47 protein-coding genes and 1 pseudogene (2 of these 48 cut by a window edge) are annotated in these 57,671 nt (G+C 73.7%); 14 read left to right on the forward strand and 34 right to left on the reverse strand.

The genetic code is table 11. The features are described 5' to 3' along the window. On the forward strand, window positions 1–467 hold the 3' portion of the coding sequence (locus O7595_RS05140) for a helix-turn-helix domain-containing protein (RefSeq protein WP_269727533.1). Its footprint begins 436 nt before the window's first position; only the last 467 of its 903 coding nucleotides appear in the window; its start codon lies beyond the left edge, outside the window; it ends in the stop codon at window positions 465–467. A 156-nt stretch (window positions 468–623) separates the two neighbouring features. Here O7595_RS05140 and O7595_RS05145 read toward each other — a convergent pair whose 3' ends face one another. Beyond that, window positions 624–1,436, reverse strand: coding sequence for an SAM-dependent methyltransferase (locus tag O7595_RS05145; RefSeq protein ID WP_269727534.1), 813 nt, complete (start codon window positions 1,434–1,436; stop codon window positions 624–626). Window positions 1,437–1,782: 346 nt separating this feature from the next. Further along, window positions 1,783–2,916, reverse strand: coding sequence for a glycerate kinase (locus tag O7595_RS05150; protein ID WP_269727535.1), 1,134 nt, complete (start codon window positions 2,914–2,916; stop codon window positions 1,783–1,785). Between the two features lie 659 nt (window positions 2,917–3,575). Here O7595_RS05150 and O7595_RS05155 point away from each other — a divergent pair. The 7 genes from O7595_RS05155 (at window position 3,576) to O7595_RS05185 (ending at window position 14,068) form a co-directional block, all read left to right on the forward strand. Then, entirely contained in the window at window positions 3,576–4,652 is a 1,077-nt protein-coding gene (locus O7595_RS05155; RefSeq protein ID WP_269727536.1) for an ADP-ribosylglycohydrolase family protein, read from the forward strand. Between the two features lie 58 nt (window positions 4,653–4,710). Next, window positions 4,711–5,094: a CU044_2847 family protein gene (locus tag O7595_RS05160; RefSeq protein ID WP_269727537.1), complete on the forward strand. Its 384-nt coding sequence runs from the start codon at window positions 4,711–4,713 to the stop codon at window positions 5,092–5,094. A gap of 3 nt (window positions 5,095–5,097) precedes the next feature. Next, a complete protein-coding gene (locus O7595_RS05165) occupies window positions 5,098–7,272 on the forward strand; it encodes a VMAP-C domain-containing protein (protein WP_269727538.1) in 2,175 nt (724 codons plus the stop codon). Next, window positions 7,269–8,255, forward strand: coding sequence for an AAA family ATPase (locus O7595_RS05170; RefSeq protein WP_269727539.1), 987 nt, complete (start codon window positions 7,269–7,271; stop codon window positions 8,253–8,255). The genes O7595_RS05165 and O7595_RS05170 overlap by 4 nt, the downstream gene beginning before the upstream one ends. Window positions 8,256–8,258: 3 nt before the next feature. Further along, a complete protein-coding gene (locus O7595_RS05175; RefSeq protein ID WP_269727540.1) occupies window positions 8,259–12,392 on the forward strand; it encodes an SAV_2336 N-terminal domain-related protein in 4,134 nt (1,377 codons plus the stop codon). A gap of 311 nt (window positions 12,393–12,703) precedes the next feature. After that, window positions 12,704–13,195 (forward strand): NUDIX domain-containing protein, encoded by a 492-nt coding sequence (locus tag O7595_RS05180; RefSeq protein WP_269727541.1) that lies wholly within the window; start codon window positions 12,704–12,706, stop codon window positions 13,193–13,195. Between the two features lie 117 nt (window positions 13,196–13,312). Next, entirely contained in the window at window positions 13,313–14,068 is a 756-nt protein-coding gene (locus tag O7595_RS05185; RefSeq protein ID WP_269727542.1) for an SIR2 family NAD-dependent protein deacylase, read from the forward strand. A 151-nt stretch (window positions 14,069–14,219) separates the two neighbouring features. Here O7595_RS05185 and O7595_RS05190 read toward each other — a convergent pair whose 3' ends face one another. The 5 genes from O7595_RS05190 to O7595_RS05210 all read right to left on the reverse strand — a co-directional run bounded on the left by O7595_RS05190 (window position 14,220) and on the right by O7595_RS05210 (window position 20,189). Beyond that, window positions 14,220–14,714 carry a methylated-DNA--[protein]-cysteine S-methyltransferase gene (locus O7595_RS05190; protein ID WP_269727543.1) on the reverse strand — a complete coding sequence of 165 codons (495 nt, stop codon included), beginning with the start codon at window positions 14,712–14,714 and terminating at the stop codon, window positions 14,220–14,222. 18 nt (window positions 14,715–14,732) lie between these two features. Next, the gene (locus tag O7595_RS05195; RefSeq protein ID WP_269732370.1) at window positions 14,733–16,214 is read right to left on the reverse strand and encodes an AlkA N-terminal domain-containing protein; all 1,482 of its coding nucleotides are present in this window, start codon (window positions 16,212–16,214) and stop codon (window positions 14,733–14,735) included. A gap of 262 nt (window positions 16,215–16,476) precedes the next feature. Continuing rightward, window positions 16,477–17,805, reverse strand: a complete 1,329-nt coding sequence (locus O7595_RS05200) for an LCP family protein (protein ID WP_269727544.1) — start codon at window positions 17,803–17,805, stop codon at window positions 16,477–16,479. A gap of 374 nt (window positions 17,806–18,179) precedes the next feature. Further along, window positions 18,180–18,701: an O-acetyl-ADP-ribose deacetylase gene (locus O7595_RS05205; RefSeq protein WP_269727545.1), complete on the reverse strand. Its 522-nt coding sequence runs from the start codon at window positions 18,699–18,701 to the stop codon at window positions 18,180–18,182. Between the two features lie 66 nt (window positions 18,702–18,767). Beyond that, window positions 18,768–20,189 carry a phytoene desaturase family protein gene (locus tag O7595_RS05210; RefSeq protein WP_269727546.1) on the reverse strand — a complete coding sequence of 474 codons (1,422 nt, stop codon included), beginning with the start codon at window positions 20,187–20,189 and terminating at the stop codon, window positions 18,768–18,770. A gap of 85 nt (window positions 20,190–20,274) precedes the next feature. Here O7595_RS05210 and O7595_RS05215 point away from each other — a divergent pair, with 85 nt between their 5' ends. Then, window positions 20,275–21,075 carry a nucleotidyltransferase family protein gene (locus O7595_RS05215; protein ID WP_269727547.1) on the forward strand — a complete coding sequence of 267 codons (801 nt, stop codon included), beginning with the start codon at window positions 20,275–20,277 and terminating at the stop codon, window positions 21,073–21,075. A gap of 122 nt (window positions 21,076–21,197) precedes the next feature. Here O7595_RS05215 and O7595_RS05220 read toward each other — a convergent pair whose 3' ends face one another. From O7595_RS05220 to O7595_RS05235, 4 genes and pseudogenes are all read right to left on the reverse strand, one after another. Continuing rightward, window positions 21,198–22,055 (reverse strand): inositol monophosphatase family protein, encoded by an 858-nt coding sequence (locus tag O7595_RS05220; RefSeq protein WP_269732371.1) that lies wholly within the window; start codon window positions 22,053–22,055, stop codon window positions 21,198–21,200. 108 nt (window positions 22,056–22,163) lie between these two features. Then, window positions 22,164–22,461 (reverse strand): annotated as a pseudogene (locus O7595_RS05225) (gamma-glutamyltransferase); the annotation flags it as partial. A gap of 200 nt (window positions 22,462–22,661) precedes the next feature. Next, window positions 22,662–23,276, reverse strand: coding sequence for a TetR/AcrR family transcriptional regulator (locus O7595_RS05230; RefSeq protein WP_269727548.1), 615 nt, complete (start codon window positions 23,274–23,276; stop codon window positions 22,662–22,664). A gap of 5 nt (window positions 23,277–23,281) precedes the next feature. Continuing rightward, entirely contained in the window at window positions 23,282–24,709 is a 1,428-nt protein-coding gene (locus tag O7595_RS05235) for an amidase (protein WP_269727549.1), read from the reverse strand. Between the two features lie 56 nt (window positions 24,710–24,765). Here O7595_RS05235 and O7595_RS05240 point away from each other — a divergent pair, with 56 nt between their 5' ends. Beyond that, a complete protein-coding gene (locus O7595_RS05240) occupies window positions 24,766–25,560 on the forward strand; it encodes an SDR family NAD(P)-dependent oxidoreductase (protein WP_269727550.1) in 795 nt (264 codons plus the stop codon). Between the two features lie 106 nt (window positions 25,561–25,666). Here O7595_RS05240 and O7595_RS05245 read toward each other — a convergent pair whose 3' ends face one another. The 13 genes from O7595_RS05245 to ggt all read right to left on the reverse strand — a co-directional run bounded on the left by O7595_RS05245 (window position 25,667) and on the right by ggt (window position 40,501). After that, window positions 25,667–27,208: an NCS1 family nucleobase:cation symporter-1 gene (locus O7595_RS05245; RefSeq protein ID WP_269727551.1), complete on the reverse strand. Its 1,542-nt coding sequence runs from the start codon at window positions 27,206–27,208 to the stop codon at window positions 25,667–25,669. Between the two features lie 54 nt (window positions 27,209–27,262). Beyond that, window positions 27,263–28,264, reverse strand: coding sequence for a TIGR03842 family LLM class F420-dependent oxidoreductase (locus O7595_RS05250; RefSeq protein ID WP_269727552.1), 1,002 nt, complete (start codon window positions 28,262–28,264; stop codon window positions 27,263–27,265). Between the two features lie 24 nt (window positions 28,265–28,288). Next, a complete protein-coding gene (gene hydA / locus O7595_RS05255; protein WP_269727553.1) occupies window positions 28,289–29,692 on the reverse strand; it encodes a dihydropyrimidinase in 1,404 nt (467 codons plus the stop codon). 19 nt (window positions 29,693–29,711) lie between these two features. Then, window positions 29,712–30,992: an aspartate aminotransferase family protein gene (locus O7595_RS05260; protein ID WP_269727554.1), complete on the reverse strand. Its 1,281-nt coding sequence runs from the start codon at window positions 30,990–30,992 to the stop codon at window positions 29,712–29,714. Then, complete coding sequence (locus O7595_RS05265; RefSeq protein ID WP_269727555.1) at window positions 30,989–31,831, reverse strand: nitrilase-related carbon-nitrogen hydrolase; 843 nt, start codon at window positions 31,829–31,831, stop codon at window positions 30,989–30,991. Before O7595_RS05265 ends, O7595_RS05260 begins: the two co-directional genes overlap by 4 nt. A 167-nt stretch (window positions 31,832–31,998) precedes the next feature. Continuing rightward, complete coding sequence (locus O7595_RS05270; protein WP_269727556.1) at window positions 31,999–33,708, reverse strand: hypothetical protein; 1,710 nt, start codon at window positions 33,706–33,708, stop codon at window positions 31,999–32,001. A 94-nt stretch (window positions 33,709–33,802) separates the two neighbouring features. Then, window positions 33,803–34,192, reverse strand: a complete 390-nt coding sequence (locus O7595_RS05275; protein ID WP_269727557.1) for a PPOX class F420-dependent oxidoreductase — start codon at window positions 34,190–34,192, stop codon at window positions 33,803–33,805. A gap of 181 nt (window positions 34,193–34,373) precedes the next feature. Continuing rightward, window positions 34,374–34,625, reverse strand: coding sequence for a helix-turn-helix domain-containing protein (locus tag O7595_RS05280; RefSeq protein WP_269727558.1), 252 nt, complete (start codon window positions 34,623–34,625; stop codon window positions 34,374–34,376). A gap of 175 nt (window positions 34,626–34,800) precedes the next feature. Beyond that, a complete protein-coding gene (locus O7595_RS05285) occupies window positions 34,801–36,036 on the reverse strand; it encodes a cytochrome P450 (RefSeq protein ID WP_269727559.1) in 1,236 nt (411 codons plus the stop codon). A gap of 27 nt (window positions 36,037–36,063) precedes the next feature. Continuing rightward, the gene (locus tag O7595_RS05290) at window positions 36,064–37,458 is read right to left on the reverse strand and encodes an NAD(P)/FAD-dependent oxidoreductase (protein WP_269727560.1); all 1,395 of its coding nucleotides are present in this window, start codon (window positions 37,456–37,458) and stop codon (window positions 36,064–36,066) included. Continuing rightward, entirely contained in the window at window positions 37,448–37,678 is a 231-nt protein-coding gene (locus tag O7595_RS05295; RefSeq protein ID WP_269732372.1) for a ferredoxin, read from the reverse strand. The genes O7595_RS05290 and O7595_RS05295 overlap by 11 nt, the downstream gene beginning before the upstream one ends. Window positions 37,679–37,901: 223 nt before the next feature. After that, window positions 37,902–38,540, reverse strand: a complete 639-nt coding sequence (locus O7595_RS05300; protein ID WP_269727561.1) for a hypothetical protein — start codon at window positions 38,538–38,540, stop codon at window positions 37,902–37,904. A gap of 140 nt (window positions 38,541–38,680) precedes the next feature. Beyond that, window positions 38,681–40,501 carry a gamma-glutamyltransferase gene (ggt, locus tag O7595_RS05305; RefSeq protein ID WP_269727562.1) on the reverse strand — a complete coding sequence of 607 codons (1,821 nt, stop codon included), beginning with the start codon at window positions 40,499–40,501 and terminating at the stop codon, window positions 38,681–38,683. Between the two features lie 137 nt (window positions 40,502–40,638). Between ggt and O7595_RS05310 the strand changes: the two genes are divergently transcribed. Further along, a complete protein-coding gene (locus O7595_RS05310; protein WP_269727563.1) occupies window positions 40,639–41,430 on the forward strand; it encodes a hypothetical protein in 792 nt (263 codons plus the stop codon). 90 nt (window positions 41,431–41,520) lie between these two features. Here O7595_RS05310 and O7595_RS05315 read toward each other — a convergent pair whose 3' ends face one another. Together O7595_RS05315 and O7595_RS05320 are read right to left on the reverse strand one after the other, a co-directional pair. Beyond that, a complete protein-coding gene (locus tag O7595_RS05315) occupies window positions 41,521–42,822 on the reverse strand; it encodes a cytochrome P450 (protein ID WP_269727564.1) in 1,302 nt (433 codons plus the stop codon). Then, entirely contained in the window at window positions 42,819–43,589 is a 771-nt protein-coding gene (locus O7595_RS05320; protein ID WP_269727565.1) for an alpha/beta fold hydrolase, read from the reverse strand. The genes O7595_RS05315 and O7595_RS05320 overlap by 4 nt, the downstream gene beginning before the upstream one ends. A 201-nt stretch (window positions 43,590–43,790) precedes the next feature. On the opposite strand from O7595_RS05320, the gene O7595_RS05325 reads away from it, so the two are divergent. After that, window positions 43,791–45,011, forward strand: coding sequence for a L,D-transpeptidase family protein (locus tag O7595_RS05325; protein WP_269727566.1), 1,221 nt, complete (start codon window positions 43,791–43,793; stop codon window positions 45,009–45,011). A 166-nt stretch (window positions 45,012–45,177) separates the two neighbouring features. After that, window positions 45,178–46,764 carry a CocE/NonD family hydrolase gene (locus tag O7595_RS05330; protein ID WP_269727567.1) on the forward strand — a complete coding sequence of 529 codons (1,587 nt, stop codon included), beginning with the start codon at window positions 45,178–45,180 and terminating at the stop codon, window positions 46,762–46,764. Window positions 46,765–47,015: 251 nt separating this feature from the next. Here O7595_RS05330 and O7595_RS05335 read toward each other — a convergent pair whose 3' ends face one another. From O7595_RS05335 to O7595_RS05365, 7 genes are all read right to left on the reverse strand, one after another. Beyond that, entirely contained in the window at window positions 47,016–47,456 is a 441-nt protein-coding gene (locus O7595_RS05335) for a DUF6278 family protein (RefSeq protein ID WP_269727568.1), read from the reverse strand. A gap of 87 nt (window positions 47,457–47,543) precedes the next feature. Beyond that, entirely contained in the window at window positions 47,544–48,323 is a 780-nt protein-coding gene (locus O7595_RS05340) for an exodeoxyribonuclease III (RefSeq protein WP_269727569.1), read from the reverse strand. A 135-nt stretch (window positions 48,324–48,458) separates the two neighbouring features. Beyond that, window positions 48,459–49,091, reverse strand: a complete 633-nt coding sequence (locus O7595_RS05345) for an MBL fold metallo-hydrolase (RefSeq protein ID WP_269727570.1) — start codon at window positions 49,089–49,091, stop codon at window positions 48,459–48,461. A gap of 163 nt (window positions 49,092–49,254) precedes the next feature. Beyond that, a complete protein-coding gene (gene pcaDC, locus O7595_RS05350) occupies window positions 49,255–50,550 on the reverse strand; it encodes a bifunctional 3-oxoadipate enol-lactonase/4-carboxymuconolactone decarboxylase PcaDC (protein WP_443071562.1) in 1,296 nt (431 codons plus the stop codon). 37 nt (window positions 50,551–50,587) lie between these two features. Further along, complete coding sequence (locus O7595_RS05355) at window positions 50,588–51,097, reverse strand: hypothetical protein (protein ID WP_269732373.1); 510 nt, start codon at window positions 51,095–51,097, stop codon at window positions 50,588–50,590. Window positions 51,098–51,162: 65 nt separating this feature from the next. After that, a complete protein-coding gene (locus O7595_RS05360) occupies window positions 51,163–52,350 on the reverse strand; it encodes an ROK family glucokinase (protein ID WP_269727572.1) in 1,188 nt (395 codons plus the stop codon). Window positions 52,351–52,679: 329 nt separating this feature from the next. Further along, entirely contained in the window at window positions 52,680–54,017 is a 1,338-nt protein-coding gene (locus O7595_RS05365; protein WP_269727573.1) for a DUF2254 domain-containing protein, read from the reverse strand. A 114-nt stretch (window positions 54,018–54,131) separates the two neighbouring features. Between O7595_RS05365 and O7595_RS05370 the strand changes: the two genes are divergently transcribed. Beyond that, window positions 54,132–56,009, forward strand: a complete 1,878-nt coding sequence (locus O7595_RS05370; protein ID WP_269727574.1) for a glycoside hydrolase family 15 protein — start codon at window positions 54,132–54,134, stop codon at window positions 56,007–56,009. A gap of 13 nt (window positions 56,010–56,022) precedes the next feature. On the opposite strand, the gene O7595_RS05375 is transcribed toward O7595_RS05370, so the two are convergent. Further along, window positions 56,023–57,671: the 3' portion of a cation:proton antiporter gene (locus O7595_RS05375; protein WP_269727575.1), read on the reverse strand. Its footprint extends 151 nt past the window's final position; 1,649 of the gene's 1,800 nt are visible here — the last part of the coding sequence; the start codon falls outside the window, past its right edge — the gene reads right to left on this strand; its stop codon occupies window positions 56,023–56,025.

The raw sequence follows: 57,671 nt of genomic DNA on the forward strand, positions 1-57,671 counted from the left end.
CTCGCGCGGTCGTCGAGTCCGGGCCCGCGCGGCTCTACGCCCACGACGTCGACCGGCGGGTCGAACTGCGGCAGGAACGGCAGCGCCAGCTCGACCAGCCGGACGCGCCCCGGCTGTGGGCGGTGATCGACGAGTCCGTGCTGATGCGCACGGTCGGCGGGCCGAAGGTGATGCGCGCGCAGCTCGAGCACCTGATCGCGATGATGCGGGAGCCCCGGATCACGTTGCAGATCGCCCCGCTGGACGTGACGGCCTCGGTCGGGGTCGGCACGGGAGTGACCTATCTGCGCTTCGCGCTGAACGACCTCAAGGACGCCGTCTACATCGAGCACCTGACCGACAGCACGTTCAGTCAGAAGCCCCAGGTCGTGGAGCAGTACCGGGACATGCTTGACCGGCTCGGCGCCTGCGCGCTCACCCCGAGGAACTCGCTGGCCCTCATCGAGGAGCGGCTGTCCCGTCTGTAGTGCCGGGCACCAGGGTCTCTCCGGCTCCGGCGCGGGGACGGAGACACCCTGGTGCGGGGCCGACGACCCGACGGGTCCCCGCCCGTACGCCCGTGCTCGGCAGGCGGCCGCTCGGATCCGCCCTCCGGCCCGGCCGCCCGCGGTGTCCGAGGGCTGTCAGACCAATCGGCCGACGCCGCCCCACTCGATCCACTCGTCGGTCTGCTGCACCGGGGCGAGTTCGGTGTCCGGCCGCCAGGTCGAGACCTCGACCAGACCCGGCTCCAGGATCTGGAGCCCGTCGAAGTACTCCGTCACCTCGTGCTCCTCCCGGACGCGGCCCCAGTGCCCGCCGGTGGCCTCGGCCATGAAGTCCGTGACGAACCTCCGGATCTCGGGGCGGTCGCTGACGAGCTGACAGACCACCAGAAAGCTTCCGGGCACGAGGCGTTCGGCGACGCGGCGGACGAGAGCCGCCGGGTCGTCCTCGTCCGGTATGCAGTGCATCACCGACACGAACAGGGCGGCGACCGGCTTGCCGAAGTCGATCAGCCGGGTGGTCTCCTCGTGGCCGAAGATGCCGTCGGTGTCCCTCATGTCGGCCTGGATGACCGCGGTGCGGTCGTTCTCCTCCAGCAGCGCCCGGCCATGGGCCAGCACGATCGGGTCGTTGTCGACGTACACCACCCTTGACTCCGGGTCGACGGCCTGGGCGACCTGGTGGACGTTGTTCTGGGTCGGCAGACCGGAGCCGTGGTCGACGAACTGCCGTATGCCGTAGTCCTCGGCGAGGGTACGGACGACGCGCTGCAGGAAGCGGCGGTTGTTGACGGCGAGCACCTTGGTGCTGGGCACCTGCTTCAGCAGCTGCTCGCAGGCGTCGCGGTCGGACTGGTAGTTGTCGTCGCCCCCCAGGAAGAAGTCGTACATACGCGCCACACTGGGCACCTTGGTGTCGATGGCGTCCGGGCTCCACGACTCGTTCTGCATCCAGTCCTCATTCGCGTCAATGGGAAATCGGGTCGGGTAGGACGCACATGCTAGGGAGCGGTGGGGAGCGGGTACAGGTCGGGCGACCGGCCCGGGTCCCCAAGGGCTGTCTTTCGGCCATTCGTCGAGCGCTCCCCGGCACCCGGAGGGCCCTCCCCCACCCTCCCCCGTGACCCGTGACACCGCCGGAACGGCTGCCGGACCCGGAACGCCCGCTCCGCCCCGGAACGCTCGCCGTCACCTCCCGTGCGCCCGCGAGCTCTCCCGTCCGCGCACACGGGGAGCCCCCCGGGGACGGCCCGGGGGGCTCATGGCCGGGGACACCGGACGCGCCGTCAGGAGGCGGTCAGGAGAGGAAGTCCCTCGCGACCGACTCCGCGACCCGCTCCAGCAGCGGACCGGCCTGGGCCATGCAGGCCGCAGGATCGGGCTCCAGCTCCAGGAGCGCGTAGGCACGTCGGATGCCCGCGCCGGCGAGCGCGTCCCGTTCGAGCGCGAGCCGGCCGCAGACCGCGACGACGTCGATGCCCTTCGCGCGGGCGGCCGCGGCGACGCCGGCCGGGGCCTTGCCGTGAAGGGTCTGCTCGTCGAGGGAGCCCTCGCCGGTGACGACCAGGGTCGCCCGGGACAGCGCGTCGGCGAATCCGAGGATGTCGAGCATCACCTCGATACCCGGCCGGAAGCCCGCCCCCAGGGCGACCAGCGCGCCGTAGCCGATGCCGCCGGCCGCGCCGGCGCCGGGCCGTTCGGCCTGCCCGGGGCCCAGGAGCGACGCGTAGTGGGCGAGTGCCGCGTCCAGGACGGCGACGTCCTCGGGCGACGCGCCCTTCTGCGGGCCGAAGACGGCGGGCGCCCCCTTGGGACCGGTCAGCGGGTTGTCGACATCGCTGGCGAGAACCAGCTCCACGTCCTCGAAGCGGGCGTCCAGCCCGGACAGGTCCGCGGTCGACACGTCGATCAGCGCACCCCCGCCGGGGCCGACGGGCTCGCCGTCCGTGTCCAGGAAACGCGCGCCGAGCGCGGCCAGCATCCCCGCACCGCCGTCGGTGGTGGCGCTGCCGCCGACGCCGAAGACGATCGTCCGCGCGCCCGCGTCGAGGGCCGCGCGCAGCAGCTCGCCGGAGCCGTACGTGGTCGCCGTGAGCGGCGCGAAGACGCCGTCGGGCAGGTGCTGGAGTCCGGACGCCTCGGCCATCTCCACCACCGCGGTGGTGCCGCGCAGGGCGTACGCCGCCGTCACGGGCTCGCCGAGCGGGCCGGTCACCTCGACCTGACGGCGTTCGAACCCGGCCGCCACGGCCGCGGCCACCGTACCGTCGCCGCCGTCGGCGACCGGCAGGGTCTCCACCGCGAGGTCCGGGACGACGCGCCGGAGTCCGGCGGTCACCCGCTCCGCGACCTGCACGGCCGTGAGCGAGCCCTTGAACTTGTCCGCCGCCACGAGCACCCGTGCGGCAGTAACTGCTCCGTCCGCCACCATCAATCCCTTGCTTTCGAACAGGCAGTCGCGCCGACCCGACCCTATCCGCAGCCGCCCCTTTTTTAAAGCGGACGGAATCCGTCCTATACGGCCCCCGGCCTGCGACGCAGTGGGAACACGGTGGAGCCCGGAGCCCCGCCCCCTGAACCCCGGGCGGCGGGTATCGGCCAGGGAGGCAGGACCTGCCGCGAGGACGCACCGCCGTCGGCTTCGGGTCGGCCGGCCTCGGCGCGGCCGAGCAGCGGCGCACCGAGCCGACGGGACCACGAGCGCGGGTCCGGGATCGCCGACGACCGCTTCGCCCCGCGGGACCCCACGCACGGCGCGGGCGGCGGGTCGTCCTCCGGCGCGTCGGCGATGCCGACGATCCCGTGGGGAGGCCGGGCATGCTGCCGTCGCGGGGCGGCGGCGGCACGGGCGGCGGGGCCGCCACGGCCATGCGGCCGGCCGGCGCCGCCCCGAGGAGCGCCCGGCGCCCACGGTGAGGGCTGCGTCACCGTGTCCGCCGTGGGGCACGTTCGGCCGGGACAGCGACATCCGCCGCTTCGCCGACGAGTGCCGGGCCGGTTCGTCCCCGGTCTCACGCACGACCGGCGCCGCCCGCTGTCCTGCGGACGGGCCTCCCCCGTTCCCGAGCCGCGACGGGGTACACCCGAGTCATGACGCATCCAGCCACGCCCCAGGGCCCGACGACCGCCGACCGGATCCTCGGCGGCTGGCTGGGCCGGATCGCGGGCAACATGCTCGGCAAGCCCGTCGAGCGCGGCGACTACTGGACGCGTGACCGGATCGACCGCTATCTGCGGGCCGCCGGCGCGCTGCCGCTCACGGACTACCTCCCCGAACCGCCCCCCGGCACGGCCTCCGACTTCGAATTGCGCCCCGACTGGCGCGCGTGCGTGCGCGGCCGGATCCACGGCAGCTGCCGGGACGACGACGTGGACTACGCGATCCTCGGACTGCATCTGCTGGAGACCCACGGTTTCGCGTTCACGACCGAGCAGGTCGGCGAACTGTGGCTGCTGCGCCTGCCGTTCCTGCAGACCTTCACGGCCGAGCGGGCCGCGTACCGCAATCTCACCGCCGGGCTGAAGCCGCCGCTGACGGCCACGTACGACAACCCGTACCAGGAGTGGATCGGCGCGCTGATCCGCGCCGACGTCTTCGGCTGGACGAGCCCCGGCGACCCGGTGCGGGCCGCGTCGCTCGCCCGCCGGGACGCGGTGCTGTCGCACACCGGCAACGGGGTGTACGGGGCGATGTGGGCCGCCGCGCTGATCGCCGCGGCGTTCACGGCCGCCGATGCCCGGGAGGCGATCGGGAAGGCCCTCGCAAGGATCCCGGCGGGCAGCAGGTTCTCCCGGGCCGTCCGCCGTACGACGGCGCTGTACGACGCCGGCGTGCCCTGGGCCGCCGCACTCGACGAACTCGACAGGGAGACCGGCCGCCTCGGCTGGATCCACGCCGTCCCGAACGCCGGTGTCATCACGGCCGGACTGCTGTACGGCGAGGGGGATTTCACCTCCACCATCGCGCTGACCGTGCGCGGCGGACTGGACACCGACTCCAACGGGGCGACGGCGGGCTCGGTGGCCGGGGTGCTGTGCGGTGCCGCCGGCATTCCGCCGCAGTGGACCCGGCCGCTGGAGGACCGTGTGCGCAGCGCCGTGTTCGGCTTCGACGGCACACGAATCGGTGAACTCGCGGCCCGAACCGCTCGTTTGGCCGCAGCCTGACCGGAAAATACCTCCCCACGTCCGTGCCGACCGGGAGAATGACCGGGTGCCCGAGTACATGGATGTTGCACTGACTGATGGTTCGCAGGTGCGGATGGAGCTGTCCGGGGCCGGTGAGGCACTGGCCGTGCCCCCGGGGCCCGCCGGACCCGGCGATCTCCCGGAGGGTTTCGGCACCGTGGTTCCCGTGGCCCGCGGCGGCGGGGAGGGACGGGCCGCGGCCCGTGCGACCGAGGCGCTGCGGACGGCGCTGCGCCCCATGGGCCCGCTGCTGGACGAGATCCACTCCGCGGTGGCGGGGGCCGGCAACCCCCCGTCCGAGATCACGGTCGCGTTCGGGGTGGAAATCGGCCAGGACCTCAAGCTGGGCATCGTCGGGGCGAACGGCAAGGCCACCATGACCGTGTCGGCGACCTGGCAGCCCGGGGAGCGGCAGAACTGATCCATGGGCTGGTTCACACGGCCGTCCGCCCCGGCCACCCGCCTCTCGGTGCTGTACGCCGACGGGCGCACGGCCGCGGGCGGAGCGGCGCTGCTGTCCCCGCACCGGGTGCTGACCTGCGCCCATGTGGTGAACGACGCGCTCGGGCGGGACCTTTACGAGAGCGGGCCGCCCGAGGCGGCCGAACTGACCGTCGCCCTGCACGGCTCGGGGGACCGCGGGCCCGGCCCCCAGCACCGGGCGGCCAGGGTCTCGGTGTGGGTGCCGCCCCGGCCCGCCGCGTCCACGACGGTGTGGCGGGGAGACCTCGCGGTCCTCGAACTGACCGAGCCGGCCCCGCCGGGGCCGCGTCCGGTGGTCTGGCGCGACATGGCCGAGGGCCAGGAGCTGCGTGCCTGGCACGGCGGCGGGGCCGCGATCACCTTCGCGGACACCCGGGTCAAGCTTCAGGAGGACGCCGTCGGCTATCTCGACGGCGAGCTGTCCGGCGGGGCGATCGGCCCCGGGTTCAGCGGCGGTCCGCTGTGGTCGCTGTCCGACGAGACCGTGGTCGGACTGGTCGTGGCGCACGTGCTGCCGGAACGTGGGCGTCCGCTGGGCGCCCAGGACCCGGTGCGGCGCAGCTGGGCGGTGCCGTGGCGGACGGTGCGGGAGGAACTGCGGCGGGCGGGCGCGGCGGAGGTGCTGGAGGACTGCGCGGTGCACCGCCGGGCGGGCCGTGACGACCCCGTACCGGGCGCGCTGGCCGCCGAACTGTGGCGGCTCCTGGGCGATCCGGCACTCCGGGCCCAGCACGCGCGGACGCTCGCGGCGGCACTGGGGTACGAGCCCCCGGCCGGAGACTCCGCCCCGTCCGTGGAGGAGCTGACGGCGGTGCTGGCGGCCGAGGAGCGGGCGCTGGCGACACTCAGCGAGTCGCTCGCGGCCGCGGCCGCGCCGGGGACGGGCCGCGACAGCCTGGACCGGCTGCTGATCGCCGGCCAGCTGGCCGGGGCACGGCTGCTGTCGGTGGACGAACACCGACTGCTCGTAGCCGAGTTGGCGGACCTCGTGGCCGCCGACGCGACGCTGCTGCCGCGCGCCGCGCGGGAGGCCCTGCGCTACACGCCGCTGCCCGAGCCGCTGGCCGCGCCCCGGCTCTCCGCGGACGACATCGGCCCGGTCGTGACCGACCTCGAGTCCTATCGCGACGGGGGCGCCCTCCCGGACGGCACCGCGCCGGTCCCGGCCCTGCTGAAGCTGGTCGAGTACGCGGCGGCGGGTGCGTCCGCCAGGTCCTCCCGGGCGCTGACCGCGTGGTCGGACCGGGTCGCCGGGCGGCTCGGCGTGCACCGGGCCGCGCTCTCGCAGCGCCGGGGCGACGCCGCGGCCTGGGCCGCGCACCGCCCCTCCCCCGTCGTGCGACTCGTGGCGGAACTCAGGGGTGCGCCGGCCGACGACGAGGGACGGTTCCGGTGCGAGGTGTGGGAGGTGCGGGGCGACGGCACGGCCGCCCGGCTCGTCGCGGCGGACCGGCCCCGGAGTCCCACGGAGATCGGCCGGCTGATCCGCGAGTCCGCGGAACGCGCGGCGGACGGCGGCCCTCCCGTGGAGCAGATCGACGTCGTCGTCGGCCGGGACGGCCTCGAACTCGACGTGGACGAGTGGGACGCGGGCAGCCCGCTCGACTTCCTGCGGGGGGTGCCGCTGGGTGTGACGTACCGGGTCGCCATGCGGTGCCCCGAGGTGAGCGCCCGCGCCCCGCGGCGCGAGGCCGAACTGCGGCGGCGCTGGGAGAGCGGGCGCGCCGGTCCGCTGGTCGTGGACGAGCGGACCTCCTCTCCCGAGCGGGTGTACGCGCTGCTCGCCAGCACCCACCGGGACACCGCCCAGGTCGTGGTGCACGGCCCGCCCGGGGACCGCGAACGGCTGGTGCAGCTGTGCCTGGCCGTGGGCGTGCCCGTGGTGCTGTGGGACCGGCAGGCGGAGGGGCACCAGCACGCCCACCGCCTCGACGCGGTCACGCCCGCCGGTCCGCTGCACCAGCTCCCCGAACGCGTACGGCACTTCCGGGCGGAGCGCTACGGCGCCCCGTCCCCCGGCGGCGCACGTCCTTCGCTGGTGTGGGAGGACACCGAACTCCCGCTTCCCGGCGGGCTCGAACTGCTGGACCCCGCGGAAGGAGCGGACATCCGATGACAGGGCGTCAGGGCGAGGTGGGGGACGGCTGGCGGCTGTTCCGGGGCGACGGCCGGGACCGGGAAGTGGCGTTCCCCGAACCTCCGCCGTGGCGGCGCTTCGACGGCGCGGCGGGGGGCGCGCGGGACACCGGCGCGCCGCGGCCTCTGCCGTATCTGATCGGCGACGCCGAGGCCGACGTCGTCAACGCCGCGCTGCATCTGCGCCGGCCGCTGCTGGTGACCGGCCGCCCCGGAACCGGCAAGTCGTCCCTCGCGTACGCCGTCGCCCATGAGCTGAGGCTCGGCCGGGTGCTGAGCTGGCACGTCAACAGCCGCGCCACGCTCCAGGACGCCCTCTACCGCTACGACGCGATCGGCCGGCTGCGCGAGACCAATCTGCGCCGTGACCGCGGTGAGGGGGCCGGTGAGCCGGACATCGGCTCCTATGTGCGCCTCGGGCCGCTGGGCACGGCGCTCGTTCCCGGACACCGGCCCCGTGTGCTGCTGGTCGACGAGCTCGACAAGGGCGACGTGGACCTGCCGAACGATCTGCTCGGCGTCTTCGAGGAGGGCGAGTTCGAGATCCCGGAACTCGCGCGGCTGCCCGAGGAGCAGGCCGCCGTCGAGGTGCTGACCGCCGATCCCCGGACACGGACCGAGGTGGTGCGTGGCCGGGTGCGCTGCTCGGAGTTCCCCGTCGTCGTCATCACCAGTAACGGCGAGCGGGACTTCCCGCCCGCGTTCCTGCGCCGCTGCGTCCGGCTCGACCTCCCCGAGCCGGACGAGGAGCGGCTGGTGGAGATCGTCCGGGCCCATCTGGGCGACGGGTCCGCGCCGGACGGCGCGGACGAGCTGCTGCACGCGTTCCTGGCCCGGCGCGGGCGCGGGGAGCTCGCCACCGACCAGCTGCTGAACGCGGTGTTCCTGCGCAGGGGCGGGGTCGACCTGGACGCCGACGGGCTGCTGGACGCCGTACTGCACCGGCTCGGCGGGACGGTGTAGCCGGTGTGGCGGGAGCTGCGGCGGGTCCTCGGGGACAGCGGGATCGAGCTGGCCCACGAGGAGTTGCTGGACGCGGTGTGGCTGGCGCAGCGGCTGCCGCCCGGCGCGTCGTCGGCACTCGGCGCCGCCGCGGCCGGATCCGCGCCGCAGCCGCCGGTGGCTCCCCCCGACGACAGCGGGGCCGGGGTGCCCGGCGGGGCGCCGCGCTCGCGCGGGACGTCGCCCGCCGGACCGCCGGAGGCCGGGCCGGCCGTCTCCCCCGGCGGGGGAGTCGGCCCCCGTCCCGGCCGCCCGGCGGGCCCTCCCCCGGGCACCGGACTGTACGGGGCGCCGGACGCCCGCAGCACCCTCCCGCGCGGCTCGGCCCTCTCCACGCCGGTGGCGCAGCGTCCCGCCGTGCCGGTGCGTGCCCCGGAGGCCCGGGCGCTTGCCTCGGCGGAGCTGCGTCTGGGCCGGGCGCTCCGGCCCCTGAAGCAGCTACGTCCGGACGGGCGGGCCCAGGAGCTGGACGAGCCGGCCACGGTGGCCGCAATGGCCGAGACCGGACTGCCGGACGTGGTGCTGCGTCCCGCCCGGACCCGCTGGCTCGACCTGGCCCTGGTCGTGGACGACGGGGTGTCGATGCTGCTGTGGCAGCGGCTCGCGGCCGAGACCCGGCGACTGCTGGAGCGCAGCGGCGCGTTCCGCGACGTCCGGGTGTACTCGCTCGACAGCAGAAGCCCCGGTGCTCCGGCGCTGGGCCACCGCCCCTTCGTCCAGGACCCGGCGCCACTCCCGCTCACCGCGGTCGCGGACCCGTGCGGGCACACCCTGCTGCTCGTCGTCAGCGACGGTGTGGGGCCGGCCTGGCGGGACGGCCGGATGCGCCGCGCGCTGGACCGGGCGGCCGCGCTCGGCCCGACGGCCGTACTCCACGCCCTGCCTCATCGGCTCTGGGACGGCTCGGGCATCCGCGCCGAACCGTGGCGGGTGACCACCCTGCGGCGCGGCGCGGCGAACCGCACCTGGAGGGTCGCCGACCCGGTGCTGCCGCCCGAACTCGCCCCGTACGCCGGGGTTCCCGTGCCGGTGCTGGCTCCGGATCCCGATTCGGTGGGGGCCTGGGCGCGGCTCGTCGGCTCGTCCGGCACCTCCGTGGTGCTTCCGCTGCTGGCGCCGCGCGCCCCGGCTCGTCACTACGCCGCGACGCGCACGGGCGGCGGCGACGGTCTGCTGGGGTTCCGGAACGCATCGTCCCCCCAGGCCTACCGGCTGGCGGCGCATCTGGCGGCGGTGGCGCCGGTGTCGGTGCCCGTGATGCGCCTGGTCCAGGACGCGCTGGGGCCCGACGTCGACACGGGCCATCTGGCGGAGGTCTTCCTCGGCGGGCTGATGCGCGGGGCCGACGGGCCGGAACGGGACCTGCTGCCGCAGCACCGCGCGTTCGACTTCGCCGAGGACGCCCGGCGCATCCTGCTCGACACGGTCCCGCCCTCGGATCTGGTGCGCACCACCCGGGCCGTCACCCTGCGCATGGCCGAACTCGTCGACGGGACGGCCGGATTCCCGGCATGGCTGCCGCACCCCTCGGGCCGGGACACGGTGGCCGGGGGCGCGCAGCCGTTCGGCTGGGTGGACGCGCGACTGCTGCGACGGCTGGGCATGCCGGCCCCGGCCGGCACGGAGTCGGCCGGCACCAAGCCGGCAGGCTCAGGACCGGGTCGCACGGATCCGGTTCGCACGGACCCCGCCGGCCCGGATCCGGGTCGCACGGATGCCGTTCGCAGGGATCCGGCCTCTCCCGCCGCGGGCCCGACGCACGCCCGGGAGGCGGACGGTCCGGGTGCCGGGACGCCGGCGCCCGGGAAGCGGGCTCCGCAGCCGGGGCCGGCGGCGCGGACGGAGGCGACGCCACGTGCGCCGGAAGCGCCGAGTGCCGGGAAGGCTCCGCCCGCCCCCATGCCGTCGTTCGTCGACCGGCCCGGTGGTGCCTGGGTGTCGCGACACCCCGCGGAGGAACCGCGCACCGCCGGCCCGTACCGGCTCGTCGCCCGCAGACTCGGCGGTTGGCCGCGGATCGGCGTCTTCCTCGGCACGTCCGGCAGCCACGCCTCGTACGTCCTGCTCCGGGTCCCCGAGTCGCTGGACCGGGACACGGCCGTGGACCTGCTGACCACCGAGGCCGAGGCGCTGATCCGGCTCGGCGCCCCGCACGCACCGCGGCTGCTCGGCGTGAGCACCCGCAGCGGGACGGGCTGGCTGGCCGGCGAGTGCCTGGCGGACCCCGTGACGGGCGAGCCCGCCGACAACCTGCTCACCCTGCGCGCCCGCGACGGCGCCCTCGCCCCCGAGCGGTTCCTCTCCGTGGGACGGCGGTTCGCCGCGGCCATGGCGAAGGCCCACAGCGAGGACCTGGTCCACGGCACGCTGCTGCCCAGCTCGGTTCTGATCGCGGGCGACGACGTCCGCGTCACGGGCTGGATGACCGCGTCGGTGGACGGCAGGCCAAGCCCGCACCGGCGGATGTTCGTCCAGCCGGTCGAGTACGAGGCGCCCGAGCTCACCGGCTCCCCCGAAGGGCCCACCAGGGCCTCGGACATGTACGCGGTCGGATCGATCCTCCTCGCGGCCGTGACCGGCCAGTGGGGAACGTCCTTCTCCAGCACGGCCGTTCCACCCGTTCCGGGCGTGCCCGCGGAGGTGTCCGCGCTCCTCGCCGACTGCGTCGCCCAGGAACCCTCGGCCCGCCCGTCGGCGGACGAGCTGCTGTGGGCGTTCGCCCCGGAGAGCCGCCCGGCTCTCCCCGCGCTCCCCGCCGTCCCGATCGGCCGGGACGACGCGGGGCGGCCGGTCCCGCTCGACGTCAACGGACCGGAGCACGGCGGCCTCGGACCACACGGCCTCGTGCGGGGCGGGGCGGACGCCGAGCGCCGGGACCTGCTCACCGGCATCGTGCAGGGGCTCGCCGAGTCCTGCCCGTCCGACACCCTCACGGTCGTCTGCGCGGGCCGCGACGGCGCCCTGCCCGGCTCCCGACTCGCCGCGCTGCCGCAGGTGGTGTGGTGCGACACCGTCGTCGGCCGCCCCGAGCGGCTGCGCGAGCTGACGGGACTGCTGCTCAAGGAGCGCCGGCGACGGGGGACGACGTCCAAGTCGGCGGGCCTGCCCCGGCTGCTCGTCGTCCTCGACGACTTCGACCGGATCGCGGGCGCCGAGGAGTCGTTCTTCGCCCTCGCCGACGAGCTCAGGGCCCTCAGCGGGTGCCCGGGCGTCCATGTCCTCGTGGCACGGCGCTCCGGACGCAGCCCGCTCGTGGACCTGATCGCCCCCTCGTACACGGTCGAACTCGCCGCGCCCCGTGCCCGGCTCCACCACGGCGCGGGCGCACCCGTGCCCTTCACCCCGGTGCGCGCCCGAAGCGGGCCCGCCCATGGGTGGGACCACGGCGAGCGGCACGCCCACGGGGTGACGCTGCTGCGCGAGGGACGCGCCGAACTCGCCCTGCGGCTGCTCGGTGACGCCCTGACCGCGCGGGAGGAGGCCCTGGGCGACGGGCACGAGGCCACCCTGGACTCCCGTCACGAGCACGCCTCCGCCCTGCTGGCACTCGGCAGGAACGCGGAGGCCCTCGACGAGTACCGGCACGTCGCCCGCGTCCGGGCGCGGGTGCTCGGCACCGACCACAGGGGCACGCTGGACGCCCGCCAGCAGGCGGCCGGCGCGCTCGGGCTGCTGGGCCGCCACAGCGAGGCACTGACGCTGTACCTCGACGTGCTCTCCAAACGCGAGCGGGTGCAGGGCCCGACGCACGCGGACACGATGCGGTGCCGGCACGGCGTCGCCGCCACGCTGGGGTCGCTGGGCCGGCTCACCGAGGCGTACCAGGTGGCGCGCGAGACCCACCGCGCCCGCACGGGAGAACTGGGCGAACTCCACGCCGAAACCCTCGTCACCCTGCGTGAACTGGCGCATACGGCGGCCCGGATGGAGCGCTGGGAGGAGGCCGCCGAGCTGTACGGGACGCTGGCGGCGGGCTGGACCCGCACCCTGGGCGCCGGCCATGCCGACACCGTGGCGGCCGTACGGGACAGCGCGTCGGCGCGGCGGCGGGCGCACGGTGGGAGGACCCCGCCCGGGCCACCGGAGGGCCGTTCCTAGACCGTGCCGGGACGGGTCACCGGGGAGCGGTCCTCCGCGTGAATTCCGGCTCCTCCCGGGCAGGTTGCCCGGTGGCCTCGGTACCCGATGCCCAGCACGCCGCCGGCTGGGGCGCCGGGCACCGCCGCTCCCCCGCGAGCGCCGACCCGCCCTCGACCACCGCTCCCCCGCGACCGCCGACCCGCCCTCGACCGCCGTTCGCCGGCGACCGCCGACCCGCCCTCGACCGCCGTTCGCCGGCGATGCGTGGTCGTGACCCGGTCCCGCAGCTCCACGGTCACCGGCTCTCGTGCGCCGACTACGCTCCGGGGGTGACCACCGACGCATACGCCGCCTACATCGCCGCCCTCCCCCGCGTGCTCTCCGGGGCCGCGACCCTCTTCCGGGACGCCGCCGGACGGGCCCTGCTCGTGGAACCCAACTACCGTGCGGGGTGGGCGCTTCCGGGCGGGACGATCGAGTCCGACGCCGGGGAGACGCCCCGGGAGGCCGCACGGCGGGAGACGCTGGAGGAGATCGGCCTGGACGTCGAGCCGGGCCGACTGCTCGTCGTCGACTGGGTCCGGGGACCGGGGCGACCGCCTGTCGTCGCGTACGTCTACGACGGCGGGGTGCTCGACGACGAGCGGTTCTCGGCGATCAGGCTCCAGGAGGAGGAGCTGGTGTCGTGGAAGCTCGTGCCGAGGGAGGACATCACCCGGTATCTGCTCGGCTCGCTCGGTCCGCGGGTGCTCGCCGCACTGGACGCCCTGGCGGCGGACACGGCTCCGGTCGAACTGGTCGACGGCCGCCCGGTGACCTGACCGGCGGCGGGACGGGCGGCCCGGACCCGGGCGCGACCCCGGCGGGGCGGCGCGCGATCCGGCGGGGCGAGCGAATTCCGGTCGCCCGCGCCGCGGTCCGCTGCGTACGCTCGCGGCATGACCATGGTCGCGATTCTCAGCGGAGCCGGTATCTCCACGGACTCCGGCATCCCCGACTACCGCGGGCCCAACGGGCTGTGGCGGCGCGACCCGGAGGCCGAGAAGCTGGTCACCTACGAGCACTACATGGCCGATCCGGACATCCGCCGCCGCTCGTGGCGCATGCGTCTCGACGGCCCCGTCCTGCACGCCGAGCCGAACGCCGCGCATGTCGCCATCGCCGAGTTCGAACGCAGCGGGCACGCGCTCCGGGTGATCACGCAGAACGTGGACGGACTGCACCAGATGGCCGGGGTGTCGCACCGCAAGGTGCTCGAACTGCACGGCACCGCGCGGACGGTGGTGTGCACCGGCTGCCACGCCCGCTCGTCCATGGAGGACGCGCTGGAGCGGGTGAAGGCCGGCGAGGCCGATCCGGCGTGCGCCTCCTGCGGGGGGATCCTGAAGTCGGCGACGGTCATGTTCGGCCAGCGTCTCGACCCCGTGGTGCTCGGGGAGGCGATGGGTATCGCCAAGGCCTGTGAGGTCTTCATCGCGGTGGGCTCCAGCCTCCAGGTGCAGCCCGCGGCCTCGCTGGCCGGGATCGCGGCGGAGCACGGGGCCCGGCTGATCATCGTGAACGCGGAGCCGACGCCGTACGACGAACTCGCCGACGAGGTCGTGCGCGAGCCGATCGGCTCGGCACTCCCGGAGCTGCTGCGGCGCCTGCGCCGAGGGGCGGCGCCGGGCGGTCCGCCTCCCGGCCGGGGCTGACGGGCCGCCCGGGCCGGCCCTGCTGCCTGCGGGGCCTCGGGCCGGGGCGGTCGCCGGGGCGGGGGCACGATCGCGAAGGTGGGGTGCACGACCGCCGGGGCGCGGCGGCACGATTCGCGAGGACGGGACGACACGACCGCCGGGGCGGGCGTCAGAACAGCCCGTCGCCGGGCACCCCCCGCTCGAAGGCCAGCAGCCGCTGCTTGCGGTCCAGCCCGCCGCCGTACCCGGTCAGACTGCCGGAGGCTCCGATCACCCGGTGGCAGGGGACGATGATCCCGATCGGGTTCTTCCCGTTGGCGAGGCCGACGGCGCGGGAGGCACCGGGATTGCCGAGTGCCCCGGCGAGCTCGCCGTAGGTGCGGGTCTCGCCGTACGGGATCAGCAGCAGCTGTTCCCAGACGGTGCGCTGGAAGGGCGTGCCCGCGAGATGCATCGGCAGGTCGAAGTCCTTCAGCTCACCGGCGAAGTAGGCGTCGAGTTGCCTCACCACCTCGCGGAAGGGCCGGGGATCGGGCTCCCCGAAGTCCTCCTCGCCGGGGCGGTGACGCTGCTCGGTCATGTACAGCCCGCTGAGGACGGAGTCGGTGGCGACGAGGGTGAGCGGGCCGTACGGGCTGTCGGTGACGGTGTGGGTGCGGCTCATGGGACCTTCTCTGCTTCCTCAGACGGGGAGACGGTTGATCGGGTGGTCGCCGGTTGCCCAGAGGTACTGGACGGCGTAGGCGCGCCAGGGCCGCCAGGCGGCGGCGCGGCGGGTGAGCGCGGCGGGCGTCGGGGGCAGCCCCAGGGCGGCTGCCGCGTGGCGGATACCGAGGTCGGTGGCCGGGAACGCGTCCGGGTCGCCGAGCGCCCGCATCGCGATGGCTTCCACGGTCCAGGGGCCGAAGCCGGGCAGCGCGGAGAGCCGCGCCCGGGCCTCGTCCCAGTCGCTGTCGGGGCCGAGGCGGAGCGTGCCGTCGGCGAGGGCGCCGAACAGCGTGGTGAGGGTGGTGCGCCGGCTGCGCGGGAACGCTAGCGTCTCCGGGTCGACGTCGGCCAGGGCCCCGGGAGCGGGGAAGAGACGGGTGAGGCCGCCCTCGGGGTCCTGTACGGGTGCGCCGTGGGCCGTGACCAGCCGGGCGGCGTGGGTGCGGGCGGCCGCGGTGGAGACCTGCTGGCCGAGGACGGCCCGCACCGCGAACTCGGCGGCGTCGACGGTGCGCGGCACGCGGCGCCCCGGCGCCTTGTCCACGAGCGGCGCGAGCAGCGGGTCCGTGCGGAGCTGGTCGTCCACGGCGACGGGGTCGGCGTCGAGGTCGAGCATCCGGCGGCAGACGCTGATGGCGAAGGTCAGGTCGCGGTGGTCGGTGAGCGACAGCCGGCACGCGATGTGGTCCGGGCGTGGGGACAGGGAGACGATGCCGTGCCCGTTCGGGAGCGTGAGCGTGCGGCGGTAGGCGCCGTCGCGCCACTCCTCCACGCCGGGGACGGCGGTCGCGGCCAGATGCCCGAAGAGGTTGTCGGGGTTGAGGGGCGCTCGGAACGGGAGCCGGAGCGTGAGCACGCCTGGTGGGGCCGGGAGCGGCGCCCCGCCGCGCCGGGTCGTGGCGCGGGTCCGCAGCTCGCCCGGGGCGAGCGCGAACACCTCGCGGACGGTGTCGTTGAAGGTCCGGATCGACGAGAAGCCGGCGGCGAACGCCACCTCGGCCATCGGCAGCGAGGTCGTCTCCACGAGGAGCCGCGCGGTCTGTGCGCGCTGGGCCCGGGCCAGCGCCAGCGGACCCGCGCCGACCTCGGCGAGCAACTGCCGCTCGACCTGCCGGGTCGAGTACCCCAGCCTGGCCGCGAGTCCGGTCACGCCCTCCCGGTCCACGACCCCGTCCTGGATCAGGCGCATCGCACGGGCGACGGCGTCGGCGCGGGCGTTCCACTCCGGCGATCCGGGGCTGGTGTCCGGGCGGCACCGCTTGCAGGCCCGGAACCCGGCCTGCTGGCAGGCGGCGGCGCTGGGGTGGAAGGTCATGTTCTCGGCCTTGGGCGGCACGGCGGGGCAGCTCGGCCGGCAGTAGATCCGGGTCGTCAGCACGGCGGTGAAGAACCACCCGTCGAACCGCGCGTCCCGGGACCGCACGGCCCGTACGCAGCGCTCGGTGTCGGTGTGCATGGACGTGTGCACGTCGGAAGGCATGGATCCAGCATCGTCCATGGTGAGGGGGGACGCTGGCGAAAAAACGACATCACTGGGGAGGGGGCCGGGAGGACCCGCGACGCCCGAGAGCGCGCCGGGGCAGCCGTGCCCGCCCCGAGTGATCAGGCCACGGGCGCCGTGGGATAGCGGGCGGCAGTCCGGCCTGGCCGGAGGGTTCCGGACTGTGCTCGCCGTGGGGTACCGGGCAGCAGTCCGGGGCGAGGGCGCGTCTGCCGCGCTACGACGTCGGGGACGGCGAGCCGGCACAGCGGAGCCGGTCCGCGGTGACGGGCGCGCCCTCGGCCGCGTTGCGGTCGTAGGTGACCGTCCTGACCACGACGGGCTCGGAGCCGACGGCGACGTCGAGGATCCCTTCGGGGCGGGTGACCTCCCGGAGGCGGGCCCCGGGGAGGGCGGCGGCGAGGGTGTTCGCGTCGGCTTTCCGCCCGGCCGGGAAGGTGATCACCGGCGGTCCCGCGGGACGCTCGGCGGGGGCGGACGCCGAGGTGTCCGTCACCACGAACCCGCTGCGCCGCAGCGCCGTGGCGGCGTTCGCGTCGTCGACGCGCACCTTGATCCGGGCGGGGTCGGTCTCGGCACGGGTCTCGGGAACGGGCATGATGCGGGTGTCCCCGGTGATCGGGCGGTCGGCGCGCAGGGCCTCCCACAGCGCCCGGGAGCGCGACTCGTGCCAGAGGAGCGTGGAACCCACGCCGGGCACTCGGTGGTCGAAGTGGGCGATCGGCACCGTGGCGAACTCGATGCGGTCCGCGGGCAGCCGCCCCAGCGTCCAGCCGATGCCGATGAGGTCGTTCATGCCCGTACGGGCGTCGGTGCGCACCGACCTGAGCAGCCGGCGTGCCGTGTCCGCCGTCGTGACGGGGTCGGCCAGCGCACCGCGGACGGTCAGCCCGTCGAGCAGGTCGGCGAGCATGCGCTGCTGGCGGCGGACCCGGCCGAGGTCCCCCGGAGGGTCGAGGTGCCGTGCCCGGGCGTAGCCGAGTGCCCTGTTCCCGTCGAGGTGGTGTGTGCCCGCGGTGATGTCGAGGCCGGAGTTCGCGTCCTTGAGCGGCTTGTCCGTGCACACGGTGGCGCCACCGAGGTCGTTGACGGCCTGTTCGAATCCGGTGAAGCCCGTCTCCAGGTAGTGGTCGACGCTGAGGCCCGTCACCTTCTCGACGGTGCGCACCGCCAGCGGACCGCGGCCGATCTTGAAGGCTCCGTTGATCTTCCCGCGCGGGGCCGCCCCGGTCGTGCCCTCGGGAGCGGCGTACTCGACGTAGCTGTCCCGGGGGACGGAGACGACGCTCGCCCGCCGCCGGTCCTCGGAGAGGTGAACGAGCATCATCACGTCGGTGCAGTCGCATCCTTCGCCGCCGACGTGCAGGCGTCGCTTCTCGTCGGCCGACAGACCGGTGCGGCTGTCGATGCCGACGATCAGGATGTTGGTGCCACGGCCGGTGTCCCGCGCGGCGGGACCGTCCGCGGCGGGGGCGGTCTGCGCACCGAGCCAGGGCCAGGAGGCCAGTCCGGCCAGCACGGTGAGTCCTGCGGTCAGACGGCGCATCGGACACCCCCGGGAGGATCGTCGTTCGATACGCGTGACGTTAACCGGACGATCGGCACGGCCGGTGCCAGGCGGCGAGGGGCGCGCCGTCCCGGCGGGCGGCGGTCACCCGCGTTGACCAACGGACGGAACTGCCGGGACGCGGTCCTGGCGGCCGGGGCGGGGTCCCGGCGGCCGGGGCGGGATCCTGGCTCAGGGGTACTGCCCCAAGACGTCGGGCTCAGGGGTACTGCCTCCGGGGTCCGGTCCGTGGTGCCCTGCGACGGTGGACGCTGCACGCCCCGCGGCGTGCCGAGCCGTGCCGCGTCGCCCCGGACGCGAGGGGCACCGCGCCGCGCGGACGCGGGGACGAACCGCACCGTGCCGGCGCGGGATCAGCCCGTGTGCGCCGCGAACGCCTCGTACGCCGGTTCGTCGAACAGGACGAAGAGGACCTCCTCCACCGAGGTCGTCGTCGTGTTGCGCACCGTCTCGGTCGCGATCCGGGCGCCGTCGTCCATGGGCCAGCCGTAGATGCCGGTGGAGATGGCGGGGAACGCGACCGTACGGGCACCGAGTTCGTCCGCCACGCGGAGGGATTCGCGGTAGCAGGAGGCCAGCTGCCCGGAGCGGTCCTCGGAGCGGCTGTGGACCGGGCCGACGGTGTGGACCACCCAGCGGGCCGGGAGCCGCCCGGCGGTGGTCGCGACCGCCTGGCCGGTCGGCAGGCCCTTGCCGTAGTGGGAGGCCCGCAGTCTCCGGCACTCCTCCAGGATCTCCGGCCCACCGCGCCGGTGGATCGCCCCGTCGACCCCTCCGCCGCCGAGGAGGGAGGAGTTCGCGGCGTTGACGACGGCGTCGACGTCCTGCTCGGTGATGTCACCGCGGACGAGTCTGATCGTGGGGTGACCGGTCATGGTCCCATCATGCCGCCGTCCGCCATGTCCCGTCGATCGACGACTGCGGGGACGGCGGGGACCGGCTCAGCGGCCGCCGCCGCGCAGATGCCGCCACACTTCCTTGGCGGCGTTGTGTCCGGACATTCCGTGGACGCCCGGGCCCGGCGGGGTCGCCGACGAGCACAGGAAGACCGCGGGGTGCGGTGTCCGGTGCGGGAACAGCGTCGGCTTGGGGCGCAGCAGCAGCTGGAGGCCGCTCGCCGCTCCGCACGCGATGTCGCCGCCGACGTAGTTGGCGTTGCGCGCGGCCAGCTGCGGCGGCCCGGCGACGGCGCGGGCGAGCACCAGATCGCGGAAGCCCGGGGCGAAGCGCTCGATCTGGCGCTCCATCGCGTCCGTGAGGTCGCCCTCCCAGCCGTTCGGGACGTGCCCGTAGGCCCAGAAGACGTGCTTGCCCTCGGGCGCCCGGGTGGGGTCGACCAGGGTGGGCTGCGCGGTGATCAGGAACGGTGTCCCCGGGACGCGGCCGCCGGAGGCCTGGCGAAGCGCCGTGTCGATCTCGCCGCTGCTGGGACCGATCTGGACGGTCCCGGCGCGGCGCGGTGCCTCGGCGGTCCACGGGACCGGCCCGTCCAGCGCGTAATCGATCTTGAAGACGCTCGCCCCGTACCGGTAGCCGTCGTAGACCCGGCCCAGGCCCGCGATCCGGGCGAGCGCGGTGGGAGAGGTGTCGAAGACGTAGGAGCGGGCGGGCGGGAGATCGTCCAGGCGCTTGATCTCGGTCCCGGTGTGGATCGTGCCACCGCAGTCGCGTACGTACGCGGCGAGGGCGTCGGAGATCGACTGCGAGCCGCCGCGTGGCAGAGGCCAGCCGACGGCGTGCGCGGCGAGCGCGAAGACGAGGCCGACGGCGCCCGTGCCGATGCCGCTGAGCGGGCCGATCACATGGGCGACGAGCCCGGCGAACAGGGCACGGGCGCGGTCGTCGCGGAACCGGCGCATCAGCCACGTGGAGGGAGGAATTCCGTCGAGGCCGAAGCGGGCCAGGGTCAGCGGATCGCGCGGCAGGGCGCTGAGCGGCAGGGACATGAAGTCCCGGACCAGGGTCTCCCACCTGCCGAGGTACGGAGCGACCAGACGGCGGTACGCCCCCGCGTCACGGGGCCCGAACGAGGCGGCGGTCTCCGAGACGGAGCGGGAGAGGACGGCGGCGGTGCCGTCGTCGAACGGGTGGGCCATGGGCAGTGGCGGCTGGAGCCACTCCAGCCCGTACCGCGCGAGGGGCATGGCGTCGAACGCGGGCGAGCCCGCGCCCAGCGGGTGCACCGCGGAGCAGGGGTCGTGGCGGAAGCCCGGGAGAGTGAGCTCCTCGGTCCTGGCGCCGCCGCCGACGGTGTCCAGGGCCTCGAACACGGAGACCGAGAACCCCCGGCGTGCCAACTCGGCGGCTGCGGTCAGTCCGTTGGGCCCCGCCCCCACGACGACGGCATCGAGCATCGACGGCACCTTGGGACTCCTTCGTCAGCCGGTGGCCAAGGTATCCATGATATTCGCCCGCACCGACAACGCCGCCGGGGGTAGCGTCCCGGCGATGGACGATGTGATCGCGACGATGGCCGCCCGGCTCGTGGAGGTGCGGGGCGTACGAGCCGTCGTCCTCGGAGGCAGCCGGGCCCGCGGGGCGCACCGGCCCGGCTCGGACTGGGACCTGGGCGTGTACTACCGCGGCGGTGTCGATGTGGCGGGCCTCGTCCGGCTGGCCGGGGAGCTGACCGGCGCGCCCGTGGAGGTCGCCGGACCCGGTGGGTGGGGGCCGTGGGTGGACGGCGGCGCCTGGCTGACCGTGGACGGGGTCGGCGTCGACTGGATCCTGCGCGATCTGGACCGGGTGGAGCGGGTCTGGGCGGACTGCCGGGCAGGGCGCTACGAGGTCGGTGTGCAGGCCGGGCACCCGCTGGGGTTCTGGTCGCCCGCGTATCCCGGCGAGGTGGCGCTGTGCCGGGTTCTCGCCGACCCCGCGGGCGAGGTGACGGCGCTTCGGGCGGAGACGGCGGCGTACCCGGAACCACTGCGCGAGGCCCTGGTCGGGGCGGCGTGGGAGGCCGACTTCTCGGTGGCCGCCGCGGCGAAGTCCGCGCCGGGCGGGGACGTCCTGCACGTCGGGCTGTGCCTGTCGAGGGCCTTCGGCGTGCTCGTGCAGTCCCTCCACGCGTACCACCGTGTCTGGTGCCTCAACGAGAAGGGGGCGCTGGGCACCGCGGCCGACCTGCCCGGGGCCCCGCAGGACCTCGCCCACCGGATCGGTACGGCGCTGCGCGGCCTCGACCCCGAGGCGGTCGCCTCGGCCGCGGACCTGACGGCGGAGATCCGCGGGGCCCTGGTCCTGCCGTGACCGGCGGGCCAGGACGGGAACGGCACCCGGCGCGTACGGGATCGTCTGCCTCACGCCCTCGGCAACGGCACCCGGGACACGCGTGACCACCCGACCTCACGCCCTCGGCATCCTCCTGCTCCCTACTCCGCGCCGGAGACGAGGAGTTCGTGGACGAACCGTGCCGTCGTCGCGTCCCGCGCCGCCGTGAACGGCAGCGCGTTGCCGCCCGTGACGCGGAACCGGTCGCCGGTCAGCGTCAGGTCCGTACCGCCGGCCTCCTCCACGAGCAGCAGCCCCGCCGCGTGGTCCCACGCGTTCTCCCAGGAGAAGGCGACCGCGTCGAGCTCGCCGCGCGCCACCGCGAGGTACTCCAGGCCGGCGGAGCCGCACGGCCGGGAGTGGACGCCCTCGTTCCGGAGCGCGAGGAGGGCACGCTTCTCCCGGGGCGTCGTGAAGTCCGGGTGGGACATGGCCACCTGGAGGACCTGGCCTGGCTCCGGCGCGCCCGACCGTATCCCCGTGCCGTCGACGCGGGCGCCGTGGCCGCGGACCGCGACCGCCATCTCGTCGAGCGCCGGCGCGTACGTCCACGACGCCAGCACCTCGCCGTGCCGGGCCAGCGCGACGAGCGTGCAGAAACCCGGGTCGCCGTGGACGAACTGACGGGTGCCGTCGACGGGGTCGACGATCCACACCGGCGCGTCGCCCCGGAGCGCCTCGTACACCGTCGGGTCCGCGTGGACCGCCTCCTCGCCCACGACGACCGAACCGGGCAGCAGGGCCGTCAGGGACGCCGTCAGGTGTTCCTCGGCGCTGCGGTCGGCGACGGTCACCAGGTCGTGCGGGCCGTTCTTCTCGACGATCTCGTGGACGGCGAGCTGGCGGAAGCGCGGCATGATCTCGGAGGCGGCCGCCTTGCGCACCGCCTCCTCGACCAGGGCGAGGTTCGCGGACTCCCAGGGGTCTCCGGTCGTCCCGGACAGAAACTCTTCGGTCATACGTCCAGCTAAGCACGCCGGACCGACATTCCCGCCGCCGCCCGATGACCGGTCGGCGGACACCTGGCCGACTCCCGGCGACGCCGGGGTGAACGCCCTGCCGGCTCGGCGGCCCACCGCACAGCCCTGCATGCCGCGCGGGTTGGCCTCGGCGGACGGCGCACCGGTCCCCGGGTCCCGTGCCACCGCGCACAGCCCGCCCTCCGACCGGGGCCGGCCGACCGTGATGTGTGGCCGTGGCGGCGCAGATCCGCCACGGTCTCCGGGTCCGTCCGGGACTCCACGGTGACGGACCCCGGGCGCGTGCCGCGCGGATAAAACGAGCCGGGGAAGCTGTCGTTGTGCCAGTCGGGGTGTCGATCGCGCTCTGCGGGTCGAGCCCGCCCCGAACCCCGGCGCGCAGCGCCGCGGTGCCGGCGCGCGGTTCCCGCACGCCCCGGGCGGCGTACGCAGCCGCGCATCGCCTCGCGCGGGCCGGCGCCGGCCGGACGATGCCTCCGTGCGGCAGGGGGCGGCGGCCGCCCGGAGTTCCGGATGGTCAGGTGGCCTTCGGCACGCGGTCGGCCGTCCCGCGCCGCGTCCTCGCCCGGTGCGGCCCGTCCTCGCTCAGTGCCCCGCGTCCTCGCTCAGCGCGCCCCGGACGAGCAGGAGCAGGGCGTCGGTGAGCTCCTCGGCCGGCGAGCCGGTGGCCAGGCGGCGGAGCTGGAGTCCGGTGACGAGGGCGACGGTGTGGGCGGCGAGGCGCTGGGGTTCGGGCACGCCGAGGGCCGTGAGGATCTGGACGGCGAGGCGGTCGTACGCGCCGAAGCACTCGGCCGCGGCCTCGCGCAGCCGTTCGTCCCGGCCCGCCTGGATGTAGAGCTCGAAGGGCGCGATGTGCTCGCTGTCGAAGACCGTGCCGTCCGCGACCTGGGCGGCCAGCGCGGCCGCGCCGTCGATGTCCACGCCCTCCGCCTCGCCCGCGTCGGCGAGTTCCGTGAAGCGACGCGTTTCCTCGTGGACGAAGTACAGCAGCGACTCGCGCAGCAGTTCGTGCTGGCTGGAGAAGTGGTACGTGACCGAGCCGAGGGAGACCCCGGCCTCCTTGGCGATCCGCCGGTTGGTGACCGCGGCGATGCCGTCCTGGCCGATGATGCGCAGGACGGCGCGAATGATGCGCTGCCGGGTCGGGGGTATGGCGGGTGCGGCGGGCTCCGCGGAGGCGCTGGTCTGGCTGGGCATGCGGGTCATTGTTCCACCGGGGCGCTCCTCGTCCTCAGCGGGTCGGGGCAGTGCTCGTACCATCGCCGGTCGGCCTCCAGCTGGGCGGCGAGCGCGATCAGCGGTTCCTCCGTGCCCTCCGGTCCGAGCAGTTGCGCGCCGACGGGCAGACCGTCGGAGGTGAAGCCCGCGGGGACGTTGACGCCCGGCCAGCCGAGGACGTTCCAGGGCCAGGCGTACGGGCAGACGGCGGCCATGGCGGCGTTGGTGCGCCAGGCGCTGAGGCCGTCGAAGGCGCCGATGCGCGGCGGGGGTGCGGCGGTGGTCGGGGTCAGCAGCACGTCGTAGGTGTCGAACAGCGCGCCGATACGGCGGTGCTGGCGTGCCTCGCGAGCGCGGGCGGCGCGGACGATCGGCCCGCCGAGCAGCCTGCCGTTGCGCAGTGCCGTGCGGGTGCGCGGGTCGAGCAGCGCCGGTTCGGGGTGGAGGGCGGCGTACTCGGCGACGCCCGCGGTGCCCCGGGAGACGAAACCGAGGCCCATCAGCCCGTAGCGGGGCCGCGCCTCCTCGACGTGGTGGCCGAGCCGGGCGAGGGCCTCGGCGAGGTCGGAGACGGCGCGCCGCACCTCGGGGTGGGGCCGGGCGCCGCTGAGGGTGAACGGCGGCCGCCAGGCGAGGGCGACGCGCAACCGGCCGGGTTCGCGGCGGGCGGCCGCAGAGGCGTCGACGGCGTCGGGCCGGTGCAGGTCCTCGGGGTGGGAGCCCTGGACGGCGTCGAGCAGCAGCGCGGCGTCGGCGACGGTACGGGCCAACGGGCCGTTGACCGTGAGTCCGTGGAAGGCGTCGCTGTGGGGGTGCAGTGAGACTCGGCCGCGCTGCGGCTTGATGCCGACGAGATGGGTCCAGGCGGCCGGGATGCGGATGGAGCCGCCGCCGTCCGAGCCGAGGGCCGCGGGCACCAGGCCCGCCGCGACGGCGGCCGCGGAGCCGCCCGAGGACCCGCCGGGGGTGTGGTCCGTGGACCAGGGGTTGCGGGTGGCGCCGAAGGCGGGACCCTCCGTGAACGGCCACTGCCCGAGCTCGCAGGAGTTGGTCTTGCCGACGATCACGGCGCCGGCCGCGCGCAGCCTCCGTACGGCCTCGCCGTCGGCGACCGCGGGGGCCCGCTCGCCCCGGCAGCCGAAGTGGGTGGGCAGCCCGGCCACGTCCGTGTCGTCCTTCACGGCGAGGGGCACGCCGAGCAGCGGTGCCCGCTCTCCCACCGCCAGGCGCCGGTCGGCGTCCTCGGCCTCGGCGAGGGCGGCCTCGGCGCGGACGTGCCGGAAGGCGTTGAGGGTGGGCTGACTGGACTCGATGCGCCCGAGCGCAGCCCTGACCAGTTCCACCGAGGTGGTCTGGCCTTCCCTCAGTTTCCGGGCCTGCTCGGCGAGGCCGGAGAAATCCGCTGTGGACATGACCACCCTGCGCTCCTTATCGTTCGTTCGAACGAACAGAACTGGAGGGTAACCAGATGCGCATCAACGGATCAACCGTTCTCCTCACCGGTGTCACCGGCGGTATCGGCACCGCGCTGGCCGCGGAACTCTCCAGGCGGGGCGCCCGGTTGATCCTGACGGGGCGCCGTCGCGACGCCGTCGAGCCGCTGGCGAAGGAGTACGGTGCGCGTGCCGTCGTCGCCGATCTGGCCGACCCCGAGGACGTGGAGCGCCTCGCCGCCGAAGCGGCGGGGACGGAGATCCTGCTGGCCAACGCCGCGCTGCCGTCCAGCGGCGAACTGCTCGACTACGCCCCCGGCCAGATCGACCGCGCCCTGGCGGTCAACCTCCGCGCGCCGGCCATGCTGGCCCGGCTGCTCGCCCCGGCCATGGTCGAGGCGCGCCGGGGCCATCTCGTGTTCGTGGGCTCCATCTCGGGCAAGACGGCGACCAGGCATTCCGCGCTCTACAACGCGACCAAGTTCGGTCTGCGGGGCTTCGCGCTCGGGCTGCGGCAGGACCTGCACGAGCACGGGGTCGGGGTGTCGCTCGTGCAGCCCGGATTCGTCCGGGACGCGGGGATGTTCGCCGCGACCGGCGCCGAGCCGCCCGCGGGAATGCGGACCGTCTCGCCCCGTCAGGTCGTCACTGGGGTGGTGCGCGCCATCGAGCGCAACCGGGCCGAAGTGAACGTCGCACCGCCGGAGATGAGGATCCTGAGCGCGATCGGCGGACAGTTCCCCGGCTTCTCCGAGCGCGTCCAGCGCCGTTCGGGGGGAGCCGAGCGCACGGTCCGCACGATCGTGGCGGCCCAGCGCGACAAGCGCTGAGGCCGCCGCCGGCCCGCCCCGTACACCACCCCCGTACGGGGCGGGCGTTGCCGACGCCCGGGGGCCCGGACCGCTGGGGAGCGGTCCGGGCCCCCGGGTCACGTCCTCAGCGGTGCCTTTCGCGTTCCGGCAGCATCAGCAGCGTGTACAGCAGCAGCGAGGCGGCGAGTCCCACCGCCCAACCGTAGTCCGCGAGCGGCTTCAGGAACGGGATCAGCCCCTCCTCGGGGAACGGGCCCTTCCCGGGGGCGGAGTGGGAGCCGCCGACGGCCAGGATCCCGCCGACGGCGAACGCCGCGACGGCGCGCCAGTTCCAGCCGGACGAGTACCAGTAGCGGCCCTCCGGGCGGTAGAGGTCCGCCAGCTCCAGGCGGGTGCGGCGGACGATCCAGTAGTCGGCGATCAGGATGCCGGCGACCGTGCCGAGCAGCCCGCCCACCAGACCGAGCCAGGTGAAGATGTAGAGCTCGGGCGTCTCGGTCAGCTTCCACGGCATGATGACCACGCCGACCACACCCGTGATCAGCGCCCCGGTGCGGAAGTTGATGAACCGCGGGGCGAGGTTCGCCAGGTCGTACGCGGGGGACACGACGTTCGCCGCGATGTTGACGGAGATCGTCGCGATCAGCACGGTCACCAGGGCGAACAGCAGGCCGAAGACGTTGTCCGTCTTGGCAGCGAGCTGCACCGGGTCCCAGATCGGCACGCCGTAGACGGCCTGGGACCCGGAGGTGACGAACACCGAGAGCAGCGCGAACAGCGTCATGGTCGTGGGCAGTCCCAGCGTCTGGCCCCAGACCTGGGCGCGCTGGCCGGCGCCGAAGCGGGTGAAGTCCGGGATGTTCAGGGACAGGGTGGACCAGAAGGCGATCATGCCCATGAGGGAGGGGAAGAACACCGGCCAGAAGTCCTCGCCCCAGCCGAGCTCGGAGGGCTGGTCGAGCAGCGGGCCGAAGCCGCCGGCCTTCATCGCGATCCAGACCAGCAGCACCAGCGCGCCGACGATGACGAACGGAGCCGCCCAGTTCTCGAAGCGGCGCAGCGTCTCCATGCCCCGGTAGATGATGGCGAGTTCCACCGCCCAGAAGACGACGAAGCAGAGCCACAGCGTCCAGGGCTGGCCCGCGATCTCGGCCACCTCGGCCCAACCGCCGAAGATGGTGCCGAGCAGGACGAAGATGCCCTGCCCGCCGATCCAGGTCTGGATGCCGAACCAGGCGCAGGCGACGGCGGCCCTGGTCAGTGCGGGGAGGTTGGCACCGCGCAGCCCGAAGGAGGCGCGGGCGAGCACCGGGAAGGGGATGCCGTACTTCGGACCGGCGTGGCCGGTGAGGAGCATCGGGAACAGCACGATCACGTTCGCCAGCGCGATGGTGAACACGGCTTGTTTCCAGTCCATGCCGAGCGCCACGAGCCCGGAGGCCAGCAGCCAGGACGGGATGTTGTGGGCCATCCCGATCCACAGCGCGGCGAAGTTGTACGTGGTCCAGTGGCGGTTGGCGAGGGGTACGGGAAGCAGGTCGTCGTTGACGAAGCGGCCTCCGGCGGGGACCGCCCCGGGTGCGAGTTCGACCCGGCCCTGGGAGTCGGTGACCGGGCCGGAGTCGGAAGGCGGAGGGGAGGGCGCCGGGGGAACGGTCGCGGTCATGGCCTTGACCCTTCAGCAGAGGTCGGGCGGTCGCGTGGGGGGGGTCGGTGCCCGTCAGCGGTCGAGTGCGGGGATGATCTCCGCGCCGTAGGCGTCGATCGTCGATTCCTTCGCGTCGTGCATGTTGTAGACGGCGAACTGGTCGACGCCCAGGTCCCTCAGATGCCTCAGCTTCTCGATGTGTGCCTCCGCGGGGCCGAGGAGGCAGAACCGGTCGACGATCTCGTCGGGCACGAAGTCCGTGGACGGGTTCCCGGCCCGGCCGTGGTGGCTGTAGTCGTATCCCTGCCGCTCCTTGATGTACGCGGTCAGGGCCTCCGGCACCATGTCCGAGTGCTCCCCGTAGCGCGAGACCAGATCGGCGACGTGGTTGCCGACCATCCCGCCGAACCAGCGGCACTGGTCGCGGGCGTGTTGGAGGTCGTCGCCCACGTACGCCGGGGCGGCCACGCAGACGGTGATCGCGTCCGGGTCGCGGCCGGCGTCGACGGCCGCCTCCCGTACCGCCTTGACCATCCACTCGGTGAGGTAGAGGTCGGCGAGCTGGAGGATGAAGCCGTCGGCCTTCTGTCCGGCGAGGGCGAGCGCCTTCGGCCCGTACGCCGCCATCCACACGGGCAGCCGGCCGTCCCGCACCCACGGGATGCGTACGGGCTGCCCGTCGACGACCGCCTCGCGCCCCTCGGCGAGGTCGCGGATGACGTCGATCGCCTCGCCCAGCCGGGCCAGGGTGTTGGGCTTGCGGCCGGCCACCCGCATCGCGGAGTCACCGCGGCCGATGCCGCAGACGGTGCGGTTGCCGAACATGTCGTTCAGGGTGGCGAAGGTGGAGGCCGTCACCTCCCAGGTCCGGGTCCCGGGGTTGGTGACCATCGGGCCCACGTGCATCTTCTGTGTGTGTTCCAGGATCTGGCTGTAGACGACGAACGGCTCCTGCCACAACACCGCCGAGTCGAACGTCCAGCCGTAGCGGAAGCCGTTGCGTTCCGCGCGCCGCATCAGACCGACGACCGCCGAAGCGGGCGGGTCCGTCTGCAGGACGAGTCCGAAGTCCACCGGGACCTCCTGGGTCGGGTTCCGCTAGTTCAGGTACTGGCAGGTCGAGCGGGGGGTGAACGCGCCGTGGCCGGCCCGTCCGACGAACTCCCGCCGCTCGATGACGAGTTCGCCCCGCGAGAGCACGGTCTCGACCCGGCCGGTGATCCGCTTGCCCTCGTAGGCCGAGTAGTCGACGTTCATGTGGTGGGTCCCGGCCGAGATGACCTGCTCCGCGTGCGGGTCGTACACGACGATGTCGGCGTCGGCGCCCGGCGCGATGGTGCCCTTCTTCGGGTAGAGGCCGAACATCCGGGCGGGCGCGGCGCAGGCGATCTCGATCCAGCGGCGCCGTGAGATATGGCCGTCGAGGACCGCCTGGTGCAGCAGGTCCATCCGGTTCTCCACGCCCGGCAGCCCGTTGGGGATCTTGGAGAAGTCGCCGCGGCCGAGGTCCTTCTGCCCGGAGAAGCAGAACGGGCAGTGGTCGGTGGAGACCACCTGGAGGTCGTCGGTCCGCAGCCCGCGCCAGAGCGCGGCCTGGTGCTCCTTCGGCCGCAGTGGAGTGCTGCAGACGTACTTGGCGCCCTCGAAGTCCGGTTCGGCGAGGTTGTCGGTGGACAGGAACAGGTACTGCGGGCAGGTCTCGCCGAAGACCGGCAGGCCCTTGTCCCGGGCGGCGGCGAGTTCGGCCACGGCCTCCTCGGCGGAGACGTGGACGACGTACAGCGGCGCGCCGGCGACCCGGGCGAGCTGGACGGCCCGGTGCGTGGCCTCGGCCTCCAGCAGCACCTTGCGGACCTCGCCGTGGTGGCGGGGGTCGGTCTCGCCGCGGGCCAGGGCCTGTTCGACGAGGACGTCGATCGCGATGCCGTTCTCCGCGTGCATCATGATCAGCCCGCCGTTGGCGGTGCCGCGCTGCATGGCGCGCAGGATCTGCCCGTCGTCGCTGTAGAAGACGCCGGGGTAGGCCATGAACAGCTTGAAGGAGGTGACGCCCTCCTCGACGAGCAGGTCCATCTCCTTCAGCGACGACTCGTCGACGTCGGAGAGGATCATGTGGAAGCCGTAGTCGATCGCGCAGTTGCCGTCGGCCTTGGCGTACCAGGCGTCGAGTCCCTCGCGCAGGGTCTGGCCCTTGGCCTGGACGGCGAAGTCCACGATGGTGGTGGTGCCGCCCCAGGCGGCGGCCCGGGTACCGGTCTCGAAGGTGTCGGACGCGAAGGTGCCGCCGAACGGCAGCTCCATGTGGGTGTGCGCGTCGACCCCGCCCGGGATGACGTACTTCCCGGTGGCGTCGACGGTGCGGTCGGCGGTCCAGCTCTCGGCGGCGGTGGACCCGTGGGCCGCGAGCGCGGCGACGCGGCCGTCCTCGACCAGGACATCGGCGTGGGTCTCGTCGGCGGCCGTGAGGACGAGTCCGCCGCGGATCAGTGTGCGGTTGCTCATGGTCTTCCCCTCGCGTGGACTAGAGGCTGCGCAGGGTGCGTTCGAGGATCGAGGCGCCTTCCTCCGCCTCGGCGACGGTGAGGGACATCGGCGGCGCGATCCGCAGCACGCTGGTGTTGTGGGCGCCGCCCTTGCCGATGAGCAGTCCGCCTTCGCGCGCCGCTTCGAGCGCGGCGGCGGCCGCCTCCGGGGACGCCTCGTCGGTGCCGGCCTTGACCAGTTCGATGCCGATCATCAGTCCGCGTCCACGCACCTCGCGCACGGCGGGTACGCCGGCGGTGATGGCGCGGAGCCGTTCGATGAGCAGTCCGCCGACGCGCCGCGCGTTGCCCTGCAGATCGTGCTCCAGCAGGTACGAGAGGTTCGCCAGGCCCGCGGCCGCGGTGACGGGTGAACCCCCGAACGTGGAGATGGAGTTGGCGTCGATGCAGTTCATCACCTCGGCCCGGGCCACCACACCGCCCAGCGACATGCCGTTGCCGATGCCCTTGGCGAAGGTGAGGACGTCCGGCGGGCCGTTCTCCGCGTGTGCCTGCCAGCCCCAGAAGTGTTCCCCGGTCCTGCCCCAACCGGTCTGCACCTCGTCGGCGATCCACAGGATCCCGTGCCGGTCGAGGACCTCGCGGAACGCGGCGTACAGCCCGTCCGGCGGGGAGGTGAAGCCGCCGACGCCCTGGATCGGCTCGGCGATCAGCGCGGCCACGTCGTGGGTGTGGCCGAGCAGGTCCTCCAGGTCGGCGACGCACGCTTCGACGAACTGCGCGTCGGAGAGCCCCGCGTAGGGACCGCGGGTGCGCACGCCCCCGTGCACGTACAGGGTCTGCACCGGGGAGAGCGTCGTCGGCGACCACGAGCGGTTGCCGGTGACGGAGACGGCCGAGAAGGAACGGCCGTGGTAGCTGTTGCGCATGGCCAGGATCTGGCCGGACCTGCGGTACGCGGTGGCCAGCAGCAGTGCGGTGTCGTTGGCCTCGGTGCCGGAGGTGGTGAAGAAGACCCGGGCGTCGGGGATGCCGGACAGGGCGGCGATGCGCTCGGCCAGCTCCACCATGGGGCGGTTGAGGTAGAGCGTCGAGGAGTGGATGATCCGCCCGGCCTGCTCGCTGACGGCCTTGGTGACCTCGGGGAGGGCGTGGGCGGTCATGGTGGTGAGGATGCCGCCGAAGAAGTCCAGGTAGCGGTTGCCGTCCGCGTCCCAGACGTGCCGGCCCTCGCCGTGGGTGATCTCCATGGGCCGCCGGTAGTACAGCGCGGCCCAGTCGGGGATGACGGCGCGGTGCCGCTCGTACAGGTCGCTCACGGCCGGACCAGCCCCTCGTACGCGTCCGGCCGGCGGTCGCGGTAGAAGGCCCACTGCTGCCGCACTTCGTCGATCAGGTCGAAGTCGAGGTCCCTGACGATCAGTTCCTCCTCCTTGTCGCTGGCGACGTCGCCGACGAACTGGCCGCGCGGGTCGACGAAGTAGCTCGTGCCGTAGAAGTCGTTGTCGCCGTACTCCTCCTGGCCGACCCGGTTGATGGCGGCGATGAAGTACTCGTTGGCGACGGCAGCCGCGGGCTGCTCCAGCTGCCAGAGGTACGCGGAGAGCCCCCGGGAGGTGGCCGACGGGTTGTAGACCAACTGGGCTCCACCGAGACCCAGTTGACGCCAGCCTTCCGGGAAGTGGCGGTCGTAGCAGATGTAGACGCCGACCCTGCCGACGGCGGTGTCGAAGACCGGCCAGCCGGCGTTTCCGGGCCTGAAGTAGTACTTCTCCCAGAATCCCTTGACCTGGGGGATGTGGTGCTTGCGGTACTTGCCGAGATAGCCGCCGTCGGCGTCGATCACCGCGGCGGTGTTGTAGTAGAAGCCGGAATCCTCGACCTCGAAGACGGGGACGACGACCACCATCCCGGTCTCGCGGGCGAGGTCCCGCATGCGCTGCACCGTGGGGCCGTCCGGGACGGGCTCCGCCCAGCGGTAGTGCTCGGGCTCCTGCACCTGGCAGAAGTACGGGGCGTTGAAGACCTCCTGGAACCCGATGACCTTGGCGCCCTGCCGGGCCGCCTCACGGGCGTGCTCCTCATGCTTGGCGATCATGGATTCGGTGTCGCCGGTCCAGGTGGCCTGGACGAGTGCGGCGCGTACGACGTTGGTCATGAGCTGCTCCTTCGACAAGACGTCAGAGCCTCTACGCACGTAGACGCGATGCGTAGGAGGAGAACCTAAGCCCCGCCACACACTGGGGCAAGACCATCGTCGTCAACCCGCAGTGTCGATCATGTTTCGCACCCGAGCGGTCGACATACAGCGTATACCGTACTTTTTCAGGCACTCAGCAGACCGGCAACGCGCAGCGCATGCACCAGATCGCGCTCGCGGCCGGGCGACACCGCACGGGCGGCGGAGAGCAGTTGCGGGACGAGGCGGTGGGGGTCGGCGGCGGCGATCCGCGCGCCTTCCTCCGGGGTGCGGACCCGGAGGAAGGCCGCGAGCAGCGCGTCCGCCTCGCGGCGGCCGCCCGCGTCGCCGAGCGCGAGGACGGCGTCGGCGATCTCGCCGGCCGGGCGGGCGACGCCCTGGCGCAGCAGCCGGCCGCAGTCCTCGTCGCGGCCCGCCCCGGCGAGGGCGCCGGCGGCCTCGGCCAGCCGCTCCGGCGGCAGCGAGGCCACCTCCCAGAGGAGAGTGGGCCAGTCGGCGCCGAGCCCGCAGCGGTGCAGCTCGGCGGCGAGCAACGGCAGCCGGGCCGCGGGCCCCGACGCCGCCTCGCACAACAGGACGTGGGCCTCCCCGCCCCGGCCGGCGGCACGCAGCCGCCCCAGCGTGGCGACGGTCGCCAGCGCGGCGCGGCGGTCCTCCTCGCCGGCGGGCGCGGTCGCCTTCCGGCCGGCCGGAGCGGCCGGTTCCGCGTCCGCAGCCCCGCGGAACCGCGCTCCGCGCGGCCGCACCGCGGTGACGGGCTGCTCCGGCAGGCCGGGCACGGGTTCGGCCCCGGCCTCCTCCGCCTCCTCGTCCAGCCAGGCGTACCGGGCCCCGCGCGGTCGCCGTCTGCCCCCTCGGCGCGCCTCGCGCCCGGGGGCACGTCCGGCATCGGGCGCGCCTCCTCCGGGGGCCTGCGGCGCCTCGTCGACGCTCTCCCCGGATGCGTCCCGGCCACCCTGAGTACCGGGTGAGGAAGGCACTCTCCCCCAACCCTCCGCCGCACCGGCGTCCGCCACGGGACGCGCCCACGCCCCGGTACCACCGGCCCCGGACGACGTCCCACCCGAATCCCGCCCGGCAGCGCCGCCGTCCGCGCCCCCCGCCCCGGCAGGGGCCTGTGTTCCGAGCGGCGCCGGGCCTCGGAGGTGTCCGGCCCACGGCCGCGACCCACCCTCCGCGGCGCCCGGTTCCGCGGTCGGTACCGCGCTCCGGGCCGCGTCAGGGCCGGGGTCCGGTGCCGAGGGGTTCGCGCCGAACACCCGGGCAGATGCTGCCGGATCGCGGGAGCCGGGCACCGGGGCCCGGCCCAGGTCGTACGGTGCCCGACCCGAGGGGGGTCCCGGAGGCTGCGCGAGCGCGGCGATGCGGGTGGCGAGTTCGGCGCAGCGCGAGGTCGCCCGGGTGTGGTCGTCGTTGGCCCAGGAGAGATCGTGGGCGAGGTCCCGGTACGCGGGGCTGCCCTCGGGGACGGAGGACAGCCGGCGCAGCAGCTCTCGGCCGCGCTCGGCCGCGTGGGCCTGTTCGCGGCGCATCAGTTCCAGCCGCTCCCGGAGTGCTTCGCCGCCACCCGGGCGGCGGTCGTGCGCGGTCGCCGCGGCGGCGTGCAGGCCACGGGCGTGCAGCATCTCCTCGTCGTCCGCCGCGAGATCGTGGAGGAGCGACTCCACCACGTCCCACGGCGGGACCTCCGCGCCCCGCAGACACGCCGTCAGCCCGTCGGGGTCGCGGCGCCAGAAGACCCCGCACCAGCCGCTCTCCGCGTCGAGCCGCCCCGTCACCGTCCTGAAGTAGCGCGCGAAGTCGCCCACCTGGTGGGGGAGTTGATGCTCCGCCATTGCCTGCCCGCCCTCCGCCTCGGGTTCGCAGGCATTCGACCCCAGTCGTGTTACGGGACGGCTACGCGCAGTTTTCGCGGACGGTGCGGATCGCTCAACGTGTCCGGAGCGTCACCGCGATACCGGTGTGCGGCCGCTTCCCCAGCCGTACGACCGCGGCGGGCACGTCCACGAGCCAGAACTGCCAGGTGTACTTGCGGCTCAGCAGCTTCCTGACCTTCCTGAGGTCGGCGCCGTCGAGCAGCCGCGCCGCGCCCTCCACGGTCTCGGCGCCTTCCTCGACCCTGCCGCGCACGTCGCACGCGGCCACCACGACCCGGGCGTCCCGACGCAGGCGCTTGACCTTCCACGAGTCGGAGCGGGTCCAGACGTACAGTTCACCGTCCTCGACGGCGAACCACACGGGCGTGGCGACGCCCGTGCCGTCCTTCCGGAAGGTCGTGAGGCTGATGTACTTCGCGCGGTCGAGCTGCTGGAGGTCCACGGGCGCGAGACTACGCCCAGGAGCACCGTCGGGGAATCGCGGACCGGCGGGGAACGGACCCCCTGCGAACGGATCGGCGGCGATCAGGGCGGGCCGCCGCCGGGGCCCTTGCCGAGAGCTCGCGGGCCGCGGGCCCGCCGGTCCCTCACACGGGGGCGAGGGTCCTCACACGGGGGGCTCCTCACACGGGGGCGAGCGCGCAGCGCGTCACGAGGTCGTCCATGGACAGTCCGAGGGCGCCGGCCAGGGCCGCCACGGTGAAGAACGCGGGGGTCGGGGCGCGGCCCGTCTCGATCTTGCGCAGCGTCTCGGCGGAGATTCCCGCGGTCGCGGCGATCTCCACCATGCTCCGCGGGCCGCGGGCCTCGCGCAGCAACCGCCCGAGGCGCTCGCCGCGTTCGCGCTCTGCGGGGGTGAGGGGCGTACGAACCATGGCGTCATTCTAATACCAGTGCAACCGGTAGGGTATTTGGTGCGACGGAGATCGGGGCAGCTGCCTCACCGGACGCCGGACGCGCCCCCGGTCCCGTCGTGGTCCGGGCCCTCGCGCACGCCGGCGAGGGCCCGGGCCACGACGGGCGTCACTGCGCGCCCCGAACCGGACCGCCTCACGGCCTGATGTCGTCGCACGCGATCGGCAGATGGCGGGGACCGCGCAGCACCGCGTTCTGGCGGTACTCGGGCGGGTCCTCCAGCAGCCGGGGGTTGACCAGCCTGCGGGCGAGTTCGCTCAGCGCGAGCTGCGCCTCCTGCCGGGCGAGGGGCGCGCCGAAGCAGCTGTGGATGCCGCTGCCGAAGCCCAGGTGCTCGATGTCCTTGCGGTCCGGATCGAAACGGTCGGGGTCCTCGAAGCGCAGCGGGTCGCGATTGCCCGCCGCCACCACCAGCCACAGCGAGGCGCCCTTCGGGATGGTGACCCCGGCGATCCCGATGTCCGCGAGGGTCGTGCGGTTCGGCACCAGCTGCACCGGCGGTTCGAAGCGCAGGAGTTCCTCCACGATCGGGACGGACAGGCCCGGGTCCTCCCGCAACCGGTCGAGCACGTCCGGGTTCCGCAGCAGCGTCAGCATGCCGTTGGTGATCAGGTTCACCGTCGTCTCGTGACCGGCGATCAGCAGCAGCGCGGCGGTGCTGAGCAGTTCCATCGTCGTCATCGAACCGTCCGGCCCCTTGAGGGTGGCCAGTTCGGACAGCATGTCCCGCTGCGGGTTCTTGCGCCGTTCCTCGATCAGCCCGGCCAGATACATGCCCAGCTCCGTACGGGCCTTCGCAGCGATCCTGTTCCGCTCGGTCGGGTCCTCCCCGGGCATCGGGTCCAGGCTGGCCGCCAGGGTGTCGGCCCAGCCGTGGAAGCGCGACTCGTCCTCGCGCGGGACACCGAGCAGCCGGCAGATCACGGTCACGGGGAACGGGTACGAGAACTGCTCGACCAGGTCGATACGGTCCGTGCCGCCGATGCCGGCGATGAGGTCCGAGACGATCCCGCCGAGTTCGCCGCGCATCTCGTGGACCCGGCGCGGCTCGTGGGGCGGCCCGAAGGAGGTGTTGGTCATGCGGCGCAGCCGGTCGTGCTCCGGGGGGTCGAGCCGGATGAAGCTGGGCGGCAGGGCTGTCTCCTCCTCCTGCTGCTGCAGGTCGGGACCGGCGGCCTGGGTCATGTTGCGGGCGTCGGAGCTGACCCGGGGGTCGTGCAGGAGGCTCAGGATCTCGTGGTAGGTGCTGACGACGTACGCGCCGTCGCCGTCGTCGAGCACCGGCGTCTTCCGGAGCTCCGCGTACAGGGGGTACGGGTCGTGGCGGTTCTCGTACTCGAGGACCTGCCGCAGGAGGCTTCCTTGGGTCATGTCGGGTCCTTGTGCTCGCTCGCGGCGTCAGTGCCGGCCGGGGGTGAAGGTCATGCGCCGGTCGGCCGGCGAATAGCCGCTGAGGGTGACGGTGGGGCCGTGGGTGGGCACCGACGGGTCCGGGAAGTCGGCCGGAACCGGCCGTGCTCCCTCGGGGCGGCGGTCCACCGTCGGGAACGGCGGCGGGAAGGGCGCCGTCGTCTCGATCAGATGCTCGTAGAACGGCAGCCAGCGCGCCTGGTCGAACGTGACGGCGCCGATGACCCGGTCCTGGTAGCCGTACACCCCGACGAACCTGCGTTCGGCCAGCGACCCCTGGGAGATCAGGAGCTCCGTGCCCATGGACGGCACGCCCACCGACTTGATGTTCACACCGAACTGGGAGGACCAGAAGGCCGGGACCCACATGTGGGGACGGCGGTCGACGCTCTCGCAGAGCATGTTGTGCGCAGCGGTCTCGGCCTGGCTGACGGCGTTGCCCCAGTGCTCCAGGGACAGGAACTGGTACCCGAACAGCGGGTGCGGCGACCGCGCCACGTCACCGGCGACGAAGATGTCGTCGGTGACGATGCCCCGGATGTCGAACGCCCGGCAGCCGGCGTCGCAGGCGATGCCCCGGGGGCCCGCTCCGAGCCCCGATCCGGCGAGCCACTCCGTGTTGCGCGTCGCGCCGAGCGAGACGACCACGACGTCGGTCTCGACGGAGGAGCCGTCGGAGAGATGGGCGGCGCGCACCCGCCCCGCCGAGTCGTCCTCCAGCCCGGTCACCATCACGCCCGTGCGCAGGTCCACCCCGTGCTCGCGCTGGAGCTGTGCGGCCACCTCGCCCACGACCCCGCCGAGCGCGCCCACGAGAGGCGCGGCACCGCGTTCGGCGACGGTCACCGCGATCTCCCGCTCACGGCAGGCGGAGGCGATCTCCGATCCGGTGAAACCCGCACCGATGACGAAGACCCGGCGGGGCCCGTCCGCGAGCCGCTTCTGCAGCGCGGTCGCGTCGTCGCGGGTCCGCAGGACGAAGACCCCGTCGAGCTCGGCCTCGCGTTCGTGCGGCCACGGCCGGGCGCGGACCCCGGTGGCGATCAGCAGCCGGTCGTACTCCAGCTCCTCGCCGTCGGCCAGCCGTACGCGCTTGGCCGCCATGTCGAGTCCGGTGGCGGCGACTCCGAGCCGCCAGTCGGCGTCGAGGGCCCGGCGCCGGGGCAGCGCGGTGTGGTCCGCCGTGGTCCTGCTGAGCAGAACGCCCTTGGACAGCGGGGGGCGGTCGTACGGCTCGTAGGGCTCGTCGCCGACCATCGTCAGGGTGCCGGCGAAGCCCTCGTCCCGCAGGGTCTCGGCCGCCCTGAGGCCGGCGAGGGACGCGCCGACGACGACGATGCGCCCCTCGCGCTTGAGGCGTTCGAGGTATCCGTCAGCGGGCATCGGACGCCTCCCCGGCGGTCACGGTCTCGTCGGACCGGTCCAGGAGGATGGCCTGGACGGGGCAGGCCGTCACGGCCCGGACCACGTCGTCCCGTTGCGCCTCGTCAGGCCGGGGCTTGTACAGCAGCGCTTCCTCGCCGTGCATCTCGAAGACGTCCGGAGCGAGGAAGGCACACTGCGCGTACCCCTGGCACCGGTTGAGATCGACAACAACTCTCACCACGGATCAGCCCTTCCCGTGCCTCGTCACTCCCCCGGGACCAGCATGCGAGCGCCGACGCGGTACCGCTCGCCGTGGCGCGCCGAACGAGTGAGCGGGCGGAGGCGGAGCGGGGTCCCGGACGGACCGGGCGCGCCGGACCGGGCAGGCGGTCCGGGGTGGCCCCGGGGCGGGCCGGACCGGGCCGCGCGTCGGAAGGCCGGGGCGGCCGGACGCGACGGGTTCAGGCCACGTCCGCCGGCTGCGGCCGGGATCTCATCCGGACCCGGAGCAGATGGACGCTGATCAGCACGGACCAGACCGGGAAGACCAGTTCCGACCACGGGAAGCCGGGCCCCGCGAACAGCAGCACCAGGCCGGCCGCGTACCCGATGAGGACCATCGGGCGGGGGATCATGCCGAGCCGGTGGCCGATGGTCGAGGTCGCGAAGATGAAGACGGCGGCCATCCGCATCGAGTAGGTGGTCAGCAGCGTGTAGGCGAAGTTGCGTCCGAAATCCGAGGGCTGCTGGTCGTCGAGGATGCTGCCCGCGGCCGACGCGGCACCGAACATCGTCGCCACGAACACCAGACCGCTGCCGAGGAACACCGTCGCGACGAACTTGTCCTCCCGCTCCCCGACCTGGGCGCGCAGGGCGCCCATGAACCACAGGAAGAAGATCCCGGCGAACGGGACCAGTTCCAGGGCCGTGCGCACGGCGCGCCGGCGGTCGGGGCTCAGGGCGTCGCCACCCGTGCCGGCGGCGCCCTCGGGGATCGCCAGCCGCATCAGCACGATCGCGGCGGCCAGCAGCACCGCGAACACGATCCCGGCCAGTCCCGCGGCGCGGGGGGTGCGCAGTCGCTCCCGGTTCGGCTCCATGGGCTGCTCGCTTTCTGTCCCTACCAGCAAGCAGCGGGAGGGCGGCGGCGCGCCACCGGGGCCGCCCGTGAGAGTGACCCCGGCACCGGCGCCGGGGTCACTCGCTGGGCACCGCTCTGCGGGGTGCCCGACGGGCGGATCTACGGGGTGCCCGACGGGCGGACGACCATCGCCGAGCCGCCGCCCCGGCGTTCCCTCTCCGCCGCGGCCAGCCAGCGGCCGTCCGGAAGCCGCTGCACCCCGGTCACGGCGCCGATCTCCGGGTTCTGGCGGAAGGCGTGGCCCAGGGCCTGGAGCTCGGACCTGAGCGGGCTGTTCCACAGCCCGGGTTCGAGTTCGGTGGTGGGCTGGTTGCGCTGGCTGGCGCGCGGCGCGGCGATCGCGTCGACCAGGGGCAGACCGCGATCGACGACGCCGGTGAGCGTCTGCAGGACGGTGGTGATGATCGTCGCGCCGCCCGGGGAGCCGAGGGCCAGCACGGGACGGGCGCGCTCGTCCAGGACGATCGTCGGGGACATCGAGGACCGCGGCCGCTTGCCGGGGCCGGGGAGGTTCGGGTCGTGGACGGCCGGATCGGCGGGGGCGAAGGAGAAGTCCGTCAGCTCGTTGTTCAGGAGGAAGCCCCGGCCGGGCACGGTGATACCGCTGCCGCCGGTCGACTCGATCGTCAGGGTGTAGGCGACGACGTTGCCCCACCTGTCGGCGACGGTGAGATGGGTGGTGTTCTCGCCCTCGTACGTCGTCGGCGCTGCCCTGCCCCCGGACGCGCACGGCCTCGGGTCGCGCGGGTCGCCGGGCGCGAGCGGGCTGGTGAGGACGGCGTCGTCGCGGACGAGGCAGGCCCGGCTGTCGGCGTACCGCTGGGAGAGCAGCTCGCGCACCGGGACGTCCTCGAACGCCGGGTCGCCGACCCAGCGCCCCCGGTCGGCGAAGGCGATCCGGCTCGACTCGATGAAGCGGTGCAGGTACTTCGCCTCGGACAGGCCGGAGAGGTCGGTGCCCTCCAGGATGTTGAGCGCTTCGCCGACGCCGGTGCCGCCGGACGACGAGGGGGCCATGCCGTAGACGTCGAGCCCCCGGTACGACACCCTCGTCGGGTACCTGCGCACCGTCTCGTACGAGGCGAGGTCGCGCAGGGTGAGGTCACCGGGCCGTACGACGCGGGTGGCGCCCTCGCGCACCTCCGGGGCACGCACGGTGTCGACGATGTCGCGGGCGACGGCGCCCCGGTAGAGGACTCCGGTGCCCTTGCGGCCGATCTCCGCGTAGGTACGGGCGAGATCGGGGTTCTTGAAGACCGAGCCCGGCTCCGGCAGCCGGCCGCCGGGCAGGAACAGCTCGGCGCTGGCCGGGAAGTCCCGGAACCGGGCCTCGTTCGCCCGCGTCTGGCTGCGGAAGGTCTCGTCGACGACGAAGCCTTTCCTCGCCAGCCGCTCCGCGGGCTTCAGCAACTGCGCGAGCGGGCGGCTGCCCCAGGCGGCGAGCGCCGCGTCCCAGGTCGCGGGTGTGCCGGGGGTGCCGACGCCGAGACCACTGGTGACGCCCTCCTCGAACGGGATGGGCTTGCCGTTCTCCTGGAACAGGGCGGCGTCCGCCGAACGCGGTGCGGTCTCGCGCCCGTCGATGGTGTGGACCCTGCGCTGCTCGGCGTCGTAGTGGACGAAGTAGCCGCCACCGCCGATGCCGGCCGAGTACGGCTCGGTGACCCCGAGCGCCGCGGCCGTGGCGACGGCCGCGTCCACGGCGTTCCCGCCGCGTCTGAGCACCTCGACGCCGACCGCGGACGCGTCCGGGTCGACGCTCGCGACCGCGCCCCCGTAGCCGGCGGCCACGGGCTCCTTCACCGGTGTGGGCGCCCGGTCTAGTGCCTGCTGCGTCGGCGGTGCGGCCGCACCGGCCGTGAGCACGGCCAGGGCGACGGCGACGGTGACCGGAGCGTGACGGACGACTCTGCGACGCATGCGTACCTCCATCCGGCGGACGTCCGCGCAGCGTAACGTCACCACGCGCTCGCCGTCAGGAACACATCAGGACCACATCGGGACTGCTTCGGACCACATCGAACATTGTTCCGCCCGGACCGCTAGCATGCGCGCCCATGAATGAAGACCTGCGCAACATCGTGCTCGGAGTCGTGGCCGCCGGCGTCAGCGCCTTCCTCGGCTGGACGGTCCGGACCTACCTGTGGCGCCGCAAGCTCCGGCGCAAGCAGGCCTTCTTCGGTCTTCCCGGGAACTCCGAGTGCCTGCTCGTGGTCAACCGCGACGCCGGCTCGGACGGCGCCGTGCACCGCTTCGACGTGTTCGCGCTGCTGGAGCTCTCCGCGCTCATCAAGGACTGCGGGGCGAACGCTCAGATACTCCAGCACGACGTCGCCCAGCAGGGTTTCGGCGAGCGCACCGAGTTCTGCGTCGGGGGGCCGGGCTCCAACCGCCGGATGGCCGCCCATCTGAGCAGTCTGCTGCCCGGGGTGAAGGTCAACACGGACATGGAGGCGGGGCCGGACCGCGGTGCCTTCCGGATCGGTTCCGAGTGCCACCGGCTGGAGTCGGGCACCACCGAGTACGTGCTCCTCGCCCGGCTGACCGCGGGTGAGGGCGGCCGGCCGGTGTTCCTCTTCTGCGGCCAGCGCGCCATCACCAACCAGGCGGCGACCCGCTATCTGGCCCGGCACCACGAGAAGCTCGCCCGCAAGCACGGCGCGAACTCCTTCGTCCTGCTGCTGAAGGTCGTCAACACCCAGGCGTACGGTCCGGATGTCGTCGAGCTGGTCGCCGATGTGACCCGTGCGGCCCAGTCCCCGGCCCCTGCGGCCGCGCCGGACCCCGCTCCGGCGCCATCGCCGTCGCCGTCGCCGTCGCGCAGGTCCCACCGGGCGAAGAGCCAGTAGGGCAAGTTCTGCCCGCCCGGGCGGACGTCCGATGCCGTACCGGCGGGCGCCGCGGTTCGGCGCGGGCGGGGGTGAGCCCGTGGCCCCGCGTCACCCCTGGGTACCCGCCAGGGCCAGCGGCAGCGACTTCAGCCCGTTGATGAAGTTGGACACCAGCCGCCGGGGCACCCCGGCCGTGGCGTAGGGCGGCAGCAGGGCCCTCGCCTCCTCGTGCAGCACCCGGAGCTGGAGGCGCGCGAAGTGGGCGCCGAGGCAGACGTGCGGGCCGTCGCCGAAGGAGACGTGGGGGTTGGGGGTGCGGGTCAGGTCCAGGCTGTAGGGGGATCCGAAGACGCGGTCGTCGTAGTTGGCCGAGGCGTGGAGGACGACGACCTTGTCGCCGGCGCGGACGTCCTGGCCGGCGAGGGTCGTGTCGTGGGTCGCCGTGCGGCGGAACGAGAGCACGGGCGGGTGCCAGCGCAGCAGTTCCTCGACCGCGGTGTCCGGTGCCGCCTCGCCGGAGCGGAGGCGCCGCTGCTGGTCCGGGTGTTCGGCGAGGGCGAGGAAGCCACCGGGCGCGGCGCTGCGGACGGTGTCGTTGCCGGCGACGGTCAGCAGGAAGAAGAACATCTCCAGCTCGCCGTCGTGGAGTCCGCCTGTGGCGAGCGCGGTCATGACGTCGTCACCGGGCTTGCGGCGCTTGTACGCCGCGAGTTCGCGGGCGTAGTCGAACATCTCCTTGAGCATCGCGGGCGAGCGCGGGTCGACGGGTCTGCCGTCCGCGTCGAGTACGGGCGGCTCGTCCGGGTCCTGGTAGCCGATGACGCGCTCCGTCCACGTCAGCAGCAGCCCCCGGTCGCCCTCCGGGACGCCCAGCAGATCCGCGAGGTTGAGGAGGGCGTAGTCGTCGGTGACGGCTGTGACGAGGTCGACGACGGGGCCGGCCGCGCGGGCCGCGCCCAGCAGTTCCCGGGCCCGGGTGCGGGCGGCGGAGGTGAAGCGGTCGACCCGGCCGGGGGTGAAGGCCCGGCTGACGAGCCGCCGCAGCCGGCCGTGGTCGGGACGGCCCTCCCCCGCCGCGCCGGCGACCGGCCCCGGTCCGGCCGTGCGGCGGGGGCACGGGTCCTGGTTGAGCATCATGCGGCGGATGAAGGGCAGATCGGCCGGATCGGGGTCGCGGATCTGGGTGGCGCCGGTCCAGGACGAGTACGTCCGGGGCTCCTTGAGGACGTGCACGACGTCGGCGTGCCGGGCGACGGCCCAGAAGCCGGGCCCCGGGGGCCAGCCCAGCACCTCGTACTCGTCCTGCCAGGAGACGGGGTGACGGTCGCGCAGCTCGCGGAAGGCGGCGTGCGGCAGCCCGGACGCGTACTGGCGCGGGTCGAAGACGTCCGGGACGGGCGCGGTGCTCATGCGTCGGCCCGGAGGAAGTCCTCGACGATCCGGATCAGTTGCAGCGGCGTCTCGTCCATGGCGTAGTGCCCGGCGTGGGCCAGTTCGGCGAGTTCGCCGTGCGGGAACGAGCGCATCCAGGTGTCCCGCATCAGCCGGGCGTTGACGGCCGGGTCGAGGGCACCGGTGACGGCGAGCGCGGGGACGGCGGAGCCGTCCACCTCGGTGTGGAAGTCCTCGACGGCCCATGAGTCCAGCCAGACGCGGAAGGCCTTGGGATCGCTGCGCTCCACGGAACGGCGGACCATGCGGTCCAGCCAGGCGGCGGGCCGCACCGAGCCGGTGGTGAGGTCGATGATGGCCCGGCGGTTCTCCGGGCGTTCGGCGGCGTCGGCGAAGAGCCCCCACTGCTCGGGGGGCATCGGCAGCCCGTTGGCCGGGACCGGGGAGATGCCGACGATCCGCCGTACCCGGTCCGGCGCGAGGGCGGCGGCGCGCTGCGCCACGGCCCCGCCCATGGAGTGCCCGACGAGCGAGAAGCGGTCCCAGCCGAGGCGTCCGGCGAGGGCGAGGACGTCGGCGGCGCCCTCGGTCGTGGTGTAACCGCCCGGTGTGTCCATGGCCTCGCCGTAGCCGCGCAGGTCGACGACGGCGTAGGTGAACGACTCCAGGTCCAGGTCGGGGCGCACGGTGGCGTAGGCGTCGCGGTCCGCGAGCCAGCCGTGGACGGCGACGACCCGGTGCGGGCCGTCGCCGAGGAGCGTGTGCGGGAGCACGAAGGGTGTCAAGTCTTCTCCGTTCGCGGGTCAGCGGGCGCGGGCCGTACACCACCACGGTGTACCGGTGTGTGCCGAACCGCCAGGGTGCAGAACCGGCGCACTGCCGGACATGTCACACCCAGGGGGGACGGAAATCCCCTTATGTACGCAACCGGCGCGCCCGCTCGTTGCTCTCTACCGGGAAGAGAGATCGTCACGGAGGTTTTTGAGTTGAGCCGCAGCCGCGTCCACCCGCACCCGAGCGCCCCGCTCGTCCGGTCGCGTCACCACCGGGGCCGGCGGGCGGCCGCGACCGCCGGCGCCGTGGCCCTGGCGGTGGCGCTGGCCGGCTGTTCCGGCGCCGCCCCGGAGGAATCGGAGGCGGACGGCAAGGGCCGGTCCCGGACGAGCATCACGGTGAGTCCGCGGGGCGAGCAGGCCGAACCGGGTGAACCCGTGCGGGTGACGCTGGAGTCGGGGCGGTTGGACCGCGTGACGGTCACCGGCTCCGGCGGTGAGAAGCTCGACGGCACGGTGTCCGCCGACGGGCGGAGCTGGACCTCGTCCCGGGTCGCCGCGCCGGGCACGGCGTACGCGGTCGAGGCGCGGGACGAAGAAGGCGGCACGGCCCGGGCGGAGTTCGCCACGGCCGCGGCGGAGAGGGTCAACAAGCTGGCGCTGGTGCCCGGCAGGGACTCCACCGTGGGCGTCGCCCAGCCGCTGTCGATCGTCTTCGACCACCCGGTGCGGAACAAGGCCGCCGTGGAGCGGCAGCTCAAGGTCACCACGTCGGACGACACCCAGGGCTCGTGGGGCTGGATGCGGGACTGGTCCGGCAAGGACCGGGTGGACTGGCGGCCGAGGGAGTACTGGAAGCCGGGCACGAAGGTGACGCTCGACGCCCGGCTGAACGGTGTCGACTCGGGCGCCGACGGCGGCTGGTTCGTCCGGGACTACACGACCGGATTCACCGTGGGCAGGCAGCAGGTGGTGAAGGTCGACCTCGACGGCCACCGGCTGCGACTCTACCGCGACGGCGTCCAGGTCAAGGACGTGCCCATGTCCGCGGGCACGCCGGGCGGCGAGAAGGCGTCCTGGCGCGGCACGGCGGTGCTGATGGCCAAGGAGGGCACGATCAACATGCGTTCGGAGACGGTCGGCCTCGGTGACGCCTACGACAAGATGGTCGACTACTCGATGCGGCTGACCTGGTCCGGGATGTACGCGCACGCGGCCCCCTGGAACGCCGCCCACTTCGGCAGCGCCAACCGGAGTTCGGGCTGCGTGGGCATGAGCGACGCGGACGCCGCCGCGGTCTACGCGGAGGTCCTGGTCGGCGACCCGTTCGAGATCACCGGCGGCGACGCCAAGGGCACCGTGGCGGTCAACAACGGCTACGGCGCGTGGAATCTCGACTGGACGGAGTGGCGGGCGATGAGCGCACTGCGCTGACGCCCCGTCAGTGGACGTTCCGACCGCACGCGCTCACCGACGTCATGTCCAACAATCGTTACGCTCGCGTAACTTACTGACCAGTTACCAGAGGTAAGGGCAGGAGGTTACCGTCGGGTCACTTTCAGACCGGCACGAGTCGGCCGGCACGATTCAGGAGTGAGCGATGGGACACCCCCACAAAGCCCTGCGCACCTCGACGACCGGCGCCGTGTCGGCGGCGCTGCTCGCCGGGGCGGCCTTCGGGCTCGCCCCGGCGACTCCCGCGGCGGCCACCGAGGTTTCGGCCGCCCCGGGTATACGATTCGTCGACATCCACGGTGACGGCGGCACCGTCCTCAAGGCCAATGTCGTCACCCCGGCCGGCGCCGGCGGCTCCCGCAGGTACCCGGTGGTCGTCCTCCCCACCAGCTGGGCCACACCCCAGGTCGAGTACCTCGCGCAGGCCAGGAAGCTCGCCGACTCCGGCTATGTGGTGCTCACCTACAACGTCCGCGGCTTCTGGCAGTCCGGCGGGAACATCGAGGTGGCGGGGCCGCCGGACATCGCCGACGCGCGCAAGGTGATCGACTGGGCGCTGGCCAACACCCCGGCCGACCCGTCCAGGGTGGGCATGGCGGGCATGTCGTACGCGGCCGGCATCAGTCTCCTCGCCGCCGCCCACGACGACCGGATCAAGGCCGTGGCGGCACTCAGCGGCTGGGCCGATCTCAATGACTCGATCTACAGCGGGCGCACCCAGCACCTCCAGGCCACCGGGCTGCTCATCGGCGCCGGCTACCTCACCGGCCGCCCCAGCCCCGAGCTCCGCCGGTTCACCGAGGACTTCCTCGGCTCTCACCTGGACAAGGAGGACGAGATGATCGCCTGGGGGGAGAAGCGCTCCCCCTCCGCCCACGTCGACCGGATCAATCGGAACGGCGCGGCCGTCATGCTGGGCAACGCCTGGGGCGACAGCGTCTTCCCGCCGAACCAGTACGCCGAGTTCTACGAGCGGCTGACCGTGCCCAAGCGGCTGGAGTTCCGCCCCGGCGACCACGCGACCGCCGAGGCGACGGGTCTGCTCGGCCTGCCCAACGACACCTGGACCAGCACCCGCCGCTGGCTCGACCACCATCTCAAGGGCGTGGACAACGGAGTGGACCGCGAACCGCCCGTGCGCATCAAGTCGCGCTCCGGCGGGCCCTACGAGACCTACCCGGACTGGAAGTCGGTCGGCGCCGACGCCCGCAAGATCACCCTGGACGGCACGAAGAGGATCCGCGCGAACATCGACTCGGGCGCCAACGGCGGCATCGTGATGCTCTCCAACACCGTCGACCAGTTCCTGGGACTGCCCCCGGTCGCCTCGATCCCGCTGCTCCCCCGGCGCTTCGCCGCGGTCTGGCAGTCGGAGCGCCATCGTTCCCCGCAGCGGGTCAGGGGGACGGCCAAGCTCCACACCACGGTCACCAGCACCAAGGAGAGCGGCACCCTCGTCGCGTACCTCTACGACGTGGGGCCGCTCGGCCTCGGCAAGCTGGTCAGCCATGCGCCGTACACGTTCCACGACCGGACGCCGGGCGAGCCGTTCCCCGTAGACCTGGAGCTGTTCTCCACCGCCTACGACGTCCCGGCCGGCCACCGTCTGGCCCTGGTCGTCGACACAGTCGACCCGCTCTACATCGAGCACAACCCGTCCGGCGCGCAGCTGACCTTCTCCTCGCCCGCGACCGACCCCTCGTACGTGTCGGTCCCGTTGCGCGAGCAGTGATCTCCGGCCGACGCCGAGCCGGGCACGGCCCTACGAGCTACTGCCCGGTTCCGGGGAACGCGCCTCGCACACGCGGTCCTTGTCGACGTCACTCAACTCGATCAGCAGATCGACGGCCATACGCTGCTCTGCCCCAATCTCGGCGGTGTCGAGGTCAGCGCAAACTATCCAGCCCGGCAAGGCACTTCCCGTCCCGACACGCACCGAGTAGGACATAAGCGGTAATAGCCATCTAAAGGGACGGGAGCCGGTCAGGCCTCGGCGGCCTCCGCGTACACCTGGGACAGCTCGGGCGAGCCGTGCATCGCCCAGTCGAGTCCCGCCTCCACCACGTTGACCTCACGCCCGGAGGCGAGCCGCACGACGGGGTGGCCGCCCGGCCAGACGTGCCAGGCGGCACCCCGCACCGTGCGGACGATCACGGTACCCAGATACAGCCCCGCGTCGTTCCCCAGCCAGGGCAGCTCCTCCGGGTCGTCCCGCCAGCGCGGGGGCAACTGGTCGAGCGCCTCCAACGAGGCGGGGCTGTCGTCCAGTTCGAGCCCCTGCTGCCCCACCCGCGCCCGCAGCAGCTCGCACTCGGACAGCAGCTCCGCCACACCCTCCGGATCGCCCCCGACGGCGGACGTCAGCGGCTGACTCCGCGCACTGTCGTGCCGTTTGCGCCAGTTGTCCAAGAAAGGGATGTTCATATCGATCAGCCTCGCATTCCCGTGGACGGGCGCACCACTGGGCGCGCGGGCACCGGCCGGAGAGCGCGGCCCCGGGCCGGGGATCGGTCAGAGATCGAGGTCGACCACGACGGGGGCATGGTCCGAGGCGCCCTTGCCCTTGCGCTCCTCGCGGTCGACGTAGCCGTCCTTGACGGCCCGGGCGAACGGCTCGTTGCCGTACACCAGGTCGATGCGCATCCCCCGGTTCTTGGGGAAGCACAGCTGACGGTAGTCCCAGTACGTGAACGGGTGGTCGTACTTCAGCGGGCGCGGCACCACGTCGGCGAGGCCCGCCTCGCGCAGTCCGGCCAGGGCGGCGCGCTCCGGCTCGGTCACATGGGTCATACCCTCGAAGAAGGCCGGATCCCATACGTCGTCGTCGGTCGGCGCGATGTTGTAGTCGCCGAGCACCGCGAACGGGCGGCCCCCCGCCGCGTCCTGGGCGACCGCGGCCTTCAGCGCCTCCAGCCAGGCCAGCTTGTACACGTAGTGCTCATGGGTGACCTCCCGGCCGTTCGGCACGTACACCGACCAGACGCGGACCGGGCCGCAGGTGGCGCTCAGCGCGCGCGGCTCCTGCACGCCGCCGTACTCCGGGCCGCCGGGCAGGCCCTTCACGACGTCGTCCAGGCCCACCCGGGAGACCACCGCCACGCCGTTCCACCTGCCGTCGGCGTTGACCGCGGACTCGTAGCCGAGCTCCTTCAGGGCGTCCGCGGGGAACTGCTCGGCGGTGCACTTGGTCTCCTGGATGCACAGCACGTCCGTGCCGCTGCTCTCCAGCCAGGCGAGCAGCCGCGGGAGCCGGGCGGTGATCGAATTGACGTTGAAGGTGGCGATGCGCATGCCGCCAAGCGTAACCGCGGGGTCGGACGGTCACGGGCGGACCGGGGCGTTCGCCGGGGCCGGCCGTGGCCGGGCGGGTGACGCCGGCGGCGGGGCGGGGCCCGTCGGCCGTCCGGCGGAGGGACGGGGTCGCCCTCAGAGCTCGGTGGACTCCCCCGGGGCGAGTCGGCGGTGCTCGGCGCCGCCCAGGTTCCCGATGTGGGCGTCGTAGAGGGGGCGGGCGAGATCGGTGAGCAGGGCGTCGTGGATGTCGATCGCCCGGTGCGGCTTGACCGCGCGTACGTAATCGATGACCTCCGCGACCTTGTTCCACGGGGCCATCACGGGGAGCATCAGCGTCTCCACCTGCTCGCCCGGGACGGTGAGCGCGTCACCGGGGTGGAAGACCGAACCGTCCACGAGGTAGCCGACATTGGTGATCCTCGGCAGGTCCGGGTGGATCACTGCGTGCAGTTCGCCGTGCACCTGCACGTCGAAACCGGCCGCGGTGAAGGTGTCGCCGTCGCCGACGGTGTGCACCCGGCCGGGGAAGCCGCCCGAGAGCTGCTCGGCGACGCTGCGGAGGGACCACACCTCGGCGGCGGGGTCGGCGTCGAGCGCGACGCGGAGCCGTTCCTCACTGAAGTGGTCCGGGTGCTCGTGCGTGACGAGCAGCGCGTCGGCCCCGGCGGCCGCGTCGACCTCGCTGAAGACGCCGGGATCGACGACGAGAGTCCGGCCGGCCTTCTCGAGGCGGATGCAGGCGTGCGACTTCTTGGTGAGCTTCACGGGGATGACCTTCCTCTCCCATCCGGGCCCCGCACGACGCGGCGCACCCCGTCCCCGAACGGATCTTTCCCCGACCGGCCCCCTCCCGAACGAGGAGCGGCCGCCCTGGCCCGTCCCCCGGCGGGCCGCCCCGGGTACCGGGAGGGGCGCGGAGTGCACCGCCTCAGTCGCGGGGGGTCGTCTCCTCGCGGATCACCGACTGGGCGACCCGGAAGGCGGAGTTCGCCGCCGGAACGCCGCAGTAGACGCCCGCGTGGATGAGGATCTCCCGGATCTCCGTGGGGGTGAGACCGTTGCGGAGGGCTGCCCGGGTGTGGAAGGCCAGTTCGTCCAGGTGACCGCCCGCGACCAGGGCCGTGAGGGTGACCGCGCTGCGGGTCCTGCGGTCCAGCCCCTCCCGGGTCCAGACCTCGCCCCACGCGTAGCGCGTGATCAGCTCCTGGAAGTCGGCGGTGAACTCGTCCGCCGCCGCCGTCGCCCGGTCGACGTGCGCGTCGCCCAGCACCGCGCGCCGGACCTTCATCCCCGCCTCGTACGGGTCGGGCCGCACCGCGCCCGACGGGTGCGGCTGCTCGGCGGCCGGGGCGATCTCGGCGACGGGGGCCACCGGCGCGGAGACGGAAGGGACGGAGGGGACGGACGGCGGCGCGGGAATCGCGTGGAGGGTGTCCTGCCAGGCCAGGGAGAAATGGCGTACCAGCAGGTCGGTCACCGCCGCCGGCTGCTCCACGGGCGCGAGGTGCGAGGCGCCGGGAACCAGGGCGAGCCGCGCGTCCGGTATCCCCGCGACCAGCGTGCGCGCCTCGGCCGGCCCGGTCAGCTGGTCGTCGGAGCCCACCAGGACCAGTGTCGGCACGCCGACCCTGCCCAGGTCGGCCCGTACGTCGAAGGCCGCCAGCGCCTCGCAGGCGGCGATGTAGCAGCCGGGATCGGTGGTGCGCACCATCTGCACGGCCCACTCGACGATCGCCGGCTGCGCGGCCGCGAAGCCCGGGGTGAACCAGTGCTCGGGCGCCGTGCGCGCCATCGGGTCCAGACCGTTCGTACGGACGATCACCCCGCGCTGCCGGAACTCGTCCGCGGTGCCGAACCTCGGAGAGGAGGCGACCAGGGCGAGCGAGGCGACCCGGTGCGGGACCCGCAGCGCCAGGTCGATGCCGACCGCGCCGCCGACGGAGCAGCCCGCGTAGCCGAAGCGCTGGACGCCGAGGTCGTCGAGCGTGGCGACGAGGCGGTCGGCGAGTTCGGTCACCGACCCGGCCGGGTGGGCGGGTGCGCCGCCGTGGCCCGGCAGGTCGAAGCGCAGCACCCGCCACTGCCGTGACAGCTCAGGCACCTGCCGGTCCCACATGTGCCAGGTCGTGCCGAGCGACGGCCCGAGGATGAGGACGGGCGCGTCGTCCGGACCGTCGATCCGGTACTGCAGGGTCTTCGGGGGCGTCTGCGTCTGCTCACTCACCCGCTCCACAGTAGTGAACGGAAGGAGTGGTTCCGGATCAGGGGGTCGCGGTCGAGACCACAAACACCATGGGTGCGGACGGATCGGTCAGATCCACGGCGATGTCCTGGCTGGGACGCGGATCACGCTGCTTGTGCGCGGTTCCGGCCCACGCGGCCTCGGGCCGGAAGACCCATCCGACGGTGTCCGCGTCGCGCTCGCCGATGGTGACGTCGCCGGTCTCCAGCCGCGCACGACTGGTACCGACGCCGTTGAGGAAGGCGTCGAGCCCGCCGGCGGTCGTACGGAACTTGACGTACAGCCGGCTCGACTTCCAGTTGCTGGTCTCGTAGTAGGCGACCTCGGTGGAGCGGGCCGGGATCGGCACCTCGAAGACGCGGCGCTTCATCTTGGACGGCCAGTTCTCGCGCAGCCCGGTCGCCGACGACTCGGCCTCCTTGTCCCGGCCGCTGTCCCTGCTCTGCTCCGCGGAGATCACCAGGTAGCCGGCGGGGATGCCGATGAGCAGCACGATGACGACCGCGGTCAGCACACGGCGCCAGATCATGTGCCGCCGGTCCTCGGGGGGACGCACGTTCTCCTCCACGGGCGGGGTCTGTCGGTGCAGGGTCTTCACTCGGGGTCCTGGGGGGTGGGGCGGGCACTGTCACCGGTGTCGCCGAGCCCTCCGGCGCTGCGGAGCACCTGGGCGTAGCGCTCGTATCTCTCGTACCGCTCGACACGGCGCCGCTTGGCGCGCCGGAACCGGCGGGCGACGAGCCGCGCGAGGTCTGCCGCGCCGACCATACCCGCCTCGGGGCCGAGCTGGGCCTTGGCGATACGGGCCTCGGGCCGGTAGCCGCGCCCGGTGAGATGGCGCCGGAAGGCGTCCCGGGCGGGCCCGATCAGCAGGTCGTCGGCGGCGCTGACGCCACCGCCGATGACGAAGCACGACGGGTCGAGGGCGGCGGCGAGATTGGCGATGCCGACGCCGAGCCACTGCCCGATGTCCTGGAGGAGCTCGACGCACATGGCGTCGCCCTCCCGGGCCAGCTCGGTGATCAGCGGGCCGGTGATGTCGGGGACATTGCCCTTGACCCGCTCGATGATGTTGTACGCGACCGGCGAGTCCGCGGCTGCGAGCTCGCGCGCCTCGCGGACCAGGGCGTTGCCGGAGCTGTACTGCTCCCAGCAGCCGCGGTTGCCGCACGGGCAGCGGTGCCCTCCGGGCACGACCTGCATATGGCCGAACTCGCCGGCGACGCCGTACTTGCCGCGCTTGACCCGGCCGTCCTCCAGGATCGCACCGCCGATGCCGGTGCCGAGCGTGATCATGACGAGATGGTCCTCGCCGCGGCCGGCACCGAAGCGCCACTCGGCCCAGGCGGCGGTGTTGGCGTCGTTGTCGACCATGACCGGGACGGCCAGACGGTTCTGCAGCGAGTCCCGCAGCGGCTCGTTGCGCCAGGCCAGGTGGGGGGCGAAGAGCACCTTGGAGCGGTCGGCGTCCACCCAGCCGGCCGCGCCGATGCCGACGGCGTGCACGTCGTGCCGGTCGGAGAGGTCGAGGACCAGCTCCACGATGGTGTCCTCGACGACCTTGGGGCTCTTGGACTTGTCCGGGGTCTCCGTGCGGACCTTCTCCAGGATGACCCCCTCGGCGTCGACGACACCGGCCATCACCTTCGTGCCGCCGATGTCGATGCCCACGGTGGGCACGCGGGGCGCGGTGAGGTGCGAGCGCCGCTCCCGGGTCCCGACGGTCCGCAGGACGGTGGCGCGGGCGGAGCCCCGGTGGGCGAAGTCGCGGTACGTGCTCAAGGCGTCCCTGCGGGTCGTGGGGGCGGGTCCGGGTCACCGGAGGCGGGCGGCGCCCGCCGTGCCCGATTGTGCCATCCGGGGGCCGCCCCGGCCCTGAGCGCTCGCGGCGCGGGCCGCCCGCCCCGGCCGCCCGGCGCTGGGCCGCAGGCGTGTCGCCCGGGACGGGAGGCGTGCGTGATGTCACATCACGGGCACCGGACGTGACCGCCCTGGTCCGGCGACCGGCGGCCCGCCGGGATCCTGGCCGTCCTCGTCGCCCCGGCCCCGGAGCCCCCGGCCCTACTGCCACGCCCCGGCCGCGGAGCTCGTACCGTCCCGGCGCGCCCCGGTCAGAGCGGCCGTCCGACGCCTCCCCCGATGCCCTGGCGGTCGGGGGTCAGCGCGGCGGCCCGGCGGACCGGGTCGGGGTACGCGCGGTCGACCGCCTCGTCGAGGAGGCGCAGCTCGGTGCGTACCGCCGTCCGGTGCCGATCGGGCAGTCCGACGTCCAGGAGTCCGTAGAACAGCGCCCGAAGTCGCCGGCAGATCTGCAGGGAGCCGGCGCCGTACTCACGGATCTCCGTGACCGCGAGCTGCAGGAAGTCCTCCCAGGAGCGGCCGGGGACCTCGAGCCGGGGCACGCCGCGGGCGTCGTGGAGGGTGTAGCGCCCGCTGAGTTCCGCACGGCCGATGGTGTGCAGGAACGCCTCGATGTGGTTCAGGACCTGCACCGCCGTGGTGGGGTCGTTCACCGCCGGGGACAACGCCCTGATGGCGATGTCCACCAGGATGCGCATCCCGAAGGCGGGATCCTGTTCGATGGTCCGTTCGACGCCGAGCGCGACCAGCCCGGTCAGCTCGCGGGGCGGGGGCGGCGAAGCGCCGTGCAGCACGAAGAGCGTCGCGCCGGGCGGCACGAAGTCGCCCACCGGGTGGGTGAGCACCACGAAGCAGTCGTACCGTTCGGCGAGGGCCGCCAGCCGCTCCGGGTGGAACCCCTGGAGCGCCCCGCCCCCCGCGCAGGGCACCGACGTCACCGGGCCTTCGGGAGGTGCCCTTCTCGCGTCCGCCGCCCGCAGGGTGCCGCTCGCGGCGAGCAGCGTCCCCCGGTCGAGCACCCGCCGTCCGGCCCGCGCGACCAGCGCCGCGATGGCGACGGGCCGCAGGTTGTGGATGAAGCGGTTCAGATACATGAGCAGCAGCACCAGGCTCACGGCGACCGCCGCCCCCGCGAGGGTGACACCGATGTCCGGCACGAAGTTCGTCTCGATGCTGCGCAGCAGTGAGAAGGAGAAGGCGAACGTCCCGGAGAACGTCGAGAGCACCGCCTTCTGGAGCCGGTCCCGGTACCACAGCCGCATGTAGCGCGGCGACAGCGTCCCGGTGGCCTGCTGGACCACGAGGATGCCGATGGTCACGACGAAGCCGAGCAGGGCGACCATCGCGCCGACGATGGAGCTGAGGACGCTGCTGGCGGTGGAGGTGGAGTACCGCCACTCCTGCGGCACCCGGACGGCTCCGTCGAGCGTCACGGCGGCCTCCGCGAGCAGCGAGCCCAGGACGATCCCGATGAGCGGCGCGATCCAGAGGCTCGCCATGACGTACTGGCGCAGCGCGAACGCCGTCGCCCAGGACAGGGGCGCGCGGGCCCGGCGGCTCGTCTCCCGGTGCTCGGTTGTCGCCTCCACGCTGGAGCCCTTCCCCCGCACCCCGGGGACTCCTCCCGAAAAGCCCGTAATGCACCTATTACCTAAGCTGATGGGGCGGCATCCGCTCGCGACCCAGGGCGAAAGGGGCTCGGGATGGGCGACTACCCCCTCATCGAGGACCACGGGCTGATCGGTGACCTGCAGACCGCGGCACTGGTCAGCACGCAAGGGACGATCGACTGGTACTGCACCCCGCGCTTCGACTCACCGAGCGTCTTCGGCTCGCTGCTGGACAGCGAGAAGGGCGGGTACTTCAAGGTCGCTCCGGTGGACCGGACGTACGCCACCAAACAGCTGTACCTTCCCGACACCGCGGTCCTGGTCACCCGCTTCATGACCGAGGCGGGCGCGGGCGAGGTCGTCGACCTCATGCCGGTCACGGGCTCCACGGCCACCCAGCGGCACCGCCTGGTGCGGATGCTGCGCTGCGTCCGCGGCAGCCTCACCTTCAAGGTCGACATCGTTCCGCGGTTCGACTACGGCCGGTCCCCGCACAAGCTGCACTACACCGAGCGCGGGGCGGTGTTCGTCGCCGACGGCCTGGAGCTGACGGTCCACGCGGTCCGCGAACCGGGGGACGTCCGGCTGGCCCCCCTCGACCTGGGCGACAACGACATGCACTTCACCCTCACCCTGGAGGCCGGCCAGGAGCGCGGGGTGGTGCTGGAGACCTTCGCCGACGGCCCGCCGCGGCACGTCCACCACGCCGAGTTCATGCAGCTCTTCGACGACACCGTGCGGTTCTGGCGCGACTGGCTCAGCCAGTCCCGCTACTCGGGCCGCTGGCGGGAGGCGGTCGAGCGGTCGGCGATCACGCTGAAACTGATGACGTACGCCCCGAGCGGGGCGATCGTGGCGGCCCCGACGGCCGGGCTCCCCGAGCAACTCGGCGGCGAGCGGAACTGGGACTACCGGTTCACCTGGATCCGCGACGCGTCGTTCTCCGTGTACGCCCTGCTGGGCCTCGGCTTCACCGACGAGGCCCAGGCCTTCATCGGCTGGCTGCGCGACCGCGTCCACGAGAAGGCGGGCCGCGACGGCGACTCGGGGCCGCTGAACATCATGTACCGGGTCGACGGCTCCTCCGACCTGGAGGAGGAGATCCTCCACGACTGGGAGGGCTACCAGGGCTCCAGCCCCGTCCGGATCGGGAACGGCGCCGCGTCCCAGCTCCAGCTCGACATCTACGGCGAGGCGCTGGACAGCATCTTCTTCGCGCACGAGCGGGGCATCCAGCTCGACCACCGCGGCTGGACCTCGCTGCGGACGCTCCTCGACTGGCTCAGCGACCACTGGGACCAGCCCGACGAGGGGCTCTGGGAGACCCGGGGCGGGCGCAAGGACTTCACCTACGGACGTCTGATGTCGTGGGTCGCCTTCGACCGGGCGCTGCGGCTGGCGGCGGCGAGCGGCCGGCCGGCCTCGCTCGCGCGCTGGGCCGGTGAGCGGGACAAGCTCTACGACCAGATCCTCGCCCGCGGATGGAACCACCAACGGCAGGCGTTCGTGCAGCACTACGACACCGACGTGCTCGACTCGTCGCTGGTACGGATGTCCACGGTGGGGTTCATCACCCCCGACGACCCGATGTGGACCGCCACGCTCGACGCCATGGACCGCGAACTGGTGAACGACAGTCTCGTCTACCGCTACAACCCCGAGGCCTCCCCCGACGGCCTGGCCGGCTCCGAGGGCACCTTCTCGCTGTGCACGTTCATGTACGTCGACGCGCTGGCGCGGGCGGGCAGGCTGAACCAGTCGAGGCTCGTACTGGAGAAGATGCTCACGTACGCCAACCACCTCGGCCTGTACTCCGAGGAGATCGCCCTGACCGGACGCCAGCTGGGCAACTTCCCGCAGGCGTTCACCCATCTGGCGTTCATCGACACCGCGATCACACTGGACCGGGAGCTCAACCGCGTACAAGGGGAGGCCCGCACGCGGACCGCCCCGGCGGAGTCCAACCTCTGAACGGCCCCGACGCTCACCGGCTCCCGGCGGGCGAGCCCTTCGCGGGCCGCCCGTCCGGTCCGGGGCCCAGCAGCACGACCCGGTCCCCCGGGCCGGGCCGCGCGGGCCGTTCCTCGGTGACCGGGTCCAGACGGCCGTCGGCCCGCAGGACGAACAGCGCGTCGTGACCGGGCGTCGGGGCTTCGCCCGGCGCGCCCACCGTGAACCGGTCGCCCCGCGCGTGGCGGGCCGCCAGCACGTCCCGCCCCAGGCCCGGACCGAAGAGCACGTCCGGGCCGGTGCGGGTCGCGACCGCGCCCGTCCCGTCCGGCGGCGGGCCGACGCGGTGCACCGGTCCGTCGACGCTGTCCTGTGCGACGACGGAGACGAGCGCGTTGAAGTCGTCGTCGTCGGTGAGCAGGAGGACGGCGGTGACGCCCTCGATGCGCCCGGACGGGTCGGTGGCCGCGGCCAGGAGGTCACCCGGCGCCGGCTCGATCCCGGCCTGCCGGACGCGCTGCCGCTGTTCCTCCGTCGCGGTCCACATCGCGACGTCCAGCCCGGCGGACTTCAGGCACCGGGCCAGTGCGACCGACCAGGGCCGCCCGCCCACGAGCAGCGGCCGGGCGCGGGCCGACCGGTTGACGCCCAGCGCGGCGGCGACCGGTGCCGCGGTCAGCCCGTAGACCAGGACGGTCCCCACGATCACCAGGAACGTGACCGGGAGGATCTTGTCCGTGCCGGACAGCCCCGAGCCGGCCAGGGTGGCGGCGAAGGCGGACGCCGTGGAGGCGGCGACGATGCCGCGCGGCGCCATCCAGGCGATGAACGCGCGCTCCCCGTACGGCAGTCCGCGCCCCTGGGTGGAGAGCCAGGCGACCAGCGGCCGGACCACCAGGACGAGCGCGCCGATCAGGCCGAGCGCGGGCAGCAGGACGGGACGGACGGACGCCGGGGTCACCCCCGCCGAGATGGTCACGAACAGCAGCCCGATGATGAGCTGTACCAGGGTCTCGAAGAAGGGGCGCCGCGCCGGCATGCCCAGGCCGGGGAGGTTGGCGACGGCGAGCCCGGCGACGACCGCGGCGATCAGCCCCGTGTCGTCGCGCACGACGTCGCAGCCCGCCGACACCGCGACCACCGTGGCGAGTTGGGCCAGCGTGCCCAGCGTCTCGCCGAGCCGGAGCCGGTGGAGGAGGAACCACAGCACCGCGGCACCCACCGCGCCGCCCGCCAGCCCGACCAGCCAGCTGAGCAGGAACTCACCCGGGTGGAAACCCCTGTCGAGCCGGAAGTCGCCGGCGAGCAGCGAGTGCAGGACGAGCGCGCCGAGGATGGCCCCGACGGGATCGACGAGCGTCCCCTCCCAGACCAGGATGCGCCGCACCCCGTCCGGAGGCCGCACGTGGTCGAGCAGCGGCCCCACCACCGTCGGCCCGGAGACGACGAGGACGGCGCCCAGCAGCACGGCCACGGGGAAGGGCACGCCGAACAGCGCGGGGGCGAGAGCCGTGACGGACGCCCAGGTGGCCAGGACGCCGAGGAGCAGGAGCCGGCGCACCACCGAGCGGGTGGCGCCCCGCAGCTGACGCAGCCGCAGGCCCAGCCCGGCGTCGTAGAGGATCACCGCGACGGACAGCGAGACGATGGACGAGAAGTTGTCCGGCGCCAGCTTCTCCGGGT

This window comes from Streptomyces sp. WMMC940 (genome assembly GCF_027460265.1).
Lineage (GTDB): Bacteria > Actinomycetota > Actinomycetes > Streptomycetales > Streptomycetaceae > Streptomyces.

Coding starts and splice junctions, on each gene's coding strand:
- O7595_RS05205 (WP_269727545.1), bottom strand. CDS start 18,701: ATGACCGGTCACCCCACGATCAGACTCGTCCGCGGTGACATCACCGAG.
- O7595_RS05355 (WP_269732373.1), bottom strand. CDS start 51,097: ATGATCTGGCGCCGTGTGCTGACCGCGGTCGTCATCGTGCTGCTCATC.
- O7595_RS05155 (WP_269727536.1), top strand. CDS start 3,576: ATGACGCATCCAGCCACGCCCCAGGGCCCGACGACCGCCGACCGGATC.
- O7595_RS05265 (WP_269727555.1), bottom strand. CDS start 31,831: ATGACCAACGTCGTACGCGCCGCACTCGTCCAGGCCACCTGGACCGGC.
- O7595_RS05195 (WP_269732370.1), bottom strand. CDS start 16,214: ATGCACACCGACACCGAGCGCTGCGTACGGGCCGTGCGGTCCCGGGAC.
- O7595_RS05165 (WP_269727538.1), top strand. CDS start 5,098: ATGGGCTGGTTCACACGGCCGTCCGCCCCGGCCACCCGCCTCTCGGTG.
- O7595_RS05370 (WP_269727574.1), top strand. CDS start 54,132: ATGGGCGACTACCCCCTCATCGAGGACCACGGGCTGATCGGTGACCTG.
- O7595_RS05280 (WP_269727558.1), bottom strand. CDS start 34,625: ATGGTTCGTACGCCCCTCACCCCCGCAGAGCGCGAACGCGGCGAGCGC.
- O7595_RS05215 (WP_269727547.1), top strand. CDS start 20,275: ATGGACGATGTGATCGCGACGATGGCCGCCCGGCTCGTGGAGGTGCGG.
- O7595_RS05240 (WP_269727550.1), top strand. CDS start 24,766: ATGCGCATCAACGGATCAACCGTTCTCCTCACCGGTGTCACCGGCGGT.
- O7595_RS05235 (WP_269727549.1), bottom strand. CDS start 24,709: ATGTCCACAGCGGATTTCTCCGGCCTCGCCGAGCAGGCCCGGAAACTG.
- O7595_RS05290 (WP_269727560.1), bottom strand. CDS start 37,458: ATGCCCGCTGACGGATACCTCGAACGCCTCAAGCGCGAGGGGCGCATC.
- O7595_RS05185 (WP_269727542.1), top strand. CDS start 13,313: ATGACCATGGTCGCGATTCTCAGCGGAGCCGGTATCTCCACGGACTCC.
- O7595_RS05335 (WP_269727568.1), bottom strand. CDS start 47,456: ATGAACATCCCTTTCTTGGACAACTGGCGCAAACGGCACGACAGTGCG.
- O7595_RS05330 (WP_269727567.1), top strand. CDS start 45,178: ATGGGACACCCCCACAAAGCCCTGCGCACCTCGACGACCGGCGCCGTG.
- O7595_RS05160 (WP_269727537.1), top strand. CDS start 4,711: ATGGATGTTGCACTGACTGATGGTTCGCAGGTGCGGATGGAGCTGTCC.
- O7595_RS05220 (WP_269732371.1), bottom strand. CDS start 22,055: ATGACCGAAGAGTTTCTGTCCGGGACGACCGGAGACCCCTGGGAGTCC.
- O7595_RS05300 (WP_269727561.1), bottom strand. CDS start 38,540: ATGGAGCCGAACCGGGAGCGACTGCGCACCCCCCGCGCCGCGGGACTG.
- ggt (WP_269727562.1), bottom strand. CDS start 40,501: ATGCGTCGCAGAGTCGTCCGTCACGCTCCGGTCACCGTCGCCGTCGCC.
- O7595_RS05230 (WP_269727548.1), bottom strand. CDS start 23,276: ATGCCCAGCCAGACCAGCGCCTCCGCGGAGCCCGCCGCACCCGCCATA.
- O7595_RS05310 (WP_269727563.1), top strand. CDS start 40,639: ATGAATGAAGACCTGCGCAACATCGTGCTCGGAGTCGTGGCCGCCGGC.
- O7595_RS05145 (WP_269727534.1), bottom strand. CDS start 1,436: ATGCAGAACGAGTCGTGGAGCCCGGACGCCATCGACACCAAGGTGCCC.
- O7595_RS05200 (WP_269727544.1), bottom strand. CDS start 17,805: ATGCGCCGTCTGACCGCAGGACTCACCGTGCTGGCCGGACTGGCCTCC.
- O7595_RS05190 (WP_269727543.1), bottom strand. CDS start 14,714: ATGAGCCGCACCCACACCGTCACCGACAGCCCGTACGGCCCGCTCACC.
- hydA (WP_269727553.1), bottom strand. CDS start 29,692: ATGAGCAACCGCACACTGATCCGCGGCGGACTCGTCCTCACGGCCGCC.
- O7595_RS05150 (WP_269727535.1), bottom strand. CDS start 2,916: ATGGTGGCGGACGGAGCAGTTACTGCCGCACGGGTGCTCGTGGCGGCG.
- O7595_RS05340 (WP_269727569.1), bottom strand. CDS start 48,323: ATGCGCATCGCCACCTTCAACGTCAATTCGATCACCGCCCGGCTCCCG.
- O7595_RS05270 (WP_269727556.1), bottom strand. CDS start 33,708: ATGGCGGAGCATCAACTCCCCCACCAGGTGGGCGACTTCGCGCGCTAC.
- O7595_RS05170 (WP_269727539.1), top strand. CDS start 7,269: ATGACAGGGCGTCAGGGCGAGGTGGGGGACGGCTGGCGGCTGTTCCGG.
- O7595_RS05315 (WP_269727564.1), bottom strand. CDS start 42,822: ATGAGCACCGCGCCCGTCCCGGACGTCTTCGACCCGCGCCAGTACGCG.
- O7595_RS05285 (WP_269727559.1), bottom strand. CDS start 36,036: ATGACCCAAGGAAGCCTCCTGCGGCAGGTCCTCGAGTACGAGAACCGC.
- O7595_RS05245 (WP_269727551.1), bottom strand. CDS start 27,208: ATGACCGCGACCGTTCCCCCGGCGCCCTCCCCTCCGCCTTCCGACTCC.